The sequence below is a fragment of the Nostoc sp. FACHB-152 genome (assembly GCF_014697475.1).
Classification (GTDB): domain Bacteria; phylum Cyanobacteriota; class Cyanobacteriia; order Cyanobacteriales; family Nostocaceae; genus Nostoc_B.
In genome coordinates this window covers 1-57,671 of the sequence record NZ_JACJRV010000025.1, presented here as the reverse complement: position 1 = coordinate 57,671, position 57,671 = coordinate 1, and the positions used below count along the sequence as shown (strand labels likewise).

The window sequence follows — 57,671 nt, the reverse complement described above, 5'->3', positions numbered from 1 at the left end:
TGTTTCTTGCTCCCCTTCCCTCGTAGGGAAGGGGCTGGGGGTTAGGTTTGAGAGAAAGTTTTACACGGCATTAGTTTGCAAAACCTAAGTTACTGACCTCAAAACATCCACACATCAACATAGTGGGTGTTTTCTTATTTCTTCCCTAGTTATTCTCGATCGCTCTCTAAGGTTAAAAACATCAAACACTAGAGAAAAAACTAAGGGAGGAGCAAAATGCATCTAAGACGTACCCCGCTTTTCCGGCAAGAAGCACTCGATCGCTTGTCATCACCAGAACAGCTAGATCAACTCATGCAGGCTATCAAACCCAAAGCTTGGATATCCTTAACTGCTATGGGTTTTTTGGTTGCCACCGCCGGAGTTTGGAGTGTGTACGGACGCATCCCCTTAACTGTTACAGGTCAAGGTGTATTAATTCGACCCAGCCATGTAGTACAGTTGCAATCTCCCGCTTCTGGAGCCTTATTAAGCCTGAATATTAAACCGGGAGATGTTGTCAAAAAAGGTGATGTACTGGGCATTATTGAGCAGTCTACGCTGAAACAACAACTCCAGCAAGAACAAACCAAGTTACTGCAATTGCAAACGCAGAATCAAGATACAGAGAAGTTGGAAAAGCAAGTTATAGACCAACAAATTAACACGCTTGAACAGCAACACCTAGATTTAAAAAGCAGCCTGAAGCGTGAACAGATATCGCCAGAATTACATAATCAAGATTTAGCAGCGATCGCGCAAAAACGCCAAACTTTGCAATTACGCCAGCAACAAATTAAAGGTTTACAGGAAATTTTTCAAAAACGGGTAAATCAGCGACGACAGCTATTTCAACAGAAGGCGATCAGCCAAGATTTGTTAGTCCAAGCCGAGCAAGAATATATCAATAATCAAACGCAATTATCAGAAATAGACTTACAACTTAAGGATTTACAAATCCAAGTAACTAATACTCAACGGCAGTCTCTAGAAAGTTTCAACAAAATCGATGAAATTAAAACTAAAATCAAGGATTTAGAGACTCAACAAACAAAATTACACGAACAAAGCCTAAAACAAGCTATCAACAAAGTCAATCAAATTCAAGAATTAAAACTGCGGATTGCTCAATTACAGTTGCAACTGGCTAAAGACAGCAGAATCATCAGTCAATACAACGGACAAATTTTGCAAATTAGCGTTGTTCCAGGCCAAATTGTCAATTCTGGTGTGCGTCTGGGTTCGTTAGACGTTGCAGATTCTCAAGCCAAACTGGTGAGTGTTATTTACTTTGATAACAAAGATGGTAAACAAATTAAACCAGGGATGAGCGTTCAAGTTACACCTAGTTTTGCTAAACGCGAACGCTACGGTGGAATGGTGGGAGTTTTAACAAATATTTCGCCTTTTCCAGTTACTACACAAGATATTACTGCGATCGTTGGCAATGAAGATATCGCTCATAGCCTAGCAAAAAATGGCGAAGTTCGCGTGCAAGCTTTTGCCCAACTACAAGAAGCACCAACTAGCATTAGTGGCTATAAATGGTCATCTGGAGATGAACCACCGCTCAAAATATCATCAGGTACTACCACTTCAGTACAAGTCAAAATCGGAGAAAAAGCACCTATCTCTTATATTATTCCTCTCCTCCGTTCTTGGACTGGCATTTATTAAGTTAATTCTCAACTCTCTAAACTAGTTAAATCAAAATTCCTCCAGCATAAATGGTTTGTTTACTATGTATCTTCCCTTCAGTTTAAATTTATTGACCCTATTTAAAAGCCGTCGCGTTCAAACTCCTACAGTGTTACAAATGGAAGCAGTAGAATGCGGTGCTGCTTCTCTAGGAATTATTTTAAGTTATTACGGTCGGATTGTACCTTTGGCTAAGTTAAGAGAAGAATGTGGGGTTTCAAGAGATGGCAGTAAAGCTGTTAATATCATTAAAGCAGCCAAACATTTTGGCTTAGATGCTCAAGGTTTAAAAAAGTCACTTGAACAATTAAAAACACTCCGTCCACCCTATATTATCTTTTGGAATTTTAACCACTTCCTTGTTGTCGAAGGAATTGGCAAAGATGTGGTCTATCTTAACGACCCCGGCACAGGTCGCAGAACCATTACCTTAGAAGAATTTAACCCAGGATATACAGGTGTAGTCTTGGTGATGGAACCAGGCTCAAATTTTCAAAAGGGAGGCAAAAAAATTAATGTTGTTTCTGCCTTATATAAACGCTTAAAAAATTCCCAAATTACTATTTTATTTTGCTTACTAGCAGGGTTGTTATTGACAATACCAAGATTAGCCGTCCCAGCATTTTCACAGGTATTTGTTGATGAGATTTTAGTCCAAGACCGCCAACAATGGCTACGCCCTTTGCTAATTGGCATGGTTTTGAGTGCGGCGTGCCGGATATTGCTGGCTACAATGCGATTTACATATCTGCGGCGGCTGATGGTTAAGCTTTCAGTTAGTATGTCAGGGCAATTTCTGTGGCATATTCTGCGCTTACCAATTAACTTTTATGCTCAACGTTATGCAGGAGAAGTTAGCAGTCGGGTTGCCATTAATGACAAAGTTGCTGAAGCACTTTCAGGACGGTTAGCAACAACAATTATTGATGCGTTGATGATGGTTTTTTACTTTTTTATTATGTTGCAGTATAGCCATTTGCTAAGTGCGATCGCTTGTGGTTTTGCACTCATCAATATGCTGGCTCTGCAATTTTTATCGCAAACTCGCGTGAATGCAAATCTGCGTCTAGCACAGGAGCATGGTAAAGTCTCTGGAGTCACAATTAGCGGTCTACAAACAATAGAAACCGTCAAAGCTTCTGGGCTAGAATCTGATTTATTTGCTCGGTTTGCAGGACATTATGCTAAAGCCCTCAATGCCCAACAGCAATTAAATTTACAAACTCAAATTTTGACAACCTTACCCACAATTTTGACATCCTTAACAACAGCTGCGATTTTGGTTGTCGGTGGTTTAGAAGTAATGGATGGCAAACTTAGTATTGGAATGCTAGTAGCCTACCAAAGTTTAACTCAAAGCTTTTTAGAACCAGTCAATAACCTTGTAAATTTTGGCAGTACACTACAAGATTTAGAAGCTGATTTAAACCGCCTCGACGATGTTTTGCAAAACCCAGTCGATCCCATGACTGAGGAAGTAATAAATCAAGAAACACAACCAGAAAAAAACCTACTAATCTCCCCCCTATCTTACTCATCCCCTCTCTTTCAACTCCAGGGTTACGTTGAATTACGCAATCTCACCTTTGGTTATAGTCGCGTCGATCCGCCTTTAATCGAAAACCTGAATTTAACTATCAAGCCAGGACAACGGGTAGCAATTGTGGGGGGTAGTGGTTCTGGCAAATCTACAGTTGCGAAGTTAATCTGCGGTCTTTATCAGCCTTGGAATGGGGAAATCTGCTTTGATGGTATACCTCGGACGCAAATTGATCGCTATGTTCTGGCTAACTCTTTAGCAATGGTGGAACAGGATATTTTCTTATTTGCTGGGACTGTACGAGAAAACATTACTCTTTGGGATGCAACTATCACAGATATAGATTTAATTCGAGCTTGTGAAGATGCAGCTATTGGGGATTTAATTTTATCTCTGCCAGGAAAATATGATGCCGAGTTGATCGAAGGCGGGATGAATTTGAGTGGTGGACAACGCCAACGTTTAGAAATTGCTCGTGCTTTGGTAAGAAACCCAGCAGTGTTAGTCCTGGATGAAGCAACAAGCGCCCTTGATGCTGAGACAGAAATGTTAATTGATCGCAACCTCCGACAGCGTGGTTGTTCTTGTATTGCGATCGCTCATCGTCTCAGTACAATTCGAGATGCCCATGAAATTATTGTGCTGGAAGCTGGCAAAGTCGTACAGCGCGGTACTCATGAAGAATTGTGGCAGCAAGAAGGTACTTATACACGTTTACTCCGTTCAGAGGAGGTATAAAAATGACTTACACCAAAATGAATTATTCTCCCAATCTCTACAACCTTAAAGCCAATGAACTTATCTTACTAAATGACCCGCAGACATTATGGGTAGTGCAGTCTGGAACATTGGCTGTGTTTGCAACCAAGATCAAGGATGGTTCACCAGCTGAACGTCGGCATTATTTATTTAATGTTTCTCCAGATGCAGCGTTATTTGGTGCTGTATCGGGAGAATGGAGTTTTGTTGCGGTAGCACTGGAAAACACAATTTTATCTGGCTTGCCAATGGGCGATTTTGTGGCACAAATTAACTCAAATAATCCCCAACAAGCTATAGCTCTTGTAGAAGCTTGGATACACAATTTAAGCCAAACAATTATTGCTCAAGAAATAGTTTTAACAACCCCATTAAATATTGTCCAAATTAATACTAATGGCAACTTTTCTCTAGGTGATGGTGAAACACTACAAGTGTCACAAAAATCAATTTTTTGGTTGAAGTTGCAGCAAGGTAATGCTCGATGGATGGGAGTTGAACATCTGCAATTAGATTTTAAATCGCCTGCTTTTCCTGTGACTAGTGGTTTATGGTTGGAGGCGGAAAATTTAGTTACTGGGCAATTATTAACAACCGCAGAGTTAAATTATATTGATAATTTATCTGCGAGTTTAACAAATTTACACACTTATTTTTTATCTTATTTAAGTTTGGTATTTGCTCAAGAAGCAGAAGCAAATCGGCGGCGTTTTGAAGAACGAAAACAACTAAATCGCCAAGTCGCTCAAGGGGCATTATCCCAACTAGCCGCAGTATTAGAGCCAGAGATAGAAACCGGATTTTTTCAGGTAGGCGCGCCTTTACTAGTCGCGTTGGGAGCAGTAGCTAGGGTACAGGGAATCCAACTTTGCTATCCTACAGGTGAGGATATCACGCATCTCAAAGATCCAGTGGAAGCGATCGCCCGCTCATCACAAATTCGTACCCGTCGCGTGCAGTTAACTCATGGTTGGTGGCGCAAGGATCAAGGCCCGTTGTTGGGTTATGTTGATTCAGAACAACATCCCGTAGCTATATTACCTACAGAAAATCAGGGTTATGTTCTATTTGACCCTTTTACTCAAACTCGCACACCCGTAAACCAGGCAGTAGCAAAAACATTATTGCCTTCAGCTTATATTCTGTATAAACCCTTACCCAACATGGCACACAGTGCCATTAAACTATGGCAGTTTGCTATTAATGGTTATCAAAAAGACATTGCTGGAATTTTCGGTTTAGGGATGCTCGGAACTTTGTTAGGCATGATTGCACCCCAAGCGACAGCTATTTTAGTTAATCATGCAATTCCTGATAGCGATCGCACCTTACTCTGGCAGATAGGTTCGATTTTAGTAGCAGTTGCTTTTGGACAGTTAGCCTTTCAAATTGTCCAAAGTTTTATGACTCTGCGAGTGGAAAGCGTTACAGATGCAATGCTGCAACCTGCACTGTGGGATCGATTACTGAGATTGAGTCCCAAGTTTTTTCGTCAATACACTACCGGAGATTTGGTCAACCGCGTTATGTCGGTGCGCCACATTCATCAAAAACTCAGCGACACTACTCAAAGAGCATTGTTAAGTGGTGTATTTGCTTTACTCAACTTGGTACTAATGTTTGTATATAGTCCAAAACTCGCCTTAGTGGCAGCTGGTTTAGCAATATTAGCCGCTATAGTGACAGTTGTGGCTAGCGTTTTTTTGGTGAAGAAATCCCAAAAACAGCAACAACTTGATGGCGAACTTCAGGGATTGGTAGTGCAGATAATTAATGGCGTTGCCAAATTGCGAGTTGCAATGGCCGAAGAACGAGCGTTTGCCGCTTGGTCAAAAAAGTACACTCAGCAAGTCAGGCTCAAAACTAGTGTGCAGTTAATTAACGATCGCATCTCTGTATTTAACGAAGCACTACCAGTATTCAGTTCTATCTTAATTTTTGCCACTTCTACCTTGTTTCTTAAAACCCAGTTATCTACAGGAGTATTTTTAGCTTTTAACTCTGCTTTAGTCATTTTTATGAAAGGAGTAATTGACCTCAGCAATACTGTAACTGGGATTTGGAGCATTGTTCCCATGTGGCAACGGATGCAACCAATTTTGCGATCGCCATTAGAATTTGACTCCATTAAAGAAAACCCAGGCCAATTAGTTGGTCACATCTCCTTAGAAAATGTCAGCTTTCGCTATACAGAAAATGCGCCGTTAATTCTCGATAATGTCAGCCTGCGTGCCGAACCAGGAGAATTTATTGCGATTGTTGGCCCTTCCGGCAGTGGAAAATCAACAATATTCCGTTTACTGTTGGGATTTGAAAGTCCATTAAGCGGTAAGGTTTATTATGATAGTCAAGACTTAGCTGGATTGGATGTTCAGACTCTACGCCGCAAATTAGGCGTAGTCTTGCAAAATGGCAGAATTGGTTCAGGCTCGATTTTTGAAAATATCACGGCTGGGGCGATAGTATCACGCGATGAAGCTTGGGAAGCGGCACAAATGGCAGGATTAGCTGATGATATCCGACAAATGCCGATGCAAATGCACACTGTAATTAGTGAAGGTGGTAGCAACCTATCTGGTGGACAAAGACAACGATTATTGATTGCGCGATCGCTAGTTTCCCAGCCAAAAATTATCTTGATGGATGAAGCAACCAGTGCATTGGATAATCATACTCAAGCGATCGTCACCGAAAGTCTAGATAGATTAAATGCTACTAGAATAGTCATTGCCCATCGCCTCAGCACCATTCGCAACGCCGATCGCATCTATGTAATGGATGCTGGTCGGATTGTACAGGTAGGTAATTTTTCCGAATTGATCGGTCAAGAAGGTTTATTTGCGCGTCTGGTTGCTCGTCAATTGGAGTAATTTATCGCAGGTTAGAGAGAACAGTTGTAAAAGTCATTATTTATTTGATCTACCAGCCCTATTTCATCGATGATTCCTGCTACTATCCCCAGGTTATTGAGATTTTTTACTTCAATGCTCAAGGGCGAATTCATTTTCTTACCACATTCCATCAACTATTTCTAGCTTTTCATGTGCTAATTTTATTTATTTTTCGACTTCTATTCACCGCATGGCGCAAACAGCGTCACGATAGAATTGCCGCGACCTGGGCAACTATCCTAGCCCGTCGAGAACATGGGGACTCTTTCTTTGGGGGCGAGGGGGAGCAATAGTCACTGGGACAGCAGGAGAAAGAACGGCAGGGATCAGCAGCAGGCGTATTGTCATGCTTGTGTTTTGGAGTGGCGGCAATATAACCCGTTTTCAACACATATTGCACTGGGCTTTTATCAATAGCAGCAAGAGTAGGGCGAGAAAAGAATTGTAAAAAATGCATAATACTATGCATTTTCTGAAATAGACTATTGCTAACTATATGCTTTTGCTACATCATAATTTTTGCTTGATCGAGAAATTATGAACCGAATTGTAAATGTTTTCGTAGAGCAGTGATTTTACACTTACTAAGTTTTAGTGTTTATTATTACACAGTGATGAGAGATTTTTTAAAACTCAGTTTTAAAAAATACTTTTTATCGCCTAAGTATATAGGCACGGATTAATGATGTGTACATAGGAGTACTGGGTGGTTTTCCACGAATAAATTAGGGGGCATCAGATCATTTTGATTTCGGACTTAGAGACGTTGAACAGGGTGTAGGGGGTAATGAACACCGTGTTGGGAGAGGACAGAATCCTCTTCCAACACGGTCGCCCTTTCAGGGCGGGGCTTCCAACCCTCTGATTGTTGGGGCTGTCTCTTCCCCTACACCCCACACCCTACACCCCGCCCCAACGGGGCTTGGTGAAGCAAGGCTGATGAGATCACCACTGATACAGATGATCAGGGCGGAAAAGAGACATCCTCTAGCTGCTAGTGATCAGCGAAACATAATTATTTTTGGTCAAAATACAACTTATTTGAGTGAGCAAAATGGTTGAATCAAATACCGTGGATTTAAATAGCAAAGGTTGGTATTTAGACGTAAACCCGTCAACTTTGTTAGGTACATGGACTAAGGATAAAGATGTAGTTAGCGTTAATACCGATGATGCTATTGCTATTGAGGTTAGCTCCGATGTCACTGTTAATACTTTAGAGGGGGACGACAACATCTCCGGTACTAGTACTAGCGTTGGGGATAATGACGATGGCAATCTAGATGATATTGGAATTGCTAATGCAGGGACTATTAATACTGGCAAGGGTAAAGATACGCTCAGTGGTACTGGCAACTTTGCAGGGATCTACAATCCCTATAAAAGCACCATTAATACTGGCGCGGATGATGACACAATCATTGCTACTAGCAAATACAAAGGCATCTACAACCAGGGTACGATTAACACTGATGACGGTAATGACACAATCACTGTTACTGGCAACGATGCAGGCATCTATAACTTGAATTGCATCAATACTGGTAAAGGTAAAGATATCATCACTGGCTCTAGTACGAATAATGGCATCTGGAACGACTATGCTGGCAAAATCAATACTGGTTCTGGCGACGATATTGTAACTGGCACTAGTACTGGCGAGTCTGGCATTATCAACTTCAAGCTCACTAAACTCGATGGCACTATTCTTAGACAAGGCATAATCGATACAGGTGCTGGGAACGACACAATTACTGGCACTGGTGCTTCTAGCGGCATCAGCAATGGTGGCATAATCAATACGGGTACTGGGAACGACACAATTATTGCCACTGGTAGTTCTAGCGGCATCAACAACAGTGGCACAATCAATACGGGTACTGGGAACGACACAATTACTGCCACTGGTAGTTTTAGTCGCTTCGACAATAGTGGCACTATTTTTACTGAGGCTGGTAACGATATTGTCGATGCTCTAACGGGTGGCTTTGTTGGTAATGGCAGTATTCTTGTTGGAGATGGCAATGATATTGTCAAAGGATTTGGGAGCGGATTGTTTGATGGTGGTAATGGCAAAGATCAGCTGCTGTTTGATTCTGGAACCTACACCCTATCAGGTAGTGCAAATTCCTCTGGCTTCTATACAATCAGCAATGGCGCAACAGATATGCTAGTACAGAATTTCGAGTTGATCAGTAGTGCGAATCATCCGGCAACGGCTTTTGATTTCAACAGTGTTATTGGTCAGACTTTTACGGTATGAACTGTGTCCAATTCATGCAAAGCTAAAGAAAGTTGGTTGCGGCTTGAGCGAAAACGGCTTTAACTGTATGGGATAAAAAGTAGGCTGGGCATTACAGTCTACTTTACTCTTTTAAACTTTTACTAACCTGATGGAGTGTTTACGGGATAAAAACTTGTTAGCAAGGTGATACCAAGCACGACGAAATATTTATTTGGCGCTCAAATATAAGTAGAGGGACATAAATAATTGTAATTAGGAGAAAGCAGGAGGACGACACTTTACTCAAGTCGGGAAACCCGCCCACGCAAGTGTCTCCAGAGGGCAGGAGGGAAGAGGTTTTTAGCTATTTTGCCCAAGACTTATCTAGTTATGTTTATTTGTGCCTTCCTACTTAGTAAAAACTCGCCTGACATTAGACGAGTATCGGGCTATAGAACAAACTAGCCCAGAACGCCATGAATACCGCAACGGAGAGATTATTACACAGAACGAATAAGCCAACAAGGAGATGTTCTATTATTGTTAAGTGTCCAACCCGTTCTGATTACCAAGCGCACTCAGACTGTTAAAAAACAAATTCAACAGATTGTTATTAGCGATCGCCTGAGCGATAATTATCGGTTTAGTAAAAGTTGCTGATGAGATTTAGTCATTGGAAAAGCTTGATATGTCAACACCATCACCTGCTCTATTCCTGAATACAGTTAACGCTTACCAACGCAGTGCAGCAATTAAAGCCGCAGTTGAATTGGATATTTTTAGTGTTATCAGTCAGGGGATTGAGTCGAGCCAATCACTGGCACAAAAATGCCAAACCTCTGAGCGGGGAATGCGAATCTTGTGTGATTACTTGGTGATTATGGGCTTTATGACCAAGGAAACAGAAGGCTATAGGCTCACGCCAGATTCAGCTATGTTCTTGGCTCGGCAAAGCAAATTTTATTTAGGAGATACAGTTGAGTTTTTACTGTCTCCCATGATCACAAGTAGCTTCAATGACTTAACTTCTGCCGTTCGCACAGGAGGCACTGTTGTATCTTCTGAAGGCACATTATCGCCCCAAAATCCAGTCTGGGTGCAATTTGCCAAAGCTATGGCACCAATGATGGCAAATCCGGCACAATTAATCGCTCAGTTGGTGAGTCAAAATAACATCAAGCCAACCAAAGTATTAGATATTTCAGCTTCTCATGGCTTATTTGGAATTGCCATTGCCCAACATAACCCTGATGCTGAAATTTTTGGGGTTGATTGGGCATCGGTTCTAGAGGTAGCGCAAGAAAACGCCCGAATCCAGGGAGTTGGTTCACGCTACCATACAATTGCAGGTAGTGCTTTTGAAGTCGATTATGGCAATAACTACGATTTGGTTTTACTGCCTAACTTTTTACATCATTTTGATGTAGCAACTTGTGAACAGCTACTGCGAAAAATCAAGAATGCGCTGGTTACGGATGGAAGAGTTATCGTTTTCGATTTTATTCCAAACACTGACCGGATTACGCCACCTGATGCGGCTGCTTTTAGCTTAGTCATGTTAGCAACTACGCCTAGTGGTGATGCCTACACATTTGGCGAGTACGAAAGTATGTTTAGCAATGCAGGTTTTTCTCGTTGCCAACTTCATCCACTGCCACCCACTCAACAGCAAGTGATAGTTGCAAACAAATAGACTGTAGAAGTTTTCGTGACTTCCAGCTAAAAACCATGAAGTCAAATAAATTTTTTATGGCTTCGCAAAAAGGATAAGCTGGAACAGTAAAGAACTATCATGCGTTAGTTGTGCATTGAAAATTCCAAATGTGATGAACATCAGCATCAAAATATACCGTAGTAACCACTTTTAAGAATTACTATATTTTCTTCTTCTGCCCGATAGTCGAAGCCCACATCATACAGTAAATGACTGAGCTTTGCCCTGTTAATCTTGACAAAATCGATGATTTTAGTTGGATAATCGAGCTTTACCAGAAAGATGAGCAACTGATCTACATTAATACCAGAGAAATAAATTGTGTCGCTTTGTTGCTTGTTTGCTAGGCAGATTGTTTGGCATTTTTGTAGTTCTGGCCAAAGAATTTGGTGGATATCGATTTGCTGACAGTCAATATGAGCAGAACAACAGATTTTTGATGCGACATCGGAGAGTTGTTGCGCTGCATTGAAAAAAAAGTAGAAGTTTTCCAACTGGGTTTGGCGATCGCCGATCGCATAGGCAATCCCCGAAGAAACTGTACTCCCTGGGTTGCCAATATACATATTAATTGTTTTTAGTTTACGAGTACCAGAAACAAGTTCTTGGTCAATATCTAGGGAAAACATGAAATAGGGAAAATTATCCCTTGGTGAAACATCGCAATTGATGTAGGGAGCGATCGCCTCTAAAACTCGCTGCATTGAGATATTTCTTTCTCGTCTTTGATAATCGTAGAAATAAAATTCCCAAACCAGGCGATTTCCTAGCCATTTCACCCCCCATACTGTTTGAAACAGTCCGATCGCGTCCCGGATAGATTGAACAATTTGAAAAGCCCGCTCATCAACTCCTGCGATTTGAAATGAATGAACCAGTAAATTGACGGGGCGGAACTTATTTTCTACTGGAGCTACTGGCGTATATGGCCATAAACAGTAATTAAAATATTTATCTTGAGCAGTCGTATACTCAAAGTCATCCTCATCTAGATTTCTTAACATTATCTGCCTTCCAGTCCATAATAAATGTTGAAAAAATCCTGACCATTGCGGTGTATTCCACCAGCAATATGTCCCAATAACTTGTCTTTAATTTGAGTATAAAGAGGCAAAAATAAATTTTCAGGAATGGAATAGTAACGGAACATTTTGACGAGAATATGTTGTATATCCCGCACTCGCAGTCTGGCTGGATAAATGTTGAGATCGTAGGATTTTCTAGAGTTATTTTCCTCTATTACTTCTAGATAACTTAGCCCACTATCACCTGAACGTTTAGCAGCAATTTCGAGAATACTATTACTAATTACCAGAGATTCTGAATGTGCATTAGCCGGATAAACTTGTGATAGTTTGTTAACAATATCCTGGACTAATAGAGCCGGATAACGGTAGTATTTCGTAATAACTTTGTCAGATTTGTTTAAAGGATTCCACTTAAAGCTTAAATGCAAGAGGATGCGATCGCAATTATTAGTATCCTCAGGATTGTCTAATTCTAGATAAACTTTGTAGAGACTTTTGCTGTGATTTTCCTCAAACCCAAAATGGACAAATCTTGTCAAGTTTAAATGTTGTTTGCTTAACGTTAGAAACTCCTCAGGCATAGCCAAATCAGAACATAAATCTAAAAGCCTTCCGTGAGGGTTATCTCCCACTGATTGTTTGCTGATACTCAAGAGGAAGCGATTTCCAAGCAGGGTTTGCTGACAAATTCTCAATGATTGCTCATAGCCGTAGGGAACATTGAGATTCGTAATCAGTTCTAAAAGCCTTTGCGCTGATGCAACTGTTGATTCTGTATGGGGATTGGGGAAATGCACTGTACTTTTAGGCTATGAATGGAGTTTGTATAGGCAGAGGAGAGAGAATGTCTTCTTGCCAGCCGAACTTTTTGATATAGGCTGTATTCAGTCCGAGACACTGACGAGAACCACATTGTTCACGGTGGATACACTGGTGAAAACCGTTACGCATGAACTCTGTCCAAAAAGCATCATCAATAAAAAGCTTGGGTTGATCGTTGTTTAAAGCTTTGCTATGCTCTTTTAAAAGACACTCTGGAAAGTTTTTGACTTCTATCGCCAGACCTTTTTGCCAAGCGTTGGCGATCGCTTCCTTAAGAAAAGGAAGTATGTCTGTATACGGAACTATTAGGTCTTTTTCATCCGTTTCATTCATCGGCCAGTAATTCCAAAAATCCATTTGTACCAATCTGCGTAGGTGTGCTAAACGATCTACTATTTTAGGCAAGTCACGGTAACTACGCTTGGTTATGACTGTATTTGTTAATAGGAATACATTCTCATAAGCATCTAAATTTTCTAATCCGCGCATCATTTTCGCAAAAGCTCCCCTAACAAGTGCGATCGCATCGTGGGTTTCGGCATCTGCTGCCATCACACTGACAAAGTATTCATCGATACCCGCCTCTACTAATTCCCGGCAATAATTCTCGTCTGCTAGCCGGATGCCGTTAGTTTGGATGCGAACGTGTTCAAATCCGTTCTGGCGAGCCATGCGAGCTAAATCTGGTAAATTTGGACTGAGGGTAATTTCCGAGCCTGTGAAGATTGCCCCCTTCCAGCGTCGGTGTTGCTGATTATAGCTCAGGATTTCCTGAAAACGTTCCATCGATTCCGGTTTGAGCCAATCCATTGTCCCTTCAATCATGCAATGTTCGCATTTGAGGTTGCAGCGAAAGTGCATGGTGAATTCAACATATTCTTTTGGGTCAAAATATCCCATAAATTTGCAGATTAATAGTTTTTAGATAAAAAATTATTATGTTTTATTATTAATTTAGTTTCTATTAGATTGGAGTAGTTATTTGATTAAACTTTGCTTTTTTTAGCGATTATGAGAAAGAATGGCATTTCCAAGTTAATTGATTGGATAGTAATCTCCTCAAATCCTTGAGCTTCTAATTGTCTTTGGTAAACTAAGGGAGAACGAAAATAACGAAATAAGAGGAGCATGGGAAGTAAGCAATAAGGCAAAGGCCGATCTGTCAATTCTATTTTTCCCCTTTCAAAAATCAGTAATTTGCCGCCAGGTGCTAGGGATTTACTGGCATTGGCAATGAATTGCCCAGTTGCTTCTTCTGGCCAATCGTGAAGTATAGATTTAAAAGTAATTAGATTAACTTCTGTGGGCAAAGCGTCTACTAAGGCATTTCCTTTGATAAAGTTGATTCTGTTAGCTTCTGGTTCTTGTGCCACATGAGCTTGACCAAGATCGCAAACCAGAGGTAAATCAATCACCGTTGCTAGTAGTTTTGGGTGTTGCTTGCAGATTTGGAGGACAAATTCACCACTATTACCGCCAATATCCAGAATGCGTTTGTACTGACTAAAGTCATGATATTGCAAACATACCTGTGCCTCATATTTGGTTAGGGTTGTGGTGATTCGCAGCCAACGCTTTGTTAATTCATAGTTTTCTGGAGTCGGTTCAAAACATCGATGATAGCCAAACAGATCAAAGAGTTGCGATCGCTCCATGAATTGGTGTGAATTTTCTAGTAATAAGGTGAAATGGTTGGCAAAGTCAGGGGCAATCAAATTGGCAAATTCCAGTTTAACTTGCAGCAAATCGCGATACTGTAAAGCGATCGCAAATTGGGAACTGAGTTGAATCTGACCGTTGTCTTCTTTGATCACCCCATTGACCTTGAGTAAATCGACCAATAAGGCTATTCCCGTGTGATCGCCTGGAAGTTTGCGTTCGAGAGTATCCAGCGTACAAGGTTGATTTTGCTGTAAATAGTCGATCACTCCGATTTCAAAAGCACTTTTCAGTACTTGCGCCTTGACGAAGGTATCAATAAACTCATCAACGCAGAGGTAGGCGAGCGCATTTTGGGAATTCATTGTGCAATTCGTTCAACCATTGTGTTGAAATTACGCATTGATTGTAGATGTAAGTAGAGCAATTCCAGTTCATTTGTCTGTAAAAGGTCTACAAGCTGCTCCCCCGAAAGCTGATTTAAGCGATCGCGGTTAACTGCCATAAAACCTGCTAAAGATGATTGCTCGCCTGTATCTAGGGTAAACTTGACCCTCATCGGTTCCAGCAAATCTAGTGCTTTGAGCTTATTACAAAAGACTTGTGTGCGCTGATGTTGCATCTGGAACTCTTTGAGAAATGCCAGAACACTTTCTAGATATTGGGTTGGCGTTCCTTGGGTATCAAAAAGTCGTTCGCCGCGTCCTTCTTGATTGCACCCAGCAAACCCTTCATCAATGCAAAGTGTAAAAGTATTTCCCTCGTCATTACTAGAAAATACAAACGGGTAACGACGGATAAAAGCGGGAATATATTTTGCTTGCCAATCTCCTGTTTCTTTTAGGTAAAGGTTTTCCTGCTCTTTAATTCCCAAGATAGCCACTGGCATTATTGATGTTTCTGTCCCCGTAAACACAATGGCATATTCTGTGGCAGCTTTGGGAAACTCCACCGCCATTAAGGGGACTGAATTTATCTGTCGTGCAAAACTGTAGTCTGTGCCTGTTTTGACTGACCAGTTGCCATGTCTTTCCTGGGTAATGGGCGTTGTTTGTTCGTAGATTAGTAGTTGCTTGGTCACTTTTCAAGTCCTTTGTTTTTTCTCAGATTTATATCATGTCCGGCTAATCAGTTGTGATTCCATACATCTGTGCAGAAACGAGAAAATTCTCTCCCCTACCACGGCAGTCGCTTTATGCCGGGAAACCCGTCCACCGCGCTGCCTCCCCCCTGCGGCCTTAATGATAAGTCTTTAACCGGACACGATATTACGCCCTTGGGGTACTTCCCGCATTATTTGGGAGAATACCTGTATCATTTTCTGGACTACCATTAGTGTCGATCTGACCTGGTTGAGTACCGGGTTGAGGATCGCGGGGTGCGCCAGTGTCACTATTAACAAGTCCTACTTCGCCATTAGGTTCTGTCAGGGATTGGTCTGCGCCACTGGTTCGACCAAGATTGGTGACAAAGGTCTTCCAATTATTGTTGGGTATGCGAATCACAGTCGGCGCACCAAATTGACTGAAGGGAACGAAGTAACTGTTAAATTCACCATTCCAGTCAATTAAGCGATCGCCGCCAGTGTTGGCAATCATCACATCTAATCCACCGCCACCATAGACGAAATCGGGGTCAGCATAGGCTGGCGCATCTGGTTGGTTGTTCAGCCCGCCGTTGGTATCTAAGTTATCATCAGCGTTTATTAAGTCGTCTCCTAAACCACCAAAGAGACGGTCTTTACCTGTTCCACCAACCAGCCAGTCATTACCCAGATCGCCGAAGATACGGTCTTTTCCATCTTCAATCTTGACACCTGCACTATCAGTAGCCTCGAAATTCAGTAGGAAGCCATTAATCTTAGCATAGGGGTTATTGGCATTATAGGCGGCTAACTTGCGAGTGGTAGCATTGTAGCCCAGTGGGTTGAGATTAGTGACTGGATCGGCGTTATAGAAGGCTGCTAAAGCCTCTGCACCCGATATGGCATCATCACCAGCACCACCGTGAATAAAGTCATCTCCTAGTCCGCCATATATAACATCATTACCTCCCTGTGTCCAGGCTATGGAAACAAATGCCTTGGTCAAGCGACCCGTAATATACTCAACTGCACCAACTTCATTGGAAGCGGATAAGGTCACTTGGAGATTTGGAGTAGTTAATCCGTAAAGTGTTTCGGTCGAACCGTTGCGGCTAGTACGAATCATGCCGTTATCGCCGACTATGCCATCTTCCCCAGCACCACCATAGAGACGATCTGCGCCATCTTCACCAAACAGATCGTCATCTTGACCGTTTCCGAACAAGACATCGTTACCTGTCATGCCATGAATCTGGTCGTCGCCACCTTCACCAGAGATGATGTCAGCAAAACCGCGATCGCCTGTGCCATTGTCACCAGGAGTATAATCTAGCCAGCGGACTGCCCTGGGGATAATTTTGAGATTTGGGTCGTAGTTATCGTAGGTAAATGTGATGAAGTTACCTGTAGCTGTACCATTTGTGCCAACTAGACGATAAATTATGCCGTTATCTCCCAAGATGGTATCTGCATCTAGGGCATGACCTTGACTCGACAAGTTGCCTAGATGATTGCGTGCAGTTTGTGTTCCGGCACCACCAAAGATGATATCTGCTCCTGTCGGGCGATCGCTAGGATTAATTAGACCAAATAGACTGGAACTATCGCCAATAATATCGTCCTGACCAAGATTACCAAAGATTAAGTCATTACCACCATTGCCTTCGATGTAGTCATCGCCATCAGTTCCTACGCCACCAAAGTCTTCCACTGATTGACTCGTTGTTGACACATTGATGGAAGTAGAACCATCGCCCTGAATGGTATCATTCCCCAGTTGCCCGAAGATGACATCATCATCAGCACCACCTGCAATACTATCATTGCCGGATGTTTGCGGTAGAGGGGTATCGCTGTGGTCGTAAAGGACGATTTCTCTTTCGCTAACCCCTGTGGGATTAGCTTGGGAGGCGGCAGTTACTAACGGGTTGCCATTGCTATCGTAAATAGTGCCATTGCTGAGGGTGCGGATGCGCGAACTGATGGAGTTACCCTTGCGGAGAATCTTCGCATTATCACCGGCGATCGCGTCGTTACCTGCGCCACCGTCGAGAATATCATCGCCATCCTGACCGCCAGCAACGTTGTGACCGCCCCAAATGTCGTCATCGCCTGCGTTGCCTGTGATGGTGTCATTGCCTTGTCCGCCCAGAATAATATCTTCACCGCCATCTCCTACTAGGCTGTCATTACCACCACCTTCGCTATTTTGGGTGTTAAGGGAGGTAAAGGTAAACGGATCGCTGGCGGTATTTAAGGGCAATGCGTTGGCACTAATATCGCCCCTGACTTCACCATGATCGCCGAAGATCAGATCGTTGCTACTACCGCTAGAGACTGTATCAGCACCCGTTCCTGCTAGTACGAAGTCATTGCCAGCACCCGTTGAGATATTATCGTTCCCGCCATTATTCGGGTTAGTGGTGGTAATTAGGTCAATATCGGCTGCATTGCCATCGGTTCCTACATAATCCACGATCCCGTTATCACCCAGAACAATATCGTTCGCGCTGTTAGTAGTAACCGTGTCGCTACCCACACCAGCTAAAACGATGTCTTCACCCTCACCTGTAGTAATGCTGTCATTACCGCCAAGAGTTGGATCGGTGGTTTCCAGTCGCTGTAACACACCTGCTGCGTAGGTGGCAGTGCCGTTATCACCGATGACTAGGTTTTGTCCATCACCTGCCGTAACGGTATCATTACCACTACCCGCTAGTACCACATCGTTATTTGTACCAGTGCTAATTACATCGTTGCCACCGACTTCTGGGGCTGTGGTATCAATCAGGGACAGTCCGTTAGCCGCAATCGAGATAGTGCCATTGTCTCCCAGAAGAATATTATTGCCGTCTGCGGCGGTAATCACATCACTGCCAATACCACCAACAATTATGTCTGCACCTGTGGTAGTAGTAATTGAGTCATCGCCACCTAGAGCGAAATCAGTGGAGGCAATTTGACTGACTGCGCCGTTAGTATAGGTAATCGCCCCGTTATCGCCCAATATCAGGTTATTTTCATTACCGCCATCAATGTTATCGCCCAAAGCACCACCTAAGATGGTGTCATCTCCGGCATTACCAGAAATTACATCAGCACTTCCTATGGTTGCGTTAGTGGTTTGGATGATATCGACGGTAGCGAGATTGCTATCGTTAATAACGAAGTCGATTACCCCATTATCCCCAATCAGAATATCTGCGTTATCATCGCCAGTAATATTGTCAGCACCAGCACCACCAAGGATGCGATCGTTGCCTGTATTACCCTGAATATTGTCGTTTGCACCACCAGAAGCATTCGTGGTTTCGATGCGTTGGACGTTATCGGTGCTGAGAAGTTTGGGTGTTGCGGCAGTCTGGGTGACGATTCCGTGGTCGCCGAAGATGATATCATCGCCTGCATTACCTGCGATCGCATCTTGACCAGCCGTTTCAGTTGTAGGAACGCTGAGAGTGCGTCCAACTAGGTCAACATTAAAACCAGAATCGCCGTAAATAATATCGTTTCCAGCTTCCCCTTGAATGTTATCGTTGCCAGAACCGCCAGCGATTTGGTCGCCTGCTTGAGAACCGCGAATACTATCATTTCCTGCACCGCCGTAGATAACCACGTTATCAGAAGAAAGGGAAGCATCAATGGTATCGTTGCCTGGGTTGTTGAAGTTCCAAGCAAGTCCAGGTTGAATTGTGGTTCCTGTGCCTGAATAACGACTAGCATCTGCGGAGGTATCGCCAAAAATCGCTAAGGGCGCATCTAATCCTCGTGCATCTGTGCCGCCGCGATCGCTTACTGTAATCTTGTCATTGCCACCGCCTCCATGTACGGAGGTAATCGCGCCATCTGCTGTGCCTGTAACCGTTAGTTCTTCGTCTCCCTGTCCTAATAACAATTCGACAACTTCTAAACTGCCATAATTAATACCAGCAGGATTCATGCCAAATCCGGTCAGGGTTGAAGCACTCAGCGTTCCCACTCCATTAGCTGTGCTGCCGTCGTTAAATACAGTAACGGTATCGCGACTGTTATTTTCATTGACAAAGAAGTTCGGCGAGAGATTAGTAATGGCAAATTCGCTATTACTGTCGGGCAATTCCCACTCAGATGCGGGTAAGCTGGCGTTTTGTAAGGTGAGTACAGTTTGACCGGGGAGAGAACCTGCTGCAACACCAACTATTAACCAGAAGCGATTAATACCTTTACCCTTACTAATTTCCAGGGTGCGACCGACCAAAGCAGATATATCTGCGATCGCCGGATTAGCAGCGATAAATGCTTGCAGATCGCTCGTTTCTACCGTCAGGTTATCAATTGCCGAAGCTGCTCCCGTGCCATTATAAGCGAGGACATTGCCCGTTGCTGGTCGTTGATTAGTTTCACCAGGTAGAATCACAGGATCGCCTAAACCACCCGCAGAACCCTGACCAGAGAAGCCATCAATAAATAAGGCACCAGCAATGCTATCTAGTTTGTGGGTTCCTGCTTGAGCAACTAACGCCCCATCTGCACCTACTACTGCTGCACTGTCACCGCCGATGCTAAAGCTATCGCTACCTAAACCGCCAAAGAGTTTGGTTGTCACTAGATTGCTAGTGGAGAGGACGAAGAACTTGTCATCGCCTTCAGCACCATCGATTTCGAGAATTTCAATCCCGTCATAGGTAATGCTGCGACCCGCACCGAAGATACCATTTGCGGCAACTACGAAATTATCGCCAAACTCCGTACCAATAACTCGCAGGGTATCAATACCAGCACCGCCAGTAATATTTAGCGCTGCATTCACGACGTATTCTACGGTATCCGCACCTGCGCCCGCATCGACAGCACTATCGCTAGAACCTTCTTCAGCGAAGGAGCGAATCACGAACAAGTCATTGCCATCACCGCCAGCAAGATCCAGAGTTGCTGTATTACGGAAGACGACAAAAGTATCTTCACCTGCTTCCCCTTCAATAGTGGTAGTAAAGCTAACTCCATTACTGAGGAAACCGCGAGTAGTCTGGGTAGTAGCAAATTCGTCTTCAAAGGCTAAATTAGCTTTGGCGACATCCCTTTCCGTCTTGAAGACTTGACCAACTTGGAAACTATCATTGCCCAAACCGCCCTTGACTGTAGTTTGAGTCCAGTTATTATCTAGGGTAATTTGGTCATCGCCACCTTGAGCATCAACGGTTAACTGTTCGATATTCTTGTTGTAGTTAATCCGTTCCACATCTGTTGTCGGATCGCTATGCAGTGCTGCGACAAAAGCGACACCGCCATCAACAAATTCGCGATCGCTGGCACGCATGAGTAAATTATCTGCTGTCTCAGTACCGAAAACGGTCAGGGTATCTGCACCCGTAGTACCTGTATCAAAGACATTGATGATGTAATCAGTGCTAGTACCTGTAATTGAGATTTCGTATGTGTCTGCGTCGCCTTGTCCGTCTAAATCGAGGGTGTCACGACCGGGGGTATTCCGACCAGGGAGAATGCGACTTGCTTTATCTAGGGATGGCAACTTGAAGACTTGGATAAAGTCTGTACCAGTGCCACCTAAGATGCTGGTATCACCTGCTAAAGTTAGAGCATTTCCTTCAGTATTCTCTGGATTGAGCAGAATTGTATCGTTTTCCGAACCTGCATCAATAGTTATTTCGGTTGCACTGAGATTGCCCCACAGTTTAATCTCGTCTTCACCTGCTTGACCAAAGAAATTGATACTGTTTGTAGCTGTAATCGTACCTGATGTAACAATTTCATCGTCTGCTGCACCAGCATTCAGATTCACCACCGGAGCAATGATACTGCCGTCTAACAAGAAGCGATCGCTATTTGCATCACCGGAGATGTCAATGCGCGTGTTAGCTTCAACTGTACCTAGTACCTGAATCTTACTGCCAGAAGCATCCACAGCACCTTGGTAGTCGCCGTACAACTCTACATAATCGGCTGCTTTCACAATTGCGCCTGCTTCAACGGTGAGATCGTCACCCGCTAGTAACCTGACGTAGGAACCTGTGCTTTCAATCTTGATACCACTCTTGACAATCAGGAAGTCAGCATCGTCATCTGCGGGTGTAGCAGTTCCATCGACATCGCTATCGTTATTATCATCTGTAGCCCAGACTATAATCTCTGCACCTGCTTGTTGATTTTCGGTTACAGTAATCGGACTAGAAGCAGTCAAGTTAATCGATCCACCTGCGACCATACCGGGGTCAGTTGAATCTACAACTCCACCTATGGTCAGCGCACCTGTATTACTAACCCAAGTGCTACCTGCGGTTGATTTAGCTTCAATATTGCCAATTTCAGTTGTAATTGCCCGATTTGCTGCCCCAATATTCTGAGAGGCGACGAGGAAGGTCTTACCAGAGATGATATTAAAGCCATTCGGGTCTGAATTACCGTCAAGAATACTACCAGCTGGTACGGTAATAAAGGCAGTTGCACCCGTACCCGTGCCTACCTGATTCAGACTGAGGTCGCCTGCGGTTTCAATGATGTAAATATTGGCGAATCCACTGGATGCTGTTAGCGTTCCCGCGCCAGAGAAGGCACTATTAATATCGAGGTCGTTACCACTCAAACCAATACCGCCGAGAACTGCCGTTAGGGAAATGTTATTACCGATAATATCGGCTTTTGGCTTGCTTGCAGGGCCAGTGGTATCGTCCCCCGAATTAGGATCGAGGGGATTATTCAAGTCAACAGCATCGAGAATCGACAGTTGCGCGCGTAGATTGACATCACCAGTGCGAGAGAGAACGTTACGAATATTGAGATCGCCAAAGGTTTCCGCAATCCAAATAGTATTTTGGGCTGTCGCCGTTAAAGTTCCCGTACCGACGACATCAATTTCCAAATTATCGCCATTTTCCCCGATCGCTGCGCCTGCGGTAAGTTCGACGCGATTCGCCTGGATCTTAGTAAAGTCGTGGTTGAGCGCATCAACGATTGAACCCTGTGCTGCGTTTAGATATACGCCACCTGTCTTCGAGAATACGCCTTCTAAGTTCATATTGCCTGACGTTTCCGAGATGTAAACGTCATTATTAGCACGGGCTGTCAGCGTTCCATTAGCAGTGAGATTGATGTCAAGGCGATCGCTTGCTGTACCAATTGAACCTTGTCCTGCTTCTAGGATCAGTTCGCTACTGATGACATTAATCAAGTCAGCAGCACCGCCATTCACAATACTTTGTCCGGTCTTAATCCGCACTTGCTCCTGTGCTTGGATTTGATTGAGATTAATATTGAGTTCCGAGCCTAAGAAGACATCAGCACCCGCCGTCACATTAATATCTCCCAGCGCATCAACATCAATATCCTCGCGCTCTTTAATAATGACCGCAGTTACCACAGCACCCGCCGCCGATGGGTCTAAGACAACTGGAGCAATGGTTACACTCACACCGGACTCAGTACGGAGACTAGTAGAGGCAGTTAAAGTGATAGTAGTAGCAGTGACACTAGCAATCTGGTAATATTGCCCGTCATCGGTGGCATTGGTAGAGTTGCCTTCGATAAAGATATACATCCCCGCTTGGAAACCATCAGTAATCCAACTACCAGTATCTGTACGGGTAATGGTATCTGCCGAGCCATTATCAGTAAAATTAACCGTCGTTGTCACCGGATCTCCACCCAGGTAAACGAGGTCGTCTCGTTCTGCTGCTGCCAACTTAATGCGATCGTCGCTTGTCAGTTGCACTGGTTGCACTGAGAGGTCGATGACGGTTTGACCATCGCTCTTACCAACCCCTCCGGAGGTAATTAGGGTGACATTGTTGCCAATAATATTGGGGTCTTCGATGCTGACTTGGGTATCAGATACAGCTTTGAGTAACCCAGCACTGAGGGTGTAGATCAACTCTTCTTCTGTCCAAACCTTAATACTGCCCCTTAAGGCTGTATCTTCTTCTGCCGTTAAGGTATAGGTGAAGTTGTCATTAAAGGTATTACCAAACTGTCCGTACTGAGCATGAAGGGTATGGTATTGGAGAGTGCGGGAGTTTTCTAAGGTGGTAATGGCATTCTGGACGAACTGGTTGAGGGCTGCACCGCTCAAATTTTGGGCAATTCCCTGTTCTCGGTAGAAGTTGTCATAGAACACCACTTCTTCATTAGTGAGAGTGACTTGGTGATTGCTGTCGTAAACTGAGGGGTTAGCTTGGGTGTTGCGATATTGCCAGTAGGTGTTATATTCTTGCTCCTTAACTTGGGCAAAAGCATTAATTGTTTCAGCAATCTTCGCCGTAGCTCCTGTTCCTGCCGTTAGTTGTAGATCGCTCCAAACACCTGCTCTGAGTTCGTTAATGGTGCGATCGTCCCTTTGTGCTTCTTGATTGGCATCGACGATGCTACCCTGACTGACTTCAACGGTAACATTACCAATTGTCTCAATCTTCTCAACCCGTAGATCGCCCGTTTTCTCCTTTAAGAAGATATCGCCTGTGGCGGTGATATTCACTTTATCTTTGAGGGTTGTACCGGATTCGAGGACGATGGATTGACCGCTCGCGCCAATGTTGCCACCGAGAGCGTTGAGGGTAATCGAGCCACCGCTAATCAGTCCTTCATTAGCTTTCTTAATTCCTGCTTGCGCCGTTACCGTGACATCCTTGCCACCGCCTGCGCTAATTTGATCGACTGCTAAATCGCCGACTATTTCTGAGATTTGAATCGTGCCATCGCTCGTTGTTGCTTTTACACTAGCGGTAGATTCATTAGCAACATCCGTCTGAATCGCTTGCTCAGATCCAATTCCCGTAACCGCAGAAAGTTCGACGCGACGACCGCCAACATAGCCATTATCGCTGCCCTGCTTGATGGATTTATCGGAAGAAAGGCTAGTTGTGCCAGTGGGGTTGAGTATCGGGCCATCAAGGAGAATATTTCCTTGGGACTGTACCGAGATCGCCCCTTCGTCATAGCCGATAAAGTTAATCTTAATGGCGCGATCGGCTTCGATGGTATGGGTATAAATTTCTTGCTGTCTAGTTTCGCTAATAACCTGTTGATAGTAGGTTTTCGTTCCGTACCATGTACTTTCTGTCCAACTGTCTCCCGTATAGGTTCTTTGGGCGAGGGTCACGGGGTCGGGTTTAACAAAGTCATAGCGGGTCGTATTGTTAGCATCTAAGAAGTAATAAGACCCTTCTGGTAGTAGCTGAGGCTCAGTGATATTTTCTACTTTGGGCGTACCTACAACCGTATCGGGATCTTTAGCTAGGGCATCAATACCAAGCCAAGAGGAAGTGCCATAAGTCGTTGTTGTCCTTGTGCGGGTTTCTTTGCCAATTGACCAACCATAACGCCAGCCAGACTTGGGATTGTAGGTTGAATTATTGCTGCCTTGGGAAACAACTGACCCTGAGCCATTATCCGTAGTAATGGTTACGCCATTGGCGGTCTTCTGATAAATAGTAACGAAGGGATTAGCACTCGTTCCCTTAGCTTTATCTTTGAGAACTAAGGTTCCAGCCCCGCTTTGAGAGACATCTAGACGCTTAATTACCAGGTCATAAGGTGTGTTATTAGTGACGTTGATTTTACCGTAGCCACCAAGGAGCTTGATTTCGCCGTTAGCGGAGTTAAGAATGTGTCCTGTAATATCAATTGAACCACCACTCACCCGCAGTTCTTCTAAGATAATTTGGTTATTCGCTACATCGTAACGAACCAAGAAGTCTTTATTGGTAATGGTCTTGAGGGTGACAATGCCTGTTGTGCCAGCTTTAAGAAGATCATCAATTTCTTGAATTGTCGCCGCACTTAAAGTGAGTTCGTAATCGGACTTACCACTTTGAATGATGCCGTTGATGTTGACATATTCGGCATTGATAAAGATGCGATCGCCATACAAACTCACATTAGTAGGAATTTGGTTAAGAATGCTGTCAATTCCTGCTTGATTCGCTTGTGTTATCCCTCCAGTTCCAGGCGGTTTAGCCCCACCAGTCACCGACAGCCATTTTGCATAGTCTTCACCCGCAACGGGGAAGGATGTACCTTCTCCAGGAAGATCGAACGTAGCGCTACCACCCGCTTCGATGATTGAATTTTGTACGCGGATGCGACCTTTAACGGTAATGTCTCCTTGTCCACTAGCAAGGGTTCTTAGAACCAAATCGCCACCTAAATTCTCAATATCTCCCAGTACAGTAATATCGGGCCAAGGATAAATATCGTTGGTAATGGAAGTGACATCGAAATCATTGATGACTTGGATGAGGGGTTCATTGGCAGAACCACCACCCGTAATGCTGGAGAAGGCAGCAACTCCCGCCACCACTAAGGATTCGCCACTGAGATTGCTTTGGTTATCTTGGGTTGCATTGCGGCTGTTTTCGGCGTTAATTTCGCCTTTAATAGCACTTAAAGAAACTGCTGCCGATACCTCAACCCCATTCAAGAACAGTCCGCCATTTTGCTCTGGAATTGTAATACCGAGAATCTTAATGAAAGCGGGTGTATGGTTGAGAATATTGACGCTGGCATCGCCGGGAGCATCAAAGACACCGTTGCCTTGGAGTTGATCGCTACGAATATCAATCGTCCCTGCCTGAGCCAAGATCGGATCGACGGTGACGGTAATCGCATATTGTTCCACCCGATTGGTTAGACCGTCGGGGCCGCCTGTTTGTAATAGCCCTTCTGCCGCCAATGCTGCTTGGATGCGGGCAATTTCACCCTCATAAAAAGTCTTGAGGGTGGCGTTGGTATCCCCGTACTTAATTAACTCAGCTTTGGCTTGTTCTAAAGCTTTTTCGAGATTGGACTGAACTTTTTCTAAGGTAACGGTAAAGTTGATACCATCGCTCTTAGTAAAGTTGGTAATTGTACCAGTATCGCGATCCCAAGCGTTGAGTTCGAGAGTGAGATTGCGGTTAATACCTGTCCGTACCGTACCATCGACTTGAACAGTACCATGAGCTTCACTCTTGGAGAATCCTTCATACTGCTCGGTACCGCCGCCGCCTAATAATTTATCAATGGCATTACCCAAAGCGTTGAACCAGTTCACCGCTTTAGCTTGGGCAATCAAATTGGCAAATCCGTCTCGTTCGGCGTGGAGTTTGGCATCCCTAGCGGTTTCTAAGATGGCTCCGGACGCAACGGTAATCTTATTCTCCTGTAGTAAGTAGGCTTCGGCGTTGATAGATGAGATGGGGATGGCACTACCAGCAAAGGTATCGGTGCGGGATTCGAGGGTATAGGAATCGCGGTTAAAGTTTGTATCTGTTCCTGCCGATAAGTTGAGGTTGCCACCTGCGCGGATTTTGGCATTATTGCCGATCGCAATTTCGTTGGTAGGTTTGAGATCGATTTTAGAATTGGCGATCGCTACCGTACCAATACCATAGGTTTCGGCATTCACCTGAATCTTGATATCACCCTGGCCTCTGGCAGAGATATCGATACCGCCTGTGCTTTGTAGAGTCGCACCTGTACCCACTGCTACCTTAGCTAGGTCGCTTAAGCTGCGAACCGTAGCCGTAGCATCCGCACCCGATACTGCTCCACCTGTAGTTAGGGTGACTTTATCGGTAACATTAATATCGTTGAGCGATCGCAAGGTGATGGTATCGTTACTGGCGGTATTGCCTACTACTGTTAGGACGGCGTTATTACCCACAGTGGTTAAGGTACTCAAGCTGATGGTAGTCTCGCTATCAGCACCCGCACCACTCGCTAAACCGCCCGTCGTTCCCTTAAGATTTTCCCCACCACCTACCAAGTTCTTCCTGACGCGATTGGTGGCATCAATTGCGATATCTTTTGCCTTAATGTTGACATTATTGCCAACTCCTGATTCGACGGCGGAGATAACTTGATTATTATTTGCCGCACCGCTACCAGCGATTACGCCACCCGCGCCCGTTTTTATTTGAGTATCAAAGTTGGCGGTGTGTTTTGCCCCTATTGTCAGAGTTCCTGCACCTCGACTACTCAAATCGATGTCGATGGTGTTGCTGCTATTACCCGATAAATCGTCTTTAATTTTGGCGAGGGTGGTACTCGTATTCGAGGTGGTGGCACTGGCACTCGTTCCCGCTCCAATACCACCGCTACCAGCTGTGGTGAGGGCTAAATTCGTATCTGCTCCCACCGCCGAAATATTCAATGTTCCCCCAATCAGTCTGACTCCCGATCCGAAATAGGCTTCGGTATTGGTGTTAGTAGAAACATTGGATTTACTAACTCCTACGGCAATAATGCCACCAGCAGCACTATTAGATTCAGCTTTTTGGTTAGTCGTACTAATTGCTGTGACATTGGTGGCGTTATTAATATTAAGGTTGGCGTTATCGAGAACGTAGCTTTGAGTGCTGCTGTTATTGATAACACTGGTGCTAGTAGAATCTACACCTAACAATAGTCCGCCCGACGAGCCAGAGGCGAAGGCTTGGGCTTTTTCTCCCGATAAATTAGCTATAATCGCCAGACTTCTGGCATTAATTTTACCGCCCACGTAGGCATCGAGATTGGCAGCAACTGTTACAGTTGCTTGAGAAGAACCAATTCCCGCGCCAGTAGAGGCAGCAACACCTTGAGCTTTAGCATCAGCCGCTAACTCCGACACAGCCCGAACGCTGAGATCGCCCGTCAGGTTCATTGTCACAGTGGCAGGAACGACTACATAAGCCGTTACTGTGGGGGTAATATTCGCTGAGGCTTTTGTACCTGTACCACTGACATTAAAGAATCCGCCGATCGCGGCAGAAAGGGCAAAGGTTTCTGTCGTGGCAGTGCCGATATTTTGCGCTTCTACCGTAAAATCGTTGGCTGCTGCTATTTCGCCTTGGCTGTAGGCTCTGGTAATGCCATTGAAAGTAGTATCAGCTAGGGTGACACCAACAGCAGCACCGACAGCACCGAGACTAATGGCAGTGCCGCTCGCTTTAGTTGTTGTGTTTTGGTTGGAGGTTGCCTTGATAATCGCATCACCAGTAGCGGAATTGACGGTTAACCTTCCCGCCGTACCTAAATAAGCTTCCACCGTACCGCCGATAGTCGTCTTGGCATCGCTACCCGCCCCGGCAAAGCCTCCAAAAACGCTAGCGGCGATCGAGGTGGCAATGGCGAAACTGTTGGCAGTGGCGGTGGAATCAGCTGTAATTTCAACATTGCCGTTAGTTACTGTCACCAAACCATCGATGAAGGCTCTAACGCTGTTATTAATGGTGTTATCGGTAACGGAAACGCCGATGGAACCTCCCACTGCTCCAAAGGCTAAAGAACCCGCACCGACATCGGAGCTAATACTAGAATTATCGGTGGCAGTAACTCGCAGAGTATTACGAGTTCTCACAGTACTATTGTCTTTAATTGCGGCTTCGATGGTATTGCCGATATTGTTAGTAGCCCCTGCACCTGCGCCAGAAAAACCACCGCTAAACAGGGAAATCGCTCCGCCCACAGAAGCAGCAACGGCTTCTGAGTTAATGCTGCTATTGCTATCGGCAATAACTGTCACAGTGCCATTGAGTGCTTCTACTGTGGAATTATCGATAAAGCTGCGAACTTGGTTGCTGAGGGTGTTATTGGCATCAACTGCGGCGATACTAAGGGAGACACTGACAGTATCACTGCCAGACAAGGCTAGACTACCACCGTGGGCGGTTGCTTGAATCTTGGCATCATCGGTAGCACTCAAGCTGACCGAACCAAGGCTGGCTTTGACCCCAGAACTATCGAGAATATAAGCCTCAATTACATTGGCAATGGTGTTAGTCGAACCAGCCCCTGCTGCCGAAGCCGCACCAGCCCCTGCTCCCACACTGACACTGACTGCGCCTGCTCCCCCAAAGGTAAAGGCGTTAATTTCCGCCGTCGAATTGGCATCGAGATCGACATCGCTAGCGGCATTTACTGTGGAGCTATCGATATAGGCTTTGGTCTTATTGCCGATGTTGTTATCACTAATGGCAAGTCCTACTGATGCTGCACCTGCTGTACCTGCTAGGCTAACTGCAACGGATATCGCCACACCACCCGCATCGGCTTTAATTTTGGAAGTATCTACTGCCAACAGGTCAACATCGCCGTTAGTTGCTGTGACATCGCTGTTATTCTCAATGCTGGCAATAATAACTTGAGCGATCGCATTAGTAGAGCCAGCCCCCGCACCAGCTAAAGCTCCGGCTAATCCTGCCCCTGTGCCTGCCCCTGATGCCGCACCACCAATCGCTAGAGCATCAATTTGTGCTGCTGAAATCGCACTGAGGATGACATCGTTGGCTGCTGTCACGTTTGAATCGATAATGGTGGCTCGAACTAAGCTTTGGAAGACATCTTCCTGGCTAAAATTCTTGACTGTGCCGCCTTTTGTCAGACTGTGGCTGGCTCCAGCGACGGTGCGATCGAGGATGATGGGTTTAACAAAAATATCGTCACTAGTATCGTTAGGTGTGCCATTATTGCTACCTGTGGCTTCGTTTAGCGTTGCGGCTAGTTGAATGCGGTTATCGTCGAGTTTAATAACGTAGTAAATCTGTCCTTTAACCAAACCGCCGATCGCGTCGCCAGTGCCGTTATAAACGACGGCATCGCCAGTATTCAAGCCGTGATTGGTCAGCTTAATTCCCGAATCGCCAATGGTGTTATCTGACAAGGAAGCCCCTATCGAGAGCGCACCCGCCGCGCCCGTTGCCGTTGCGCCAATGGCTACGGCAAAGCCACCGGAATCTGCTTGAATGTTCGAGTCATCGCTGGCTTTGACGTTGACTGAATCACCCGCAGTGACATTTTCACTGCCCTTAATATATGCCTCAACGATGTTATTAATGGTGTTATCTGCTTGCGCTCCCGCTCCCGAACCTGCTAAACCTGCTCCTGTGGCTGTTCCTGCTCCGGCTGCGGCTCCAGCGATCGCAATTGCCTGAATTCTCGGTTTGAGGGTTTCAAAGCGGTGATTCGTTCCTGCCGTACCAGTTGTCAGATCAATCGCGGCTGGCTCGCTGGCGGTTGTTTCAGCATTAGTTGCCACCAACTTAATCGTGTTGTCATCAACTTTAATCACAAAATAGCTCTGACCGTCTTCCAGTCCGCCCAATTGTTGCCCCACATTGCCGAGATTGCGATAAATCACGCGATCGCCTGTCTTCAATCCATGATTCGTGTAGCTAATCGTATTATTCACCGCATTAACGGCAGCCCTGGCAAAATCGAAGGTCTTATCGGTTTGCGATTTAGCCGTAGCCGTCAGATTGACATCTCCCGCCGCCGTGACTAGGGAATCATCAATAACGGCGACTACCGTATTACTAATATTATTAATTGCGATTCCCGCACCGATGGCACCCGAACCAGCCGCACCAGCACCTGCACTTGCGGCGATCGCCACCGCGACACCGCCTGCATCGGCTTTAATCTGGGAAGTGTCGAGAGCAGTGAGAGTAACGATACCTGTATCTGCATCTACCGTACTGGTATTCTTAACACTGGCTGCGATTTCCAGGTTAATGGTATTAATCGTACCCGCGCCTGCGCCTGCCAACGCGCCTGTCAGTCCTGCACCTGCACCGCCAGCACCTGCGCCCGCACCACCAAGGGCAAAAGCGTCGATCTCGGCTGTCGAGGTAGCATTCAGAATTACATCGCTTTGGGCTGTGACTGCCGAGTCGTCGATCAGAGCCTTAACACTGTTATTGACTGTATTAGTAGAGACTGCTGCCCCGATCGCACCCGATCCCGTCGCCCCGCCACCTAAATTAGCAGCGATAGCAACTGCCACACCACCAGCATCGGCGTTAATCGTAGAATTATCGTTTGCGGTGAGGGTCACATCGCCGTTGTTTGCTGTGACGGTACTGTTATTTTTAAGGCTGGCTTCGATTTCCAGGTTAATATTATTGACCGTGCCTGCGCCTGCACCTGCCAACGCGCCTGTCAGTCCTGCACCCGCACCGCCAGCACCTGCTCCTGCACCACCAAGGGCGAGAGCATCGATCTCGGCTGTCGAGGTAGCACTCAGAATTACATCACTTTGGGCGGTGACTGTCGGGCCGTCGATCAGAGCCTTAACGCTGTTATTGACCGTATTTGTCGCCACTGCTGCCCCGATGGATGCCGCTCCCTTCGCACCCGCCCCCAAACTGGCGGCGATCGCAATTGCTATACCACCAGCATCGGCTTTAACGATAGAACTATCGCTGGCGGTGAGGGAAACGTCACCATTATTTGCGCTGACAGTACTGTTATTTTTAATACTGGCTTCGATGGCAATTTGAATGACATTCTCCGTCCCCGCACCCGCACCCGCCAGTGCGCCTGTAACTCCACCTGCACCGCCAGCACCTGCTCCTGCACCGCCCATTGCCAGGGCTTCAATCGTCGCCGTGGAGATGGCCTTGAGAATTACATCTTCTTCGGCGATAACAACGGCATTATCGATATAGGCTCTAACAGCATGACCGTTGCCTTTGCCAATCTTGTTGTTGGCAATGCCTAAACCGACTGCACCTGCTCCCTTAGCACCGCCTGCACCTGTAGCGATGGCAATGGCAAAGCCGCCTGCTACTGCTCGAATGGTCGAATCATCACTAGCAGTTAGGGTGACTAAATTCGCCTGAATCTTCTTGCTACCGCCACTATCTTTAATAAATGATTCGACGGTGTTATCGATGGTATTGGTGGTGACTCCTCCTGCCACAGCTAGTGCGGCTGCTGCACCGCCTACACCAGCCGCACCGGAACCCGCACCGCCTACTGCGATCGCTGCAATGACGGAAATATCTTGAGCATTGAGGCTAACCTCTCCAGGTAGGGTAACATCAACGCCTTTTAAGTAGCTGCGGGTTGTACTAGTAATCTTATTGTCCGATAGCGATAGGGCAACTGTTCCCGCCCCAGCTAAACCACCCGTTGTCGGCACGGCGGCAGCAACGGCAACACCGATAGTGAAGGCAAAGACACTGCCATCGCGCAAGGCTTCTACTGTTAAGTCATTAGCTTGTTGAATGGTTGCCCCAGTAATCGAGGCTTCTGTCTTCATGTTCAGTTCATTGACACTGAAAGAGCCAGAAATCCCGGCTGAGATTGTTCCGGCTTTGACCAGGGTGGCTGCACCACTAATAGAGAAAATTCCTGTCCGATCTTCGCTCTTGACGGCAATCTTGCCGCCATTAACATTCAACAGTCCGCTATCGTTGATGTATGCCTGGGTACTGTCGGTAATGCGGTTGAAGGCAATTACCCCAGAAATCCCGACCCCGATATTGGAGGGCAGGGCTGGTTGTGAAGGAATGGATAGTACGGGAATATCGGAAACAACCGCTCCAGCAACCCCAATACCCCAGATTTTGCCTGTATTAGTTGCTGTTACATCAATACTAGAGACATTAAAGTTAGTGCCGTTCGTTCCTACACTTTGGTCGCTGTCGGTGCGGCGTTTGCCGATAATGGCGGCTGTATCCCGCTTGACGGCGGTACTACCGATACTGACTCCAACACCGACACTCTTGGCTAACTGCACTGCTCCGACGATGTTGTAATGGTCGACAATACTTGTCGCCGTTACCGAGACATCCCCACCTACTACTGTCGCGCCACTGTCGATCTGGGCGATGGTTTCGCTGTTTTGATTGGCAAAGGATAGACTACCACTCACGCCGAACAGCCCGGAATTGCCACCTGTTTGTGCTAAATCAACCGATAAGATATCTTCAGTTGCGCTAACGTTCAATCCGTCATTGCCCGTAAAAATCTTAGCTCCATCCCCAATTCTGGCGATCGTATGATTTTCTAGGGTTTGAATCAGCAGTGCGCCGCCAACCCCGACTAAACCTGCCTCATTACCGAACAGGGAGAAGGGGGAACTCTTGGCTTTAATTGCTAGGGCGATCGCTCCTGGTTCGGGTTTGACATCGAGTTGAATTATCCCCGCGATGTTAATTAATTCCATTGCGGTATTAGCAGCAACTTCGACGGATTGGTCGTCATTTTGGAACAGAGGATCTTGATTGATTAATGCACCTGACTCAATAATTGCTTCTGAGCGGTTGAGATAGCTAGAGACACCGATCGAACCAGCTATGCTGACTTTAGCTGCCTGCCCTGGGGCGGCTCCAGCTTTGTTTTTGGTGACAGCCCAAGTGTTAATCATATTGTCGAGTCCGAACCTGCCATTAAAGGCTTGAGCGAGTTCGTCCTGAATGCTGCCATCGTCGGGACTGCCTAAATCAAAGCGATTAGGATTAAAGGGCAGAGAATCGACCAACAGAGGATAGCTGATATCCGAAGTCACTGAGATGGCTTCCTTGGCATCTAGCTTGGCTCCATTCGCCACTATCGCTTTGACGGTTGTATCGTAGTTGCCAACGGCAACTGCCACTGAACCAGAGACTACCTTACCGCCAGTGCCTGGAACTTCATTAGAAACACCACCTTGGGCATTAGCTTGTACTCCCTGTTCTGCTGAAGCTGTGATGTTAATGTCGGCATCTGATTTTAAAACGGCAGTCGAGCCAGCTTGGGCTATGACGTTATGGTCAAAGGAATTGACAGCAACCGCAGCGTTAATACTAAAAGTAGACCCTTTCGCCGGTCTGAGATAGGCACTCGCTCCCGCGATTAGTCCTTTAACGGCTTTGGGTTCGGGAGGGACAGTTCCTGCCAGGTAATCGGTAAGAGTAGGAATGCCGCCAATAGTTGATTCAGTAATAGTACGGTTGTCAGATTCTAATTCCGCTACAATAGAAATACCAGGAGATTCACCAGGCACGGCGAAGGTATGAATTCCTGTTTGTCCAGCAGCTAAAGTGAGATCGATGGGTAAAGCCGCTTGCGCTGTTATGGGTGAGTCGGTGAGACGAATGGTGCGATCGTCTACTTTCACGACATAGTAAATTTCATTGCTGGTTAAACCATCTAGGGGCAGATCGCCTCTGGTAGCTCTTGAAACTCGCTCGAAGCCATGATTTTCCCCTGTAGCTACCCCCGCCGTCATGGCGATCGGTGTATTGGGACTATTGGGGTCAGCAAGTTGGAAATTATTATCATCAACGCGGATAACAATGTATTCTTTACCATCGGTTAAGCCGCCAACTGCTGTACCTCCACCTGTAAGATAGGTAATGCGATCGCCCGTTTTAAATCCATGTCCGAACATCGAAATCGTGGTGTCGGTAGTACCTTCGAGGACAGGAACGATAGAAGGATCGAACTCGATAGTCTTACTATCAGTGGTTAAATATTGCAGACTGATACCAGTGGATGAGCCGTTACCTAGTTGTAATGCTGCTAGAGGAGTATTCGGATCGGTATCAGCAAATTGAATGTGGTTAGCATCAACGACAATAACGCTGTATTCGCTACCATTGGTCAATCCAGGAATGGGATCGCCATCGCTACTGTAGTAAGTAACTTTTTCGCCATTAGTCAGTCCGTGATTCTTCAGTTCTAGGGTATCTTGGACTGGATCAACAACAGGCGCAGTACGGGATGCGTCAAAGAGAGAGACAAATACATCCGTCTTGAAGGTGTGGGAAGTACCCGTACCAACACCAGTCAGGTCAATGGCTACTCCCGCCGAGGCATTGGCACGAGAAGTTGCCAGTTTAAAGATGTTTTCGTTAATGCGGATGACATAGTATTCGGTTTGGTTAGTTAAACCGCTAACTGCATTACCACCATCGGTGACGTAGGTGACTTTCTGCCCTGTTTGGAAGTCGTGGTTGTCAACAACAAAAAGGTTATCAGCGAGATCGACGGCGTTGGTAAGGAAGTTGTGGGATGTCCCGGTTCCAGCACTAGTAAGGTCGATGGCAATTCCTGCTAAAGCGTTAGCGCGACTGGTCGCTAGTTGAATATTATTGTCGCCAGTATTGATTACGAAATAGTCAGTATTATTGCTCAAACCACCAAGATTACTACCGCCACCATTGGAGTATTTCACCCGTTGTCCGGTGACAAAATTGTGGATTTCATTGAAGAAAATCAGATTATTGGCAACATCAATACTGGGTTCTTCTTCTACAAGACTTGTGGGGTTGAAGGTAAGGGTGGCATCGGCTAGGGCAAAGTTAGAGAACCGCGTCATCCCTGCTTCTTTTTTAACTGTGGAATCGGTGCGATAAACTACTGCATCCCCTGTCTGCCAACCGTGATCTTGGTTAAAGGTAATCGTGCCATCGTCGTTATTTACGGCTTCGCTAGGTTTGAAGGCAAGGGCAGTTTCTTCAAAGGCGAAGATGTGTTGGTGCTGTCCTGTGAAACTGTGGGATGTTCCCGTTACGCCCGTACCACTGAGGTTGTTAATAAATACCCCATTAATCGCATTTTCGTAGCTGGTGGCTAGTTTAATGTGATCGTTAGATCCAGAGACACGGATGACGTAATAATCGGTATTATTGCTTAAACCACCAATATTACTACCGCCGCCATTGGAATATCTTACCTTTTGTCCGGTGGAAAAACTGTTAGCACTGCTGAAGATGATTTCATCGCTAGTGGAGTCGATGGTAGTGTTGGCAGGAACCAGCGTCGTTCCCGTAGGATCGAAGCTAAAGACGCTGTTAGTTTTACTGGGTAGTTCTAAATCAAGGATGTAGTAGGTTTTCCCATTCAGGATGACGGTTTGGTTGGTTGCACCCGGTAGGGTATTGTCTAAAACGGCTAGCTGGAAGGAATTGCCGTTAACATTAACGACTGCGTAGGTATCTTGGTTAGACAATCCCGAAATCTGTTCGGCATCTTCGTTACCGAGCCAATAATCCACTTCTTGACCGTTAGTAAATTTATGTCCGGCAATGGTAATGGTGTTAGTAACAGCATTAACATCGGTTGCGGGGTCAAAATTGAGGATATTGCGACGATTTAGAGTTTGGGTTGCGTCGGGATTGACACCAACAGAACGACTGGCATTGAGGGGAATGGTATCGCCTTGAGTTAACTTCAGGGTATTTTCATCGATGACAATTACCTTATAGGTTTGCCCGCTTACCAGTCCGCCGATCGCCGTTAAAGAGGTATCAGGATTGTTGGGATCGGCGGCGATATACAACAATTCATCCCCTGTTTTTAGCCCGTGATGAGCAAGGGTAATCGTATCGTTGGCAGTATTAACGTTAGTAGTTAAATCTACGCCTTGTTGTTGTACCGATCCAGCAGTAATTTTGCCATTGACGAGCGATTGAATATCTACCTTATCAGAACCGACAGCTACTCCTATTGCCCCACTACCATCAATAAAGACGGCTACCCCCGATTTTGATTCGAGGTTAGATTCTCCCGTCGCCCCCACTTTCACATTGCCATCGGCAACAATCGAGACATTTTCGCCAATAATTGCTTTGGAAGTTGTACTCGACTCAGTTACAGCAACGCTAACCCCAAAAGCTTGAGTGGGGTTTTTAATCGTTGTTGTTCCTCTTGCCTTCAGACTGGAATTGACGGCGGTGCTAGCACCTACTTCGGCAGTGGTTTCGGCGTTGGAGGTAATCTCAACATTGCCGCCTGCTTGGATCGAGGTTGTCCCACTTAGCAGAGTTTGCGCCGAACCTTCTGCTTTGCTGTAACCGGCACTGAAGGGGAAAGAATCTACATTGGCTTTATACCTGCCTCTTCTCGCTGGTTCTAATCCTCCTCCGGCTGAAGCAACACTACTAACGCTATTGTCCGCTCCAATGCTGACATCGCCATCGCTAATAATTTGCGTGTCTGTGAGACTTACTAATGCGTCAGACTTCCGCATTGAGACAGAAACCGCAGACAAGATAGCTGGTGCGCCAATTGCCGTTAATGCTAATCCCGCTACATCCAGTAAGTTGATTAACGGTTGAATCGCTAAGTTATTAACTAAGGTGGCATCGTCTTCGAGGATATTGCCGTCGGCAGCATTGGCATTAATACTGACGGAATCGCCTTTAATAGTCGCTCCTTGAATATTAATCTTGGCTTCTTTCGACTGGAGGGCGACTATGAGGATCGGCAAAATACCTGTTTGGCTTTCTTTGGAAGCGGCAATGCTAATCTCACCACCTTCGATCTGTACTCCCGATGCGATGTTAACGCTCACATCTTCGCTGGGGAAAACATCAATGGGGGAAATTCCAGAAAAGTCCTTAACATTGGCAGCTATAGAAATCTTGCCAGAGGTTTTATTGTCAGCGATCGCCTTAGTGAAGAGTTTGGCATTCGAGTCAATATTAACTATCGTACCCGTCAAGTCAATATTGCCAGAATTTTCTCCTGCTTTCTGAGTAGAGATAGTTACGCCTGTGTCAACGGTAATGTTTTCCGTCAGCACGGTCAAATCTTTGCTCGGAAGATTTAAGTTGCCGGAGAAAATAACTGTATCTTTGCCATCTAGGTAATCGACGAAGGGAAGAGAGGGATCGAATCCGAATCCACCGTTAATGGTTAAAGAAGCATTCAGAGTCAGTGGCGAGACGGTGATTTTATCGTCCCCTAAACCAAGATTAATCGTTAAAGATTCAGTCGGGTCTTTAAAGTCAATAATGTCGCTACTTGTAACTGTTCTGACTCTTAATTCACCTGCTTTAATTCTTTCTAAAATCAAATCGTCAGACAGAATCGGACTAGCTTGAATTGTCACATTGGCGGAATTAATGCTACTGAAGAGAAAATCATCATTAGCCTTAGTGATTACATTCTCAATAAACAGATTAGCAGCGTCAATGGTACTGGTATACAGAACTTGGGCATAGTTTGCACCTGTAAGGAAAGCATTGACAGCCCCGTTTAGTAAGCCCTCAAAAGTAGCAATCCCGTTATTAATAAAATCTGTTAAATCAGAGCCAATATCAACTAAATCGTCACTCAGATTGTTTAAGAACGTCTCAATATCATTGATAACATCGCCAGTCACACCAATCGCACTGTTAACCTCACTGACTAAAACACCCGCAGCATTACTTATCTCGGTACTGGCGATGTTGTAAGCATTGGTTAACGAGCCACTAACTCTATTCCAGGCTGTCGTTAAGGCATCTGTAATAACGATATCGATCGCGCTACCACCGAAGAGATTTTCAGTCCCAGAAAAATTGATGACATTGTTCAGATTGCCATTACCAGCAATGACATCGGTAATTGTCCAAGTGTTGTCAGTATTTGAACCAGAAAGGGTGTCCGCTCCCGCACCACCAATAAAATTCAGGCTGGCATTAGAACTGATGAGGGCATTATTTAAAGATGTGTCGATATATAAGCTATCCGCACCGCCTCCTAAGTTGACATTGATGAGAGTATTGGCGGAGATAACTAGAGGCTGAATAGCTCCAGACAAACTCAAATCGTTAGAAAAGTTAGTCCCATTGGTACTAAACTCTAACTGGTTACTTGCATTAACTCGCAGATAAAGGGAATCGTTGTTGCCATCCCCTGTGAAAGTGGCGGTATTACCTATCAAATTGACACTTACCGCCAATAACCCATCATATGTCTGCACGATATGCTGATTAAAAGCGATCGGGGTTTCAATTGTTCCCTGACTCACTTCTAAATCCCAATCCCCACCGAGGGATGCAGCACCTGTCAGATCGTTTGATGCTGCAACATCAGCCCCCGTTAACCAACTCAATTCGTCTACAAAAGCTCTCCCTTGATCACCTTGAGCTAGGTTACAACCATAGAAAAGAATGTCTGCATTCTCAGTTAAAGCACCAGCCCATCCTTGTAATTGACTTCCATACTCTGCTAAATTGTCACTACTTAACTGGGTTGTTCCTAATTGTACAATTCCAGGTTGGCCGTGAGTGACAACATGAATGGCTGAGATATTATTCTGCTGCGCCAGAAATTCTCCTATCTGGCTCACCCCGTCTTTGTTTCCATCCAACACGACGATCTCGATATTCGCAGCCACACCAGCCAGCAAATTCTGATAGTCTTCTACACCCGGATCGATAACAACAATCTGCTTACCTTCACTCAATGGCGTGTTTTCCCAATCACCGCCTACTAACAAGGCATGAGAACTGTTTGCGCCGGTGAGGATGTCATTACCTACTAAAGCTGAATTATCTAAAGTACTAAAGGCGATCGCATCTACCTGAGGCTCAAGGAGAACTGGAGGTAATTCAACTCCTACAATAGATATTCCTCCAGGAAGGCTTGACTTTGCTTCTAGTCCATAGGGAGCAGGTGGTAAACTTACACCACTATTCTGTAATTGATTTGAAAGCGTTAAATCAATGCCACCATGAATATCATCCATTGTTTTTGTTCTCCTTGAAGATTAAATTCCCCAATTTCCTATCTTTTCTTTAATTGAAGATGGAGAAGTGAGGAGAGTTTGGCTATTTAAATTGTTGGAAACTATTTGTGTGTAAGTGTTTCGCCCTAATTAAGTAATTGGACGAAATTAAGTTCATTTCGCAGAGATAGGGAACAGAAAATAGAGAATAGGGAACAAAAAACAGGGAACAGAAAAACGATCTGTGTAATTAATTTTGTCTAACTACTTATTTTTAAATGCTTGAGACGGGTTCTAATACTTCGTCTTTATCATCTTTTGGAATCTCGGCTGGTTCTACGTTGAGTTGTTGCAGTCTTATTTGCAACCATCGCTCAAACAACTCCTCCCGTAGCTTTTGGGCGATCTCATCGTCTAAAACAGCAGGCAAAATTTGTTCTATTTGAAAGATACACCAGCGTTTGCCCATAGCGATCGGGCCAACTAGCTCTTTTAGGGTTGCTGTGTCCAGGGCAGTTTTGATTTCTTGCCGAATTTTTTCCCTCGGCAGTACATCTCGCTTCACCAGCACTTTCTGCTCGGAATTTAAGGGGTATTCCCGTGCAATTTGCTCAAATGTTTTTCCTGCCTTGATTTGCTCTTTCAGCTCATAAGCTAAACGTTCTTCCTTGATGACAAGGTAGTACAAATCGCTTTGTTCAAGATCTTTTTGGCGTTCGTTAAAATATGCCTGTTTCTCTGACTCAAACAGCTGATCTTTGAGATTTTCCAGTTTCAAGCTGATTGTTAGTTGATTTTCAAAGGTTTGGTAATCAATCCCTTGAATTTTCAACCACTGTCCAAAACTTTCAGGATCGATTAATCCGCTTCTCAGTCGGAAATCTATCACTGCTTGTGCCAAGTCAGAAGCAATGACTCTCAAATCTTCTCGTGCCTGAATTTCTTGATATATCACTCGGTAGCGCAAACATTCCTGAACAAAAGGTTGTAGGCGACCGAATAATTGTAAATATCCGAAGACTTGCCCCAAGGACATAGGTTGGCTGTCTACAGTCAAAAAGCAGATAGTATCAAAGTTGGTCATTCAGTCTCACGCAATTTACTCAAATTATGTCCATAGGTTATTGCATATTGTTGGGTTTTAAGAGCTGCAAAATTCTATATTGAATTTACAATATCATAGTCATCATTAAAAATAAATCTTGTACTTAACATTACTTAGGCTTGAATATTAAACAATATTTATAACTTGATCAAGCTAGTACTTAGTTATTAGCAGAAACACCTAAATAAAGGTATGCTTTTCCAGCATAATTGGGCGATTGTCAGCAATTAAAAGGGATTCTAAAAGCCTAAAATAACTGATTTATGTTAATCATTATTTTATTACTACGGGAAAAGTATAATCAGAAAAAACTTAAGTATCAGATAGGAAAATAATCATCAGGATAATAAAGTGTAAATATATAGTTAGTGACAGGCTTTAATTCAAGAGTTAACTGTATTTATAGTATTTCTTTTAAAGTTGTAAATCATTTTATTTATCGTCTTATTAATTACTTGATTGGTTCATCTAAAGAATAAGCTCACGACCCAGCAAAATAATGAAAGGTAGCAAAGAGAATCTTTGCTTTCGCTAGATTCAGATATCACAAGCTATCATTCAATACAAAATGGGGTGAGCATCATTGCAGAGGTCAATAGAGTGATATTTGCTGAGACATTGCTACTAAAGCAGCAAGCGAAGGGCTTTGTTGCATGAAAGGAAAAAAAGATATACTTTTCCTAGGTTGGATCAGTAATTAGGCTACAACTTTGTAACTGTCCGGCTTGCCTAACCCAATCATGCGGTTAAGGGCAGCACATTGTAGAAATAACTCGACAACCTGATTGTCAAAAAAGCGTCGTCTCAACTTACAACCAAAGATGGTTTTGAGTCGAAAAATGGTAGTCTCAGAGCTTTAGTGCTGCATCATAGGCATTTCAATTCCGAACTTTGTACTGGGCCTTCGTATTCATTGTTGGGCTGGGCGGCAAGAGAACATTAGCGATAGGTAAAATTTACCATTTTGCCTATTCACGCAACAATGCCAGTAACATTTAAATATCTAACTATCCAATAGTATTAATGCTGCACTCGCGCTGACAACCAATGCTGATCCTAAATTACTTAATGCATTTAAAATGAAATTCTTCTTACTTTATTTAGCCATAATTTTCCCAATCACAGGCATCAGGCAAAATTTTGCTGTAGAAAATTTTGCTTCAATGTTTGTTATTTTAATGGATGTAGATACTCTAGTTCAAGATAAATCCGAAAAACAAGCAAAAAGTTTTCTAATCGAGTACTCAGCACCTACTGTTTCGATGAAAATCAAAAATTTAGAACTAACTTGGGTTGTCAGAACTGAGAAATATAAAAATCCTATCTCGGCAATACCTAACCAAATCACAACTGAGACAAAAAGCCGAAAACTAACTAATGCTCAATTGGAGCAACTTAAAAAATTAATTCAATCAAATGGTTTTATGAATTTGAGAGCCGAGTATGGTGCGCCTATAAATCAAAGATATTACCCTTACTCAATCTTAGTACGAAATGGAAAACAATACCAAAAAGTGTTGTATAGAAGTAATCCGGCTTTCGGTAATAGTCCTCAAGCATTTCAACAGGTGGAAAGTTATTTGCAACAGCTAATTAAATAGAAAAACTTTTCGGTTGCTCATGTTCAAGATTCTTGTGTAACTTTTTCATGATGAGAATAAATTTGAACAAGTCAAGTTTTTGCATATCTAAACATAGAAACAGGTGAGCGCAGATGGAATTAACTCAACCTCAGGCTACAAATTATACAGCTATGATTACGAGCAACTGTATTTTGTTGTGGTTGTAGTTTGAAAACACGCCCTAGGTAGTTCTGGAGTCTACTCGTTGGCTGGCTTGTCGTTAGACTTACCTGTTCTGCGATTGTTGGTTAGCTGGCTCAGTTGGTTTTTGGGCAGTAACTTCTTCCAAAAGATGGTTCGTTATAACCGAAGAGGGTTTCCAACATGGAAGTAATTTGTACTAAGTAAGTAGGTGGGAAAAAACAAAACTATGTTAAGAAAGGTTAATCAGGCAGAAACCCTCTTTCCTCATGCCTTTTCCCAACTACAAATATTTACGCCGTTCTACTTACGTTAAATAAAACCAACTCTTCACCCCATTGGCTGCACCCAATCGGGAGCCACAGCCACCAGTTGCCCAAACATCTGCGGTTGGTTCTCCTCTATTTTTACTATCACCACATGACCAACACATCCTCATTATTAATAAGAATTAATTAGCCAAAGCAAATTTCTACAAACAATTGCAAACTCTGATGAAATATTCAAAAAATTATTCAGACTTGAAAACACAATAAACTTATCCAAAATATGACATTACTACCAGTCTGCATTGCCTGTTAACGAAGTATTACAAGATGTCCGATACTCCATCATCACCCGGAAATCGCAAGTCAAGTGTAACTGAGCAAACGCTATCGCTGGGCGATCGCACCTATCGCTACACGGCTTTTGCACAATGGCAAACCTTGTTTGAGCATGAAAAACCCGTTGCGGAAATGTTCCATGTGGCTTATCTAGCCGAGGTTGAACAAGCTACGCTACGACCGCTAACTTTCGTCTTCAATGGCGGCCCAGGAGCGGCTTCTGCTTATCTGCATATGGGAGGATTAGGGCCAAAGCGCGTTAATTTCGGAGCCTGTGGTAGCCTACCCAAACCTCCAGTTCAGGTAGTGGACAATGTTGAAACTTGGTTAAGCTTTACAGACTTGGTGTTCATAGATCCGATTGGTACAGGCTTTAGTCGTAGCTTACCTGAAGATGAAAAGGATACTAAACAAAGTGAGAAAGCCAATTCTGGTGAAGCAGACAAACCCAAAGAGACTCAGTTTTGGGAAGTTGAGCGAGACTTAAAAGCACTGGGAGAATTTATTGGGCGATTTCTTTCTAGTCATAAGCGGTGGCTCTCACCTATTTTTATTGCTGGAGAAAGCTACGGTGGTTTTCGGGTTGCCAGGTTAGCACGCAAACTACAACAAGAATTTGGTGTTGGTCTTTGCGGTGCGATTTTAGTCTCTCCTGCTTTAGAGTTCAGCCTGCTGGCTGGTAGCGATTACAATCTCACAGCTTGGGCAAGCGTGTTTCCGTCCTTCGCAGCAACAGCCGCTCATCACAACCGCGTCCAATGGGCAGCCGAACAGGGGAATTTAATTGCTCACATAGCGGCAGCCGAACAATTTGCCCGTACAAACTTGATTGGGCTTCTGGCAATGGGAGATGCCATAACATCTGATGAAAGCCAAATTGCTTACCAACAGATGGCCGGATTGATTGGCTTGCCTGTGGAACTTATGGAGAGACTTGCAGGCAGAATCGGCATTGAAGTCTTTGCCAGGGAACTACTGCGAGATCAACAGCGAATTGTCGGACTGTATGACGCGTCAATTACGGCTATCGATCCTTTTCCGGCTCGCGTGAACTACGAAGGCAGCGATCCTACCCTTGATGGATTAGATCGCTTGTTTACTGGGGCAATCAATAGTCACTTGCGGGACACGTTAGGTGTTGAGACCGACTTGTCTTACCATCTACTGAATTTGGAAACATTCAAAGCTTGGAAATTTGAGCTTCAAGGCGAATTTAAGCAGGGTTTTCTAGGTTCAGTTGACGATCTGCGTGTGGGAATGGCTCTCAACCCTTATATGCAAGTGTACATTGCTCATGGATTGTTCGATTTGGTCACTCCTTATTTTGCTTCAAAGCATTTAGCGGATCTGATGAAATTAGATCCCCAAATTCGTTCCAACCTGACTGTACAACATTTTCTAGGTGGGCATATGTTTTACACATGGGATGAATCACGCTCTTTATGGTTAGCTCAAATGAAAGCTTTTTACCAAAATGCAATAACTTGACTTCGGTTTGAACCAGCTATGCTACGCTTTGCTAGCGCAAATGACCCGTCGAGAACACGGAGATTCATAGCAAGCGATCGCTTTTGACTTGCAAATGAAACCTGAGACAGTCAAAACTTACGTCAAGTTAGCTCGAAAAGTTCTTAAGGGAGGCTGATGATGGGGCTATTGATAAACCGCAGTGATCGAAGCAATCGCCGCAGATTATCGTTAATATCACTCATGAACAGTACAATCAAACAATGCGAGTCTAAAAATAAAGAAACAATCTAAGCTAAGACAAGTTTAACGCTTAAAGCATTTGTGATGAAGCTACGCCCTGCCACCTTAGCTGATTTGGATTTATTGCGCCACTGGGATGAACAACCTCATGTGATTTCTTCAGACCCTAACGATGACTGGGGTTGGGAGATAGAACTTGACCGCGCCCCCGAATGGCGAGAGCAATTAATTGCTGAAATTGATGGTCGTCCTATCGGATTTATTCAAATTATCGATCCGGCGCAAGAAGATAGCCACTACTGGGGTGATATTGGGGCGAATCTTCGCGCTATTGATATTTGGATTGGGGAACAAACCGATTTGGGCAAAGGCTATGGAACCCAAATGATGCAATTAGCCATTAACCGATGTTTTGCTGACCCCCTGGTGACGGCTATACTTGTTGATCCGCTAGCCAGTAATACTCGCGCCCACCGCTTCTATGAACGTCTTGGTTTTAAATTTACCGAGTATCGGCAATTCGGTAATGATGAGTGTTTCGTTTATCGCTTGAGTCGCACAGATTGGTAACATCAAGCATAAATATCTACCCTGTTTATTAAAGCTAATAATGAACCATCTCTTCGCGCTCATCGAAAGATGGGAATGAGCCAGATGGCAGAGTTTACATATGAAGGCACGAGGTTTTTCGTGTTTGCCTATGATGGCTAAGTCAGAAGTGGCGCAAAGGGGAACAAAGCAGTTACAGCAGGTAATAGGCAACAGGCAATAGGCAATAGGGTTAGAAGTCTTCTAGTATATGGCTTTGTTCTTAACATCTGTAGTTCATTTACCTGCAATCTGCTGTATTTCTTGACATACTTCCCCGAATCAGCTTGCGCCTGTGTTTTGAGAATCGATGTGTCTTAGAACTTTTTCTCACCGACTTACTTAGTTAATTTTAATAAATTAATCGGCAACTGGAATGGAAATTGCAAATTCCGTTCCCGACCCTAAAACAGAATTAACTTCAATTCTTCCGCTATGCTTTTCTTCCACAATTTGACGAGCAATAGCTAGCCCTAATCCTGTACCTTTACCAACTGGTTTTGTGGTAAATAAATGGTCGAATATCTTTGTTCTTACATCTTCACTTATCCCTTTACCATTATCAGCAATTGATATTTTTACGTTGTGGTTTTCAATTGAAGTTTTAATGATAATTTTGTGAGGATTTGCTTTAATATCCTGAAAGCTACGCTCAGTATTTGACTCATCCAAAGCATCAATAGCATTAGCCAAAATATTCATAAATACCTGATTTAATTGTCCAGGAAAACATGGAATTGGTGATAAATTAGCATACTCAGTGACCACTTCAATTTCTGGACGTTCTTCGTTAGCTTTGAGGCGATGTTTGAGAATCAAAATTGTACTATCAATGCCTTCATTGATGTTAAATGGCACTTTATAATCTTTATCTGCACGGGAGAAGGTTCTTAAGCTAGTGCTAATATTTTTTAATCTGTCACAAGCTATCACCATTGCATCGAGCATCTTCGGCAAGTCTTCTAGGCTATAATCCAAGTCAATTTCTTGGGCATGGTCTTTGATTTCCTCTTGGGGATTGGGTAGATTGTTTTGATATAGTTTCAGGTGTTCGGTGATATCAGCGAAAATAGGTTTAGCTTGTATAAGACTTGCAGAAATAAAGCCAAGAGGATTGTTCATTTCATGGGCTACCCCAGCAACTAAGTTACCTAGTGCAGACATCTTTTCATTTTGCACCATTTGTAGTTGGGCTTGTTGTAGTTCTCGCAGAGCTTTTTTAAGTTCCTGAGAATTTTGCTCATTTGCAGCTTCAGCAAGTTTGCGATCGCTAATATCAATTAGCATTCCATCCCATACCATTTCACCATCCTCCCTGAGTTCTGGCTGGGCAGCCGCTTTTACCCATTTGATATTCCCATTGGGTGTAACAATACGCCATTCATGGCGAAATGGGGTAAGATTTTTGGCTGACTCGACAACTGCTTGAAAAGCCTCTGCTTTATCTTCGGGATGTTCAAAATCACGCAGACTGTATTTCCCTGACTTCACATCTTCTGGTGCTATTTCGTAAAGAGTTTGACACCCAGAACTGACGTAGGGTACTGAAGATGAACCATCGGCTTTAATCCGAATTTGATAAATCAAACCAGGAACATTATCTGCCAGTTTTTGAAAGCGGGCTTCACTGAGCCGTAGCTTTTCTAAAGATTCTTCTAACTGTTGAGCATAAATCTGTGAATCTTGATACAGACGGGCATTTTCCAAAGAAATCGCCGCTTGGGTACAAAGGAAGTTGAGAATGAGGATGCGATTACTTGTAAACACCCCACTGGTGTAGCGATTCTTCAAATACAAAATCCCAATTAAATGTCCTTGATTGAGAATCGGCAAGCACAGCAAACTTTTTGGTTGTCGTTGACGTAAATATTCATCGATTACAGGTAAATTAGTTTTGAGTTCGTCAATCATCACAATTTCTTGCGTGTTTTTGACGTACTGTATCAACTTGAGAGGTAAATCGGGATTGCCCTCTAGGGGTTGGGAACACAGTTTTGTGGTTTCGGATGTGGCAATGGCTCTCACCTCCCATTCTTCTTGATGATTAGGTAGGATTAAGACACAGCGATCGCCCCCAGAATGTTGCAGAATAATCTGAGTCAGTTGGTGCAACAGTTCATCCAATTGAATCGTGCCAGAGAGGCTTTGAGAGGCTTTGAGGATAGCAGCAAAATCGAGAGCAACATTAATGCCAATGCTAGAGGAAAGGCTTAAATCAGTGGAGCTATGAACCGAAAGCTGAGTAGCGTTATTTGATAGTGTTTCCAGTACATTCAGAGGTTGTATTCCCTGCTGAAGAATCAGGTGCAGTAAATTGGGGTAGCGGTTTTCCAAATCCTCAGTTTTGGCTTTTGCACCCCAACGAGCGTAACAGTAGTATGCCTCCTGCATATAGCTTGCGGCCACCTTTTGTTTGCCCCAACTGAGGTAAAATTTAGCTGCCAGTTCATTGCTGAGTGCTTCTTCTTGCACATAACCGTATGTTTTGGCTTGAGCAATAGCTAAATCGTAATGTTCCATCGCCTCAGCAAATTGACCAAGCACTCGATAACGTTCTGCTGCCACCAGTGAAGAGCGATGTTGATGATTGAATGGGGCATGAGTTGCCCAAGTTTGTAGTTTTTCTTGATGAGTATTGATTCGCTCTAAAATAACAGATTGTTGTTCAGGGGCAGCATCTGCATAGCGTGCCAAATGAATTAAAGCATCATAGAAAACACGGATAACCACCATAAAATAACCAATGCCACCATCACTCACTTGTTCTGCTATGGCTGCTTGTTGTGAGGCTGGTTCATATTGTCCGAACAGATAGTAGAGAATGCTTTGAGACAGAGAAACATGAAATAACCCCGCTCGGTCATTTGTAGCTTGCAAATGGGTCAAGATTGCGGTGTGGTTGAAAACTTTGCCCTGCAAATTATAGGGGACTTCAGCCCGTCCCAGTAAGTTCAGAATCGCTTGCTGATAACACTCATAATATTTTAACGTTGCTTCTTGTTTGACCTGGCTGATAACTTGCCGATAAGCTTCCATTTCCTCAGCCAAATCACTTAATTCTCGACCATTCCAATAACTATACTGAGCGTATGTTATTAAGTTCAGCGCCACGCATTCCCAGTCTCCGTTTTCGAGTCCATTCTGGTAAGCTGACAGCAGACATGGAATAGTGTGGTCTAGAGGTTCTTTCCAGTGTCGAATAAAGCTGTTGACAATAAAGTAAGCCCTGCTTTTAAAGGACTTAATCTGGTGTTGTTCTAGTAACTTTAATGAAAGTTGTCCAAATTCATACCCAGCATCAACATCTCCTATGACACCACAGAGAATCAATCCGTAGTCTGCATAGGAAAAAATGGAAATAGATGAATTCCCACATCGGATAGACATCTCTACTTGCTTGAAGATCAGTAGTGGTAAAAGTGGAGGTGCAGCAATGTGTGCAGAAGACACTAGTTTTGTCAAGATTTGCATGGCTGCAAGTTGATGCGGCTCGCTCATTACCGGTAAATCCAGCAAGCTTAGGGGTGTGCGCCCCATCCACAGTTGCCTTGTCTGTTGGGTTGCGGCGCTAATATCTACGATAGTCGGCTGTTCGGGAAATTCCACGCCGAGTAATTTCAATACTTGCAATCCAGTCTCAATTACTTTGGCAAATTGACCTTGAGACCGGAATGCCGTCATTTGGGTTTCATAGACTTTGATGGTGTCCAGCAAAGAAGTAGCAGATTGCAACACAACGTCACCCCATACTGCTAGCTTGTCAAAGTCTGTATTTAGGCAGGCAGCTTCCAAACGCTCGTGATGCAGATTCAGGGTAAATTTGTAGTGTGCTGTCCAGGTATTAGAAGGTAGTAAATCAATGCCTTGGGTGAAGTAGTTGACGGCAGCATTATAAGCGATCGCGGCTTTTGCTTTACGCCCGGCGATGAGATTGAGTTGGGCTAACTCAAGTTTTTTCTCAGGCTGAACCAGCAAGTCAATGCCTATATTCAGGTGATTGACAATTTCAAAGATATTTGCTTCTAGTTCAGTTTCAGGTGTACTAGCGTGTAATAATTCACCAATCGCTAGATGAGTTGCTTGTTTGCAATCTGCCGCAATTAACTTGTAAGCAGCTTGTTGGATGCGATCGTGCAGAAAGCGATAAGTTAAATTGACACAGCGATCGTCAACCGTTGTTTGGGCATCAAGTTCGCTACTCTCTGCCTGAAAGAACTTGTAACTCTGGCTGGTTGGCACAATCAAGCCTTCTTGCAACGCTTTCCATAACGCCGTCGCTGCATTGGTTGGAGACTGCTGTGAAACGATCGCCAAGGTTTTTAAATCAAAAGAGTTGCCAATGCAAGCAGCTAACTTCAGTACATTTTGCGTTTTGTTAGGTAATTTCTGCAACTGGTAAGTGAGAAATTCCACCACATCATCGGTAAGAGATAGTGCCGTGATTTGGGCAATATCGCATTCCCAGTAACCTTGATGGCGGTTAAAAGTAATCTGCCCATCTTCGTGTAAGCTTTTGAGAAACTGGGTGATAAAAAAGGGATTACCTTGAGTCTTGCGATCGATTAATTCCGTCAGAGGAAGCGTTAGCGAAGCGACTCCTTTGGAGTCTCGCTCAGTCGTACAATGCAAGGTATCTGCAATTAACTGATTTGTATCACTCAAAATCAGGGGCGCGAGGGTAATTGTATTGACAGTCTTGCCAGTTTTCTTCAGTTCCTCCACCGTCAAGATAAACGGGTGGGCAGCTTGTACTTCATTATCTCGATAAGCCCCTAACAACAGCAGATAACGCCGATCTTCCATCAGCAGTTTAATTAATTGCAGGGAAGCTAAATCTGCCCACTGCAAGTCATCCAAAAACATCACTAAAGGGTGTTCTGCTGTGGTAAATACAGCAATAAACTTTTGGAATAATAAGTTAAACCGATTCTGTGCCGCAGTTCCTGACAGTTCTGGCGCAGGCGGTTGTGTGCCAATCACTCGCTCTAGTTCTGGAATCACCTCAATAATAACTTGGCCATTGTCTGCCACAACTTCTAGAATCTGGCTTTGCCACTTGGCCAATTGTGCATCAGATTCTGACAACAATTGCCCCATCAAGTCGCGCAAAGCTTGCACAAAAGCAGAGAAAGGAATATTGCGATTGAATTGATCAAACTTACCTTTAATAAAATACCCCTGCTGTCGGGTAATGGGCTTGTGGACTTCATTGACGACAGCAGTTTTACCAATCCCAGAGAATCCTGCTACCAGCATTATTTCTGCTGTGCCATTGGCGACACGCTCAAAAGCTTGCAACAAGGTAGCAACTTCTGATTCTCGTCCATAGAGTTTTTCGGGAATTAGAAAGCGATCGCAAATATCCCGCTTGCCAATGGCAAAATCTGTAATTTCTCCTGTATCTTGAAGTTGCGCCAAACAAGTTGCTAAATCATGCTTTAATCCCAAGGCACTTTGATAACGGTCTTCTGCATTCTTCGCCATCAACTTCATAACAATATCAGAAAGTACCTGCGGAATGCCTTCTCTGTTCCCTGTTCCCTGTTCCCTGTTCCCTAATGCCGTAGGCATTTTAGCAATATGACAATGCACCAACTTCATCGGGTCATCCGAGATAAATGGTAACTCTCCGGTTAATAATTCATAAAATGTCACACCCAGTGCATAAAAATCGCTACGGTAGTCTATGCCTCGGTTCATTCTTCCAGTTTGTTCGGGAGAAATATAAGCAAGTGTACCTTCTAAGACATTGGGATTTTTAATTTCTTGGGTTTCTTTAGGTAAGAGAGAAGCAATACTAAAGTCAATTAGTTGAACTTGTTTTGTTGGGGGATGAATTAGAATATTGGCAGGTTTGATATCTTTGTGGATAACACGGTTGTGGTGTAAATCATGGAGAATATCAGTTAATTGAATGGCGATTGTTAAAAGTTCCACTAAGGAGAGGGTAGTGGTTTGAATGTATTCTCGTAAAGCTACTCCTCCCGTATCTTCCATTACCAAAATATAACCATTACTATAGGGTTCTAATGATAAGGGATGAATGATTCCGGGAATGTTGAGATTTTTGGTAATGGTATATTGGTTGCGAAATTCTAGTAATTCGTTGAAGTTCGGATATGCTGAAGTCAAAAGTTTTATGACCACTGCGAGTCTATCTTGTTCTCGAATAGCTTGATATACTCTGGTTCTGGAGCCTGCATACAGTTGAGAGCTAATTTGATATCCGGGAATGATTGGGCAGGGGTTTGGAGTAGCCATTTAGATATATATTCTAATAAAAGTTGTGTGCATCTACACTCTGCTAGTATTCCCATCAACGCTTGCATAGCATCACATCCAGAACTCGTTGAGTTTGAATATCAATTTTAAATAAACCACTAGTTCGAGAACTTTTAAGAATAGCTGCTACAGACCGAAATCCTGAACATTCCATATTCATACCATTTCACCAAATAAATGATACAAATAATTTCTCCCCTGCTCCCTCTGCTACCCCTCATGATACTCTGCAAAATTACACTTCAAAAGTGGGCTTTTAAAAGCATTTAGGCTGTCTTTAAATCAAATTCAGAAAATTTACCGAAATAGTAGCGCAAATCGATTGTGGCTCAAACCGTTTGAGCCACAATCGATTTCACTTTATGTGCCAATTCTGTCGTCCTAAAGCTGCTACACTCCGTTGTTCAAATTTCATCTTACGCGCGAACCAATGTGCTTCTCGCTTCCTCTGCTAGAAACTGCGCTACTTGTTCATTAATCTCCCTTTTGACTATTTGGCGATACTCAACAAAATGCTCGATTTGAGCGCAAACTGACAGGTAACTACTTAAACCACCTGGATTGTAGCGATACATATTCCAAAGATTACGCCAGAACTGCCACCGAGTGTTACGAAGAACACCTTGCCGCCAACAGATAGTTAATAAGGCACGAATTGTTACCCAATTAATCGGTTTTTTCGCACCTTTACCTTTCTTGGGATAAGTTGCCTCACCTAGAATTCGGTAGTGACGATAAGCACGATCTAAGAACTTTGACGGCTCATATAATTGCCAAAAAGCCTCTACATACTCGTTGGCGATTTCCTCTAAGGGACGAGTCGGTACATAATTCATCAACGTGGTTTGGTTGATGTTAGCTGACTTAGTGCGGAGTCGTCCTTCTTTTTCTAGGCGATGCCAGAGTGCTGTATCAGGCAATGCTTGCAACATACTAAACAACGCTGTCGGAATTGATGTTTGTTCTACAAATTGCACGATTCTCGCGCCTGCGCCAGCCTTTTCACCATCGAAGCCAATAATGAATCCTGCCATTACTCGCAAGCCTGATCTGGCGATCGCATTCACTGCCTCACTCAGGGAATCCCTTGTGTTTTGATGCTTTTGGGTAAGAGTCAAACTTGCTTCATCTGGTGTTTCAATCCCCAAAAAGACAGCACCAAAATTGCATTGCACCATCAAATCCATTAATTCTTGGTCGTTTGCCAAATCCACTGAGGCTTCTGTGGCAAAGGAGAAAGGATACTGATGGTTCACCATCCAAGGTTTTAGTTCTTTAAGGAACAGTTTGACGTTGCGTTTATTGCCAATGAAATTGTCATCCACCATGAAAATGCTGCGTCGCCAACCCAACTCGTAGAGGCGATCTAGTTCCTTAAGTAATTGTTCTGGTGCTTTTGTGCGCGGCTTGCGACCGTAAAGCACAATAATATCGCAAAACTCGCACTGGAAGGGACATCCGCGCGAAAACTGTACCGACATTTCTGCATAGGCATCGAATTCCAACAGGTCAAACCGGGGAATGGGTGTATGAGTAACATCTGGTCTTTCGCCATTGGCACGGAAGATTCCAGATTGCTCGCCCTGTGCGATCGCACGGGTAAACAGGGGCAAAGTAATCTCTCCTTCATCCAAAATCAAATAGTCTGCCCCTACCTCCATCACTTCCTGAGGTAATGCAGTTGCGTAAGGCCCACCTACTGCTACCCGTTTGCCTCGGCGTTTTGCTTCCTGAATTTGCTTTAATAAATCTTCCTTCTGCACAATCATGGCGGACAGAATCACCAAATCTGCCCAATCCCATTCTGCTTGGTTAACTTCGCGGACATTGCGATCGACTAGCTTAAATTCCCATTCCTGCGGCAAAATAGCGGCAACCGTCACCAACCCAAGCGGTGGCAACATCGCTTTGCGATTGAGCAATGCCAGGGTCTTCTCAAACGACCAAAAGCTTTTGGGAAAAAGGGGATACAGGAGCAAAATATTCATCAAAAACCTCCAAAAACTGTATCCCTCGCTGAGACTGAATGGTGTATGCAACATACCACTCGCTGGGGAGTAAGATACACGCTGATTAACTTAAGATTACTAGAATTTAGTGTTTTTAAACACAGGTATAAACTGTATTGTAATTATAAGCTCTCACAAAGTGTCTATGTCTAAGAATTGCCCCTAAATTGGCTAATAAACAGATGCTTGCCAAAGCCAACAAAATATATGTAGGAGCCATAACTACTCCAATCATGAACCAAGCAAGTACGTGCAGTATCATGAGTAGAGCAAAGATACTGGCAATTCCAGCAGCTTGCCAAACCTGAAGAGCCGGACGATGTAATAGTGTAAAAATTATTGTCAATGAGGTAGCAAACAGATTGGCTGGAATTAGAAAGGCACAAATGCCAATACAGTAAGTGCTGGAAAATTCAGTTAACGTGTTAAAGTCGAGCATGAGTTTTTTGGCTAAGTTGCTAAATTTTAATATGGATGTTTGGCTTGAAAATATTGTAGAGGGAGAAAGTGCTTTTAGTAAGAAATTAGAGCATCTATAGTTCTCATTGAAAGTAAGAAAATATAGCTTTAAAAAGCTATTGATAAAATTAGTTTTAATCAGTTTTGGGATTTTATATTTCGACAAAATCTATAACTTAGTACCTGGGACTCGGCACAAGCACGAAATCTATCATTTCGCCCAATACTAAACCAAATCCAGCTATGACTGTTAAAATTACTAATGCATTTAGTTTGTTTAAATCAGTAAGACGCATTTCTAATTCTGCTAAAACAGTAGTTGCTAGCGGGGTAATAATGAGAATTCCTAAAATAGGGCTATTTACTGCTAAAGCAAATATTAATATACTCATCATTGAAGAGATAATAAAAATTACAAACGAACTTGGGGTAAAAAAAATCAACGAACGCTCAAACAGAGAGCTATTTTTACCTCCGCCAAAGAAAATCACAGTTGCTATAAAACTTCCTACAAGCCAAATAATATGATAAGTAGATAAATACCAACCTAAGAAAGCGTAAGCAAGACAAAGTAGCAATAAAGATAAGCTAGTAATTTTATTTAAAAAATCTATATTCATCACATTCTTTTGTTAACATAACTCAGAAAAAACGCTCAGAATCACGCTGTATTATGCCCCTAAATTCGCACCCGATGGTTGGGCAACAACTTTAACTAGTGGTTCATCGCATGAGTTCTGAGTCGTTAGTAGTGGTCAGAGCCTACGCTTCTTGGAGAAGTCCGGGATATTGTAGCTTATCAATATTAATGAGATAGACCACTAGCTATGGTTAAACTTAGCTGACAGCAAATGCAGTTAGCAGTGTCAGAGCAACAAACACGATAGCTAATGCCCCCTGAAAGATGTATCGCTGTTGCTGTTGTGTTGAGGGATACTCTGCCAAAGATATAGCAGGCTGAATTGCGTAGTTATTGATCATTCCCTCATCATCTACTGTGTAGCCAGTTGCGAGGGGTACATTAAGTAATTGACTGCCTTCTCTGTGTGTACGCGCTTGAACTTCAGAGGGGATCAGTTCACTGCCATTACTAGGAAGATGTGCGATGGCGTTCCGCCCAGCATAGCTGATCGCTTTGTGCGGTTTCTTTCCTGCTTTTAAATCTCCTTCTTTATTGAAATACATTTCCAATGGTTCGCAGATGTACACCTCCGCTTCCATAAAGAAGCTGTCAGCCGTCTTACAATCATCAAAGTTGAGGGTCTTCCCTTCTTTATCGGTGTAGCGCATGGGCGTGACCTCGTGTTTTGATATGTAATTATTATAACAAATTATTTACACAACTACAATATTTGTGATATTATTCCTATCCTTTTAGCCAAAAACATCTTTATCGTTGTAAAAGTGCCAAAAACTGTGTTGCAACTAAATATAGGGTCTTGTCTATCAATCTTTAATTCATGTTGCACCCAAGGTTCAACATATAGTATTGCTAAGAAAAACAAATAAACCCCTGAAACACGGGGGTTCAGAGGGTTATGCAGGTGGAAATGGGTTGCTCGCTACCTAAATACACCCCAAATGTCTTCTACTGGCTAAAGCCCATATTAAGTAGTTCCTGGGGAGTTGCCAGCACGTCAATTGCCACAAAGAAAATTTTGCCTTGCGGATTGAGCAAGAACCGCCATGCTAGATTTATGCCAACACTGTCACCAAACCAAGGAGTTTGCACTTTACCTGTCACTTTAATCTGGGTAAATTCTCCTTCTGTTGGTTCAGATACCCCTCGCTCTGGTATGAGCTTGAGTCCGTAGCATTCTTCGCGCATATAGACGAGGATGTTCTCCTGACCCACAATCGGTTCTTGGAAAGGAGGTTGCAAAGCACCATCTTCAGCAAATAAAGCCACAGCCTCTTGGAAGTCAAAGGCGTTCATATTCTCCACATAGCTTAGGACTGTCAAGTTGTTGATGCCCTCGATGCTGACCTTAGCTCTGGGTGCGATATCTTTAGGTGGAACCACAGGTTCTTTGACTTTTTGGATGCTAACTGTTGGGGCATACCCCATATTGACAACAATATTTTGTAATACGGTAAGTTGCTGACCCCCTTCAAGTTGACGGATGGCTTGGAGGACATCTGATCCCTGTGCAGACAGTTCATAACTTTCTGGAATAGGAGCAACTATTCCTTGTTTCATCCACTCGCCTAACTGATACCAGAAGCCCAACTTAATATTCGTGCCGAAAGAGGAATATGTACGGCAGATGGGAGTATCACTATGGTTAACCAGATCGCACATAACTTGCGTTTGGTCTATAGCAGGCATCTGCTTGATTTGAGTCAGGGTTTTTTCTGCAAAGACCATATTGGCTGCTCCCATAGCAGCAGGAGTAATTGTCACTCCCATCTCTGTATAGGCAAACCAAAGTAAAGCTAACTGATCCTCAGCACTGAGTTGGTTACATGATTCAACCGTCGCGGGAATTGCATTAGCAACTTGAGTTCCTGGAAAAATAGAGCGTGCAGACTCGATAGTAAACGTCATTTTTTCAAATCTCCAAAACGAAATTACATTAATTGACAGTGTTTCAAAAACGGTGATACTAACGTGAAACTAACGGTTCTAACTGCTGTTCCAGACTTAAATCACCATATCCAGAAACATGACCCAAAATCTGTTGAGCGATCGCATATGAGGACTGTTGGCAAATAGCTAAACGGGCAAGCACAGCCACGAACTCATCCATATCCAGAGGTTTGGTAAACCATAGGTCAAACCCAGCAGACAAACCCTGTTGACACATCTCTTCATCGTCGTAGCCTGTCACAGCGATCGCTAACACCACTTGCCCTAACTCTTTCGCTTTGCTTTTCACTTGTTGAATCAGGGCATAGCCATCTTCCTTTGGCAAGCCAATGTCACTCACGACTATATAAGGTTGCCATTGCTCAAATATCTCCAGAGCTTGCGGGACTGAAAACGCTTGTCGTACCTCAACACCATAGAGTTGCAGCAGGATCGTCATCAAATCGCAGAAATCGACATTATCATCTACGATCAGTACTTGCAGCCCTTGGAGGGATGAAAGATTATTCAGAAATCTATTACTTGGATACATAACCACTCCAATTGAGATTTCATGTGCAACAAGTGCTAAAACCCTCAGCAATTCCTAAAGGAGTGAACTGTTAGAGAGAAAATATATAGCATCCTTTCTCTTACAGCATGACAAGGTAGTGTTTGATTTGTTGGTTTATTTGGTTAATTACGACATGAAAAGTAAGGAAAGTTTTCAAGATGAATTCCTTCAAGATTCTTAGATTAAAAAACATTCCCTAGACAGTTATAAGGCAGTGACTATTTCAGGACTTACGCACTCAGATCCCCCAACCCTTTTTAAGGGGTGCTAGGGGGGATCTAGGTTTCAGGCTTCAGTGCGTAAGTCCTATATTTAACGTGAGTTCGATGAACCTCTCCCCAACCCCTCTGTCTTGAAAAGTTTTGCGCCGGGAAACCCGGACGCGCAACGCCAGTTGCTTTATGCCGGGGAACCCGTCCAACGCACTGGCTCAACTTTTCGCTCCGACGCGG

The 57,671-nt window shown here is 44.1% G+C and carries 24 protein-coding genes and 1 pseudogene; 8 read left to right on the top strand and 17 right to left on the bottom strand.

Going from position 1 to position 57,671, the window contains the following annotated elements:
• Window positions 1-216 precede the first annotated feature (216 nt).
• The 5 genes from H6G76_RS18140 (at window position 217) to H6G76_RS18115 (ending at window position 10,784) form a co-directional block, all read left to right on the top strand.
• The gene (locus H6G76_RS18140) at window positions 217-1,656 is read left to right on the top strand and encodes an NHLP bacteriocin system secretion protein (RefSeq protein WP_190703452.1); all 1,440 of its coding nucleotides are present in this window, start codon (window positions 217-219) and stop codon (window positions 1,654-1,656) included.
• Between the two features lie 64 nt (window positions 1,657-1,720).
• On the top strand, window positions 1,721-3,955 hold the full coding sequence (locus H6G76_RS18135; protein WP_190703450.1) for an NHLP family bacteriocin export ABC transporter peptidase/permease/ATPase subunit: 2,235 nt from the start codon (window positions 1,721-1,723) through the stop codon (window positions 3,953-3,955).
• A gap of 2 nt (window positions 3,956-3,957) precedes the next feature.
• Window positions 3,958-6,846, top strand: a complete 2,889-nt coding sequence (locus H6G76_RS18130; RefSeq protein ID WP_190703446.1) for an NHLP bacteriocin export ABC transporter permease/ATPase subunit — start codon at window positions 3,958-3,960, stop codon at window positions 6,844-6,846.
• 1,075 nt (window positions 6,847-7,921) lie between these two features.
• Window positions 7,922-9,130: a hypothetical protein gene (locus tag H6G76_RS18125; RefSeq protein ID WP_190703444.1), complete on the top strand. Its 1,209-nt coding sequence runs from the start codon at window positions 7,922-7,924 to the stop codon at window positions 9,128-9,130.
• A 649-nt stretch (window positions 9,131-9,779) separates the two neighbouring features.
• Complete coding sequence (locus H6G76_RS18115; protein WP_190703441.1) at window positions 9,780-10,784, top strand: class I SAM-dependent methyltransferase; 1,005 nt, start codon at window positions 9,780-9,782, stop codon at window positions 10,782-10,784.
• A 146-nt stretch (window positions 10,785-10,930) separates the two neighbouring features.
• Here the strand turns inward: H6G76_RS18115 and H6G76_RS18110 are convergent, their stop codons facing one another.
• The 8 genes and pseudogenes from H6G76_RS18110 to H6G76_RS37130 form a co-directional block, all read right to left on the bottom strand.
• Window positions 10,931-11,809 carry a hypothetical protein gene (locus H6G76_RS18110; RefSeq protein WP_190703439.1) on the bottom strand — a complete coding sequence of 293 codons (879 nt, stop codon included), beginning with the start codon at window positions 11,807-11,809 and terminating at the stop codon, window positions 10,931-10,933.
• Window positions 11,809-12,630 (bottom strand): hypothetical protein, encoded by an 822-nt coding sequence (locus H6G76_RS18105; RefSeq protein ID WP_190703436.1) that lies wholly within the window; start codon window positions 12,628-12,630, stop codon window positions 11,809-11,811. Before H6G76_RS18105 ends, H6G76_RS18110 begins: the two co-directional genes overlap by 1 nt.
• Window positions 12,631-12,637: 7 nt before the next feature.
• Window positions 12,638-13,555, bottom strand: a complete 918-nt coding sequence (locus tag H6G76_RS18100) for a radical SAM protein (protein ID WP_190703432.1) — start codon at window positions 13,553-13,555, stop codon at window positions 12,638-12,640.
• Between the two features lie 86 nt (window positions 13,556-13,641).
• Window positions 13,642-14,679, bottom strand: a complete 1,038-nt coding sequence (locus H6G76_RS18095) for a methyltransferase (protein WP_190703429.1) — start codon at window positions 14,677-14,679, stop codon at window positions 13,642-13,644.
• Window positions 14,676-15,395 carry a SapC family protein gene (locus tag H6G76_RS18090; RefSeq protein ID WP_190703426.1) on the bottom strand — a complete coding sequence of 240 codons (720 nt, stop codon included), beginning with the start codon at window positions 15,393-15,395 and terminating at the stop codon, window positions 14,676-14,678. The genes H6G76_RS18095 and H6G76_RS18090 overlap by 4 nt, the downstream gene beginning before the upstream one ends.
• 187 nt (window positions 15,396-15,582) lie before the next feature.
• Window positions 15,583-39,576, bottom strand: coding sequence for a DUF4347 domain-containing protein (locus H6G76_RS18085; RefSeq protein ID WP_190703423.1), 23,994 nt, complete (start codon window positions 39,574-39,576; stop codon window positions 15,583-15,585).
• Window positions 39,577-39,829: 253 nt separating this feature from the next.
• Window positions 39,830-40,639, bottom strand: coding sequence for a peptidyl-prolyl cis-trans isomerase (locus H6G76_RS18080; protein ID WP_190703420.1), 810 nt, complete (start codon window positions 40,637-40,639; stop codon window positions 39,830-39,832).
• A 718-nt stretch (window positions 40,640-41,357) separates the two neighbouring features.
• Window positions 41,358-41,513: pseudogene (locus H6G76_RS37130) on the bottom strand (IS5/IS1182 family transposase); the annotation flags it as partial.
• Window positions 41,514-41,739: 226 nt separating this feature from the next.
• On the opposite strand from H6G76_RS37130, the gene H6G76_RS18075 reads away from it, so the two are divergent.
• Window positions 41,740-42,261, top strand: coding sequence for a hypothetical protein (locus H6G76_RS18075; protein WP_190703416.1), 522 nt, complete (start codon window positions 41,740-41,742; stop codon window positions 42,259-42,261).
• Between the two features lie 469 nt (window positions 42,262-42,730).
• On the opposite strand, the gene H6G76_RS37750 is transcribed toward H6G76_RS18075, so the two are convergent.
• Window positions 42,731-42,856, bottom strand: a complete 126-nt coding sequence (locus H6G76_RS37750) for a hypothetical protein (RefSeq protein WP_277883111.1) — start codon at window positions 42,854-42,856, stop codon at window positions 42,731-42,733.
• Window positions 42,857-43,019: 163 nt separating this feature from the next.
• Here H6G76_RS37750 and H6G76_RS18070 point away from each other — a divergent pair, with 163 nt between their 5' ends.
• Together H6G76_RS18070 and H6G76_RS18065 are read left to right on the top strand one after the other, a co-directional pair.
• Window positions 43,020-44,516, top strand: coding sequence for a S10 family peptidase (locus tag H6G76_RS18070; protein ID WP_190703414.1), 1,497 nt, complete (start codon window positions 43,020-43,022; stop codon window positions 44,514-44,516).
• A 306-nt stretch (window positions 44,517-44,822) separates the two neighbouring features.
• Entirely contained in the window at window positions 44,823-45,308 is a 486-nt protein-coding gene (locus tag H6G76_RS18065) for a GNAT family N-acetyltransferase (RefSeq protein WP_199337429.1), read from the top strand.
• Between the two features lie 378 nt (window positions 45,309-45,686).
• On the opposite strand, the gene H6G76_RS18060 is transcribed toward H6G76_RS18065, so the two are convergent.
• From H6G76_RS18060 to H6G76_RS18030, 8 genes are all read right to left on the bottom strand, one after another.
• Window positions 45,687-51,587: an ATP-binding sensor histidine kinase gene (locus H6G76_RS18060; protein WP_190703408.1), complete on the bottom strand. Its 5,901-nt coding sequence runs from the start codon at window positions 51,585-51,587 to the stop codon at window positions 45,687-45,689.
• A gap of 55 nt (window positions 51,588-51,642) precedes the next feature.
• Window positions 51,643-51,768: a hypothetical protein gene (locus tag H6G76_RS37745; protein ID WP_277883110.1), complete on the bottom strand. Its 126-nt coding sequence runs from the start codon at window positions 51,766-51,768 to the stop codon at window positions 51,643-51,645.
• 256 nt (window positions 51,769-52,024) lie between these two features.
• A complete protein-coding gene (locus tag H6G76_RS18055; RefSeq protein WP_190703405.1) occupies window positions 52,025-53,596 on the bottom strand; it encodes a B12-binding domain-containing radical SAM protein in 1,572 nt (523 codons plus the stop codon).
• 115 nt (window positions 53,597-53,711) lie between these two features.
• Window positions 53,712-54,056 (bottom strand): hypothetical protein, encoded by a 345-nt coding sequence (locus tag H6G76_RS18050; protein ID WP_190703402.1) that lies wholly within the window; start codon window positions 54,054-54,056, stop codon window positions 53,712-53,714.
• Between the two features lie 196 nt (window positions 54,057-54,252).
• The gene (locus H6G76_RS18045; protein WP_190703400.1) at window positions 54,253-54,696 is read right to left on the bottom strand and encodes a hypothetical protein; all 444 of its coding nucleotides are present in this window, start codon (window positions 54,694-54,696) and stop codon (window positions 54,253-54,255) included.
• Between the two features lie 217 nt (window positions 54,697-54,913).
• Window positions 54,914-55,366, bottom strand: coding sequence for a photosystem II assembly protein Psb34 (gene psb34 / locus H6G76_RS18040; protein ID WP_190703397.1), 453 nt, complete (start codon window positions 55,364-55,366; stop codon window positions 54,914-54,916).
• Window positions 55,367-55,664: 298 nt separating this feature from the next.
• The gene (locus H6G76_RS18035; RefSeq protein WP_190703392.1) at window positions 55,665-56,624 is read right to left on the bottom strand and encodes an orange carotenoid-binding protein; all 960 of its coding nucleotides are present in this window, start codon (window positions 56,622-56,624) and stop codon (window positions 55,665-55,667) included.
• A gap of 58 nt (window positions 56,625-56,682) precedes the next feature.
• Window positions 56,683-57,198, bottom strand: coding sequence for a response regulator (locus H6G76_RS18030; protein ID WP_190703388.1), 516 nt, complete (start codon window positions 57,196-57,198; stop codon window positions 56,683-56,685).
• Between the last annotated feature and the right edge of the window lie 473 nt (window positions 57,199-57,671).

Bases quoted from the DNA above. Each gene is read 5' to 3' on its own strand.
- H6G76_RS18140 (WP_190703452.1), top strand. From the start codon at position 217: ATGCATCTAAGACGTACCCCGCTTTTCCGGCAAGAAGCACTCGATCGC.
- H6G76_RS18135 (WP_190703450.1), top strand. From the start codon at position 1,721: ATGTATCTTCCCTTCAGTTTAAATTTATTGACCCTATTTAAAAGCCGT.
- H6G76_RS18130 (WP_190703446.1), top strand. From the start codon at position 3,958: ATGACTTACACCAAAATGAATTATTCTCCCAATCTCTACAACCTTAAA.
- H6G76_RS18125 (WP_190703444.1), top strand. From the start codon at position 7,922: ATGGTTGAATCAAATACCGTGGATTTAAATAGCAAAGGTTGGTATTTA.
- H6G76_RS18115 (WP_190703441.1), top strand. From the start codon at position 9,780: ATGTCAACACCATCACCTGCTCTATTCCTGAATACAGTTAACGCTTAC.
- H6G76_RS18110 (WP_190703439.1), bottom strand. From the start codon at position 11,809: ATGTTAAGAAATCTAGATGAGGATGACTTTGAGTATACGACTGCTCAA.
- H6G76_RS18100 (WP_190703432.1), bottom strand. From the start codon at position 13,555: ATGGGATATTTTGACCCAAAAGAATATGTTGAATTCACCATGCACTTT.
- H6G76_RS18095 (WP_190703429.1), bottom strand. From the start codon at position 14,679: ATGAATTCCCAAAATGCGCTCGCCTACCTCTGCGTTGATGAGTTTATT.
- H6G76_RS18085 (WP_190703423.1), bottom strand. From the start codon at position 39,576: ATGGATGATATTCATGGTGGCATTGATTTAACGCTTTCAAATCAATTA.
- H6G76_RS18080 (WP_190703420.1), bottom strand. From the start codon at position 40,639: ATGACCAACTTTGATACTATCTGCTTTTTGACTGTAGACAGCCAACCT.
- H6G76_RS18075 (WP_190703416.1), top strand. From the start codon at position 41,740: ATGAAATTCTTCTTACTTTATTTAGCCATAATTTTCCCAATCACAGGC.
- H6G76_RS37750 (WP_277883111.1), bottom strand. From the start codon at position 42,856: ATGTGTTGGTCATGTGGTGATAGTAAAAATAGAGGAGAACCAACCGCA.
- H6G76_RS18070 (WP_190703414.1), top strand. From the start codon at position 43,020: ATGTCCGATACTCCATCATCACCCGGAAATCGCAAGTCAAGTGTAACT.
- H6G76_RS18065 (WP_199337429.1), top strand. From the start codon at position 44,823: ATGAAGCTACGCCCTGCCACCTTAGCTGATTTGGATTTATTGCGCCAC.
- H6G76_RS18060 (WP_190703408.1), bottom strand. From the start codon at position 51,587: ATGGCTACTCCAAACCCCTGCCCAATCATTCCCGGATATCAAATTAGC.
- H6G76_RS37745 (WP_277883110.1), bottom strand. From the start codon at position 51,768: ATGAATATGGAATGTTCAGGATTTCGGTCTGTAGCAGCTATTCTTAAA.
- H6G76_RS18055 (WP_190703405.1), bottom strand. From the start codon at position 53,596: ATGAATATTTTGCTCCTGTATCCCCTTTTTCCCAAAAGCTTTTGGTCG.
- H6G76_RS18050 (WP_190703402.1), bottom strand. From the start codon at position 54,056: ATGCTCGACTTTAACACGTTAACTGAATTTTCCAGCACTTACTGTATT.
- H6G76_RS18045 (WP_190703400.1), bottom strand. From the start codon at position 54,696: ATGAATATAGATTTTTTAAATAAAATTACTAGCTTATCTTTATTGCTA.
- psb34 (WP_190703397.1), bottom strand. From the start codon at position 55,366: ATGCGCTACACCGATAAAGAAGGGAAGACCCTCAACTTTGATGATTGT.
- H6G76_RS18035 (WP_190703392.1), bottom strand. From the start codon at position 56,624: ATGACGTTTACTATCGAGTCTGCACGCTCTATTTTTCCAGGAACTCAA.
- H6G76_RS18030 (WP_190703388.1), bottom strand. From the start codon at position 57,198: ATGTATCCAAGTAATAGATTTCTGAATAATCTTTCATCCCTCCAAGGG.